The following is a 54,559-nucleotide window of genomic DNA, read 5'->3' on the forward strand; positions in this document are numbered from 1 at the left end:
AGCACCTCCCCCGCGAGCTCCGCCAGCGCCTCGAGCGGGTTGTCGCACGGCGCGACCTCGAGCCGACCGATCGCCCGCCGGACATCCGCGTCGAGAGCACGCTCCGCGGCCGCGGCCCGCACCTGCGGCGCCGCCCCGCCGTGCATCCGACACACCGCCGCCCCGTGCACCGGAGCCGACCGGCACCGCTTCCCGTCCCGACGGCGCGCCGTGCAATGCTCCGCGGTCACGACGCGCCCCGCTGCATGGGGTGCGCGTGCCCCTCCTCGGTGCATGGGGTGGCGTCGAGCCACGCCCGCATCCGGTCGGCGAGGTTGAGCTGCGTCCGGTTCGGTGTTCCGGTCGGGTGCGCGGACGCGGCGTCGAGGGCACGGGCGAGCCGGTCGGCGTCGAGGGGGCAGCCGTGGCCGGCGGCCGGCTCACCCACGGTCGGCTCCGTCGAGGCGGTGGATGCCCCACCGGACCCACGGCGGCAGACCATCGGGCGAGAGCTCGGGGGCTGGGAACGGGCCGCCGCCGCTGAGGTGGCAGCGCTCGGCGTCGGTGATCGCGTCGCGGAACCGGAACCACGCCTCGAGCTCTCGAGAGACGACGCGGCGGGTGTTGTCGTCGTCGGGCACCGCGCGGGCGAGCTTCTGCACCGCGCCGAGCCAGGCGTGGACGTCGTCGCGTGGCTTGCGGTGGGTGACCCTGACGTCGTCCTTGTAGACCCGGAAGCGGATGACGTGGGCGTAGGCGGTCGCGATCGGCCGGGCGACCCGTGTGTAGCGGGAGACGTCGTCGCCGTGGGTGAGGACGAGGGCGCCCCACTCCTCGAGGTCGCGGAGCTCGTTCTCGATCTCGACGCCGCGGCGGCGGCGCTGGTCGGCTCGGGCGTGCCACCCGGCGACGTCGGAGGCGGCGCGCATGGGGTCGTCGAGCTCGTCGAGTTCGAGCTGGGCGGCCTCGGCGCGGAGGGCGGCGAGCTGCTCGGCGACGTCGGGTGCAGGGTCGGCGGGAGTGGCGGTCACGATGGTCGTCTCCTGACGGTGCGGGGTGAAGAGGTCGCGGAGCTTCATGGCTGGTGGTGCTGCATGGCGGCGAGCCACATGTCGGTGCGCACGGCGCCCTCCGCGGCGAGCTGGTCGGCGAACTGGTCGACGGCGTCGGCGATGCCGTGGGGGTGGAGCGCCGCCTCGTCGACGAGCTCGCGGAGGGCCTCGACGAACGCGGTGAGGTCGGCGAGGCCGTCGCCGGCGTTGAGCCCGGCCCGGGCGAGGTCCTGGACGAGCGCGGCGTGATCGCAGCCGGCCCTGATCGACGCGAGGGCGTTGAGTCGCGCGTGCCAGCGGTCGCCGTAGTGGCTGGTGCTGTCGGTGCTCACCGGTCGTCCTCCTTGTGCTGGCGTGTAGTCGTGGTCAAGCGGCTCGCTCCGTGGCGAGGCGGACGCGCCGGTCGTGCGGGTCCGTGAGGGTCGCCGTCCGCTTCCCGCCCCGACGGCACAGCTCCCCGGGCTGCGCGTGGCACTTCGGGCACTCGTGGGCGTAGGGGTCCGCGCGATCCGGCTCCTCCGCCGGTCGACGATCAGGCACCTCGTCCGCCTCGCTGATCGGGCGGAGTCGAGTGAGCTGCTCGCGGGGATCGGACCGGTGGTTGCACCGACCGCGAGGCGCGCCGGTGTGCGGGTCCTCGAGCCAGCCGTTCGGGTCGCAGCGCGGGCACTCGCGGCGTTGTCGGGCGGCGTCGGCGCGCTCTGCTGCGTCCGCTGCTGCGGCGTCGGCGACCTGCTGCTCGTCGGCCTTCCGCGCGTCGCCGCAGGGCCGGCAGGGCGTGTCGGGGTCGTGCCGGCGGCCGCAGGGCTGCGTGAGCGGGGACGAGGGAGGGAGGGGGTGCTGCTCGCTGGTTGTCTCGCGCGCGACCCCCCCGGGACTCACTACGGAACTCACTACGGGAGGGGTGACACCTGGGTGTCTCCCGGTCTGGGCGGATATGTCTTCTGGTTGGGCCGCAGATGTCTCCTGGTCGGGATCGGCGATGGCGTGACTGGGCGACACCCGGGTGTCTCCTGGTTGGTCGGGATCAGGTGACACCTGGGTGTCCTGTGGTTCGTCCGAATCGGGTGACACCTGGTTGTCTCGTGGTCCGGGCAGCGGGGAGAGCCGGTAGCGGGTAGCGAGTCCGCGCGGACCCTGGCCGTTGGCGTGGTTGCTGGTGCGTCGACCACGCTCGACGACGACGGCGACGCCGCTGTCGGTCAGCTCCCGTAGGGCGCGCGTTGCGGTGCGCTCGGTCGACCCGAGGACGTCGGCGACCCGGGCTCGGGCGACACGGCCAGTACGGGTGTCCTCGCGGCAGCCTTCAGCAACGACGAGGGCGGCGATCAGGCCGCGCTGCGACAGGCCGGCCGCGCGGAGAGCTGGGGCTGCGTCCATCACTTCGCCGACGAGGCGCCCCGACACGGCGGACCACCTCCCGGGTGGTCGGGTGGCCGGAGTAGGGCGGTCACGCGGTCGCGTCTCTCACGAGAGAGGGCAGGCCACGCGGCGACGATCCGCGCGACGGCCTCATCGACGTTCGGGTCGGGCGGGCGCGTCGGTGCACGCTGCGGGGTCTCGGTCACGGGCGGGCCTCAGTCCGGACGGTGCGCTCGTCGAGCCACCGCTCGAGGTCACGGAGCCGGTAGCGCACGGGCTGGTTGCGCCCGCCCCGCCCGATCCTGATGAACGGGGGCCCGACGGCGTCGCAGCGCCAGTCCCGCAGGGTGTTGTCCGGGACCCCGATGATCTCGGACACCTCACGCGAGGTCAGGAGGCGCTCGAGGGGGCCGGCGTCTGTGCTCACGTGTCGGACGGTGCCGACTCGACGCGGTAGCAAGAGGGGAATCTCGGGCCGCCCACCCGAGATTCTCTGGGCGGCGTTCCTACCGAGTCACGAGCTGCACGATGCCGAGCGAGACGGCGACCGTGACGGCCACGATCGCGACACCATGTTCTACCGGGCCAGGCGCAGCGCGGCCTGGGTCAACCGCTCGGCCTCGCGGCGTCGCTGCTCGGCGTAGATGTCGGAGAGCGTCGCTGCGGGGTCCTCCACCGCTTCGCTTCCTCGAGCTCGTCGTCGGACAGCTCGTGAAGGCGCCCGACCGTGATCGCGCCTGTCACGTCGGTGCCTGGTCGACGGGGCAGCCGTCGAGGGCTCATCGGGGCTCCTCGGGGTGTCGGGGCGCGTCAGGGCGGGCGGGAGCGGACCGCCGCTCGTCGTCAGCCTCGCGCCGCCGGAGCTCATCCTCGACGAGCCTCCGAACCGTTTCCACGCTCGGCTCGTCGTAGTGGACGTGCACGTTCACCACCGGCGGCGGCGCAGGCTCGGGTTCCTGTTGGGTGTTCGCGAGGACGATGCCCACCACGGTCGCGATGAGCGACAAGATCGTCACCGTGCGCGTATCCGGGTGAGCCTTGATCCACGCGGCCAGCGCAGCGAACGATGACCGGTCGGCGACAGCCTCGGCGGTCTCCTCGCGCGTGGCGCCCGTAGCGACAGCGTCCTCGAGGACCTGGACGAGTTCCCGGTAGTCGGCTCCCGTCGCACTCGCCGGCCGTAGCGCGGACACCAGTTTGCGCAGGCTTCCGTCCTCGGTGACCGAGAATGTGTCGCCGGTGCGGATGCTTCGGTCGATCGCGCCGCAGGACGGACAGGCGATTTCAGGGTCGAACGCGAAGCTGAGCGTGTCGCCCGGCGCTAGCGTCGAGACCGCGCGCGTCCAGGTGTGTCCGCAGTCCGAGCACGTGATCGTGGGTCCGGTCTTCCCGGTCACGAAGGCTCCTCCGGGTGCCGCGGGGCGTCGACGAGGTCCGGAGCGAACGGCGGCCCGCTCACCGAGGCGGGCTCGAGTCGGTCGTGCGCTTCGCGTACCGCACGGAGAGCAGCTGCTCCGGAGTGGCCCCCCTCGCGGACGCGGTCGAGCAGCGCGACGAACTGCCCGTGCACCTCCGGGTCCGACATGACCCGCACCCCGGCGACGGTCTCCACGGTGACGGCGTCGTCGAGGAGCTCGAACCCGTGCAGGATCGGCAGCGGCCGGCGCGCGACGAGGAGCTCGACATCCCCGGTCGCCGCCTGCTCCGCGAGCGCGTCGAGCTGGGCCCGGTGAACGTCCGTACTGCCGTACACCCCGGTCAGCGCCCCCGGTTCGACCGCAACCGTCAGCGCCGCGCCGCGCTGTCGGGCCTCCCGCTGCCGCCGGCTCCGGCGCTCCACGATCGCGTCGACGTCGAGCACACCACCGAGCTCCGGCCGACCCGGCGCCGTCAGCCACTCCCGCGTGTACTCCGGGGTCTGGCTCATCGCAGGGATCACCGTCGGCTGGTACTCCACGAGGGTCCGCGAGCCGGCCTCGAGCCGCGCCAGGTCGTCCTGTAGAGCTTCAACACCGCCCGGGGTCCGCGCCGCCTCCCGGATGTCGAGGTGCCGCGTCAGGGCCCGCTCGCGCGCGTCGAGCAGCTCCCCCTCGTCGACGCCGGCGGCCGCCGCCCAGGCGCGCACGTCGTCCTCGGACGGCTTGATCCGACCGTCCTCGAGCCGCCAGACCTTCGACTGCTGCCAGCCCAGGAGCCGCGCGAACTCCGACTGGTTCGATGTCGTCCGCACCCGGGCCCGCCGCAGCTCCTCACCGAGGTCCGGGTACTTCACCGGCCGCTGCGGGCTCACCGCGCGACCTCGCTGACGATCAGGCTGGCGTCGCGACCGGGGTCGACGCGGCCAGCGCCTCGTCCCGCCACGAGCGCAGCGCCGACAGCGCCCGGTCGGTCGCCTGCACGATGACGCCGAGGGTCCCGTCGTCCTCGTAGTGCATCAGCCAGCCGCGGTGGTCGTCGATCAGCCAGAAGTCCGGCACGGACCAGGGCCGGCCCGCGCGCACCAGGCGCACGTCCTCCCCCGCGGCGAGGTTGTGCGGATAGTGCTGCTCGACCTCGAAGCGCACGTAGGGCGTCCACGGCTCGGTGAGCACGTGCACCCGCTGCATCGTCACGCCCCGCGCCCGCGCCGAGGAGACGATCTCGGTCCACGCGCGCAGGTCGGCGTTCCGCTGCCACGCCTCGCCCCGCTCGTAGCTCTGCCACTGCGGGTCGTCGGCGTAGTGCTGTCGCGCCTCGAGTCGGAACACCGAGGTGCGCGCGGAGGAGATCGCCTCGACGAGCTTGGCGAGGTCGCTCACTCGGTGACGCCCATCGCGCGCATCGCGGCCACCACGATGGCCGGGTCGATCGAGACGGCCTGCTCGCCGGGCAGCGGGTTGGGCAGGTGCTCCATCGACACGCCGTCGCCCTGGACGACGAGCTGACCCGTGTCCTGGTCGAGGTGCACCGACGGGCACCCAACGGTCCCGGAGTTGGAGTCCTTCGCGAGCTGGACGAGGCGCATGGCGGGTCCCCCTTGCTGGCGTTCGCGACGAGCCCAGTGTGCGGGAGCACCCGATGCGCGTCCATAACCGGAGCATAGAGGGCCTTCCCCCGTGCATAAACTGAGCATAGAATGAACATGGCTCGCCGGGTCGGGCCCTCCGTCGTCCCCCACGACCTCGACCCGGCGGGACACCCCACCCCCGCAGCGGGTGGCGTCTCGAACCGACACGACCAGGAGCCGTGACCCGCCATGCCCCTCCGCACCATCCCCGTCGCCCTCGACCAGCTCCCGCTCGTCGCCGCCGGCCCCTGCGAGCCCCAGAACGTCTGGGAGGAGCAGAACGGCCGCCGCGTCCTCACCGACCGCCAGGAGACCGACCCCGACACCGGCGAGCGCCTCTGGTCCGCCTACGTCATGCCCGTCGGCACCGACCGCCCCGAGGTCCTGCAGGTCCGCGTCCGCGCCGACCAGCAGCCCGTCGTGACGCAGTTCGCCCCGGTCACCTTCGACTCCCTCGAGGTCAACGTCCGCGTCGGAAAGGACGGCCGCCTCGCCCAGTACTTCGCCGGGCGCGGCCTCCGCGACGCCGCACAGCCCGGCCGCAAGAACGGCCAGGACCACAAGCAGCACGAAGGCCAGCCCGCATGACCGCCTGTCCGCCTCGCCCCGGCGGAGCGCGACGCGTCGAGCTCGCCACCGACGACGGCCGGCCTGTCGTGCTCGAGCGCTCGGGCGGCCCGGCCATGGCGAGCGGTAGCCGCGTCGCCTACATGGTCAACGTCGACGGCCGCTGGGTCGGCTGGGTGTTCGACGAGCGCCCCTGGCTCGGTCATCGCCACGGCGCCCGTAGCTGGTCAGCCGCGTGGCGCGAGCACGACGACACCGCCGCCCGTTGGCGCGGCGAGGGCTACGGCACCCGCGCCGCCGCCCTCGCCGCCCTCCTCGACGCCTCCGGCACCGCCTGAGGCACACGCCCTCTCCCCCACCACGGGCCCCGGCCGACTTCCCCGCGGCCGGGGCCCGTCCCGTCTCCGGAGGCTCCACCGTGGCCCTGTTCGCGCCCCACCGCCGACGACTCCGCGGCGCACGGTCCGGTGCCTACCGCCGCGAGGTCGACCTGATCGCCGACCGCCACCGCTGGACCGCCACGTGGCGCCACGCCGCCGAGGGCGCCGGGATCACCCGCACTGTCCGCGTCGCCGCCGGCCAGACCGTGATCGTCCCCCCGCTCGTCTCCGTCTCCGCCGGCGCGCCGCTCGTCCTGATCGTCCGGCTCCTGCCCGGCCAGCTCCCCGCCGACGTCCGCGCCGTCGCCGACCGCCTCGCCCCCGCCCTCGGCGCCACCTGCCTCCGCATCGCCGCACTCTCCGACGGCGTCCACGTCCGCCTCGAGCTCCTCGACGCCGACCCCCTCGACACCCCGTTCGTCCTCCCCCCGCCCCACGAGCTCCCCGACGGGTTCCTCGGCATCGACGAGGGCGGCGCCGACCTCGGCATCCCCTGGCCCCGCCGCACCCACGCCGTCGTCCAAGGCTCCACCGGATCCGGGAAGTCCTGGTGGCTCTACGGCGCCCTCTCCGCCCACGCCGGCGACCCGCTCGTCACCGTCGCGGGGATCGACCCCTCCGGGCTGCTCTGGCGACCCTGGACCGGCCTCGACGGCGCCGAACTACGCGTGTCGGGCCTCGCCGGCGACCTCACCGAGCACGTCGCCGCGCTCGAGGCCCTCTGCTCCCGCATGGACGAACGCCTCGCCGTGCTGCCCGACGACCGCGACCAGCTCGACCCGACCACCGACCTCCCGCTCGTCGTCGTCGTGCTCGAGGAGCTCCCCGGCTTCTACGCCGCCGCCGACCTCGTCGACCGCAAGCTCGGGCAGCGAGTCCGCGGCCTCGTCGGCCGGCTGCTCGCCGAGGGCCGCAAGGTCGCCTACCGCGTCGTCATCGTCTGCCAGCGCGCCGACGCCGCGATCGTCGGCGGCGCCGTCCGCGCCCAGGCGCAGCTCCGGCTCTCGTTCCGCGTCGAGCCCGACGGGTTCCGCATGCTGCACCCCGTCGACGTCGTCGACCCCGACGAGCACGAGTGGGCACCGTCCGGCGTCGCCGTGCTCTCCGCCCCCGGCCTGGGCACGCTGCGCCTGCGCGCCGGCGCCCTGCCGTACGACCAGTACGTGGCCCGGGTCCGGCGGGCCGCCGCATGACCGCCGGGCCCGTCCGGCTCGCCGACGCTCTCGAGGACGCCGTCGCCGAGCTCGTCGCCGCCTGGCCGCCGCTGACGCCGGCCCGCCGCGACCGGATCGCGGCTCTCCTGCGGCCCCAGCCGCACACCCCGGCGCCTGGCCCCTCCTCCCCGGTCGCGTCGGCGGGCACCGCCTCGCGCGGGTTGTCGGCCGGGGCAAGGCCCCACGACGCCGCCGCGACGCCGCACCTGCCCGCCCAGCGCTCCGCCCGGGCCTTGCCGCGGCCGGCGTTCCGTGCGATCCCTGAGGCGTCGTCGTGACCGGGGAGGAGGGGCGCCCCTCCCACACCCCCGGGAGCGAGGCCCCCGCCGGAGGCGTCCCTCGTCCGTTTCCCAGCGCGCCCACCGCGGCCGCCGCCGCTCCCCTCCCCGGGGCGGGGCGGGTCGCGGAGGCCGGAGGCCGTAGCGGCCCGCCCTCGCCCACCCCTACCCCCCTCTCCTCTCTCTCGTCTGCTGCCTCTACGTCCTCCCCCCTCTGCGTCTCCCGTGCGTCCCGGGAGGGGCGCGCCGCGCCCGCAGGGCCCGCTCTTGGTAACTACGCAGACACCCCGTCAGGCCGGGCCCGCGCCCCGCAGGGCGAGGGAGAGGATCCGTCCCTCTCCGCCCGGCTCCGTCGCGCTGAACGGTGGTGGATGCTCGCGAGCGCCCGGAAGATCACCGGCCTCGACCGGCTCCGGAAGTGCCGGAAGGTCACCGTCACCGGCACCGGCGGCCCGACCATGCGCGCCGGGGCCCGCCGCGGAGCCGGCTATGCCGGTCTCTCGACCTGCGCGAGCGTGTGGGCCTGCCCGTGCTGCGCCGGGAAGATCGCCGCGCGCCGCGCCGCCGAGCTCGTCGCCGTCATGGCCGCGGTCCGGCTCATGGGCGGATGCGCGTACCTCGTCACCTTCACCGTGCGGCACAACCGCGGGCACCGGCTCGCCGAGCTCTGGGACGCCGTCACGGCCGGCTGGTCGGCGGTCGCCTCCGGCGGGCAGTGGCACCAGGACGCCGCGGGGCTCCTCGGCTGGTGCCGCGTCGTCGAGGCCACCCACACGCCCCGCTCCGGGTGGCACCTGCACGTCCACGCGCTGTGGTGCTGGTCCGGCGACGTCGACGACACCGAGGCGCAGCGCATCGCCTACCGCGCGTGGGCCCGCTGGGATCGGGCCCTGCGTCGCTCCGGGTTCGACTCGACCCCGGTCCGGGGCGTGGATGCCCGCCGGGTCCGGCTCGCCTCCGACGGGTGCGACGACGCGCTCGGCGGCTACTTCACGAAGATCGCCGCCGAGGTCACGGCCCAGCACGCGAAGGACTCCCGCACCGGGCGGTCGCCGTTCGCCGTCCTCCGGGACGCCGTCGAGACCTACCGCGTCGAGGACCTCGAGCTGTGGTGGGAGTGGGAGCGCACGTCGCACGGCCGCAAGCAGCTCACGTGGTCGCTCGGCGACCGGGACCTGCGCCGGCTCGCTGGAGTTCGCGAGGAGACCGACGAGGAGATCGCCGCCGAGGACGTCGGCTCGGAGGACGTCATCGCCCTGTCGGGCGACGCGTGGGAGTCGGTCGTGGCCGGCGGGCACGAGACGACCCTGCTCGACCTCGCCGAGACCGATGGCATGGCGGCGGTGACCGGGTGGCTCGACGACCGCGGCCTCGCCTGGACGCCAGCGCGCGCCGCACAGCGTGATCACCAGCGGCGCGGAGATCGCCGCATCAGTCCACAGACGGAGCGCGAGGCCCGTGCTGTGCTCACACACCAACGATCATGGCCGGGGGGCTGATGATGGAGGACACGACGGGCGCGCACGCGCCCACGGTGGCGGCGAACGGCTGGGCGGTGGTGATCGCCCCGCTCGCCGGAGACCGGCAGGGCTACGGGTGTCCGCGCTCCCGGGTGTTCGTGATCGACGCGGGCGTCCCGGCCGACGCGGTTGTCCTGGTGCTCGACGAGCTCGTCGCGGCCGCAGGCGGGGCGTGGGACCGGGCGCCCCACGCGCGGCGACCCGCGCCCGTCCTGGTGCACTCGACGCCTCGCCCGCAGCGTCGCTCGCGGCGGAAGCGCCCCGACCTGCGGCTCGTCTGACCGCCACGTCAGCTACACGTCGGCCCTCGCGACCCGCAGGGCCCGGTCGACGCCCCGCGCGGTCATCGTCCCGGACCGCAGCTGGCGCTCGAGGAGCTCGGCGGCCGCCCGGGGCAGGCGCCCGCGCCGGCGCAGCTCGGGGCCGGGGACCTCGGCGTTGGTGCGCCACCCGGCGTCGCGCCACCGCTCGCGCGCCGCCGCCCGGGCCGCGAGCACGCGGGCCCGCACCGACGCCGTGCTCTCCGGCGTCTCCTCGAGCGCCGGGCCCGTGGCGCCGTCCCACGACAGCGCCTCGACGGCCTGCAGCTCGACCTGCAGATCGACGCGGTCGAGCATCGGACCGGACAGCCGCTGGGTGTAGCGGCGCTTCTCGAGGCTCGAGCACGTGCAGTCGGTCGGCTTGGGCGGCGCGCACGGGCACGGGTTCGCGGCCATCACCAGCTGGAACCGTGCCGGGTAGCGCACGGCCCCGTCGGTGCGGGCCAGCCGGACCTCGCCCTCCTCCAGCGGCGTGCGCAGCATCTCGAGCACGTGCGGGCCGAACTCGTAGATCTCGTCGAGGAACAGCACGCCCCGGTGCGCCAGCGACGCCGCGCCGGGGCGGGCCAGCCCGCTGCCGCCGCCGATCAGGGCCGCCGAGGACACCGAGTGGTGCGGGGCCACGAACGGCGGGGTCGCCGGCAGCGCCTCCTGCGGGTCGAGCGCGCCCGCCAGCGACCGGACCGTCGCCACCTGCAGCGCCGAGTCGACGTCGAGGTCGGGCAGCAGGCCGGTCATCCGCCGCGCCAGCATCGTCTTGCCCGAGCCGGGCGGGCCCACCATCAGCAGGTGGTGTCCCCCGGCCGCGGCCACCTCCACCGCCCGCCGGGCGGCGAGCTGCCCGACCACGTCCGCGAGGTCCTCGCGCGGACCGCCGCCCTGCGGGCGCGCCCCGCCGCGCACCGTGAGCAGGCGCCGGCGGTCGCCCCGCAACCAGGCCAGCACGTCGGAGAGGTGCTCGGCGCCGAGCACCTCGAGCCCCTCGACCAGGCCCGCCTCGACCGCGGCCGCCGCCGGCACCACGGCCTGCGCCACCCCGAGCCGCCGGGCCGCGAGGAGCGCCGGCAGCACGCCGCGGACCCCGCGCACCCGCCCGTCGAGGGCCAGCTCGCCGAAGAGCACCACGCCCCGCAGCGCCGCCAGCGGCACCGCCCGCGCCGCCGCGAGCACCGAGCAGGCGAGCGCCAGGTCGTAGCCGCTGCCCTGCTTGTGCAGCGTCGCCGGGGAGAGGGCCAGCGTGATGCGCCGCGCCGGCCAGGTCTCCCCGGAGTTGACCACGGCCGCCCGTACCCGGTCGCGCGATTCCGCGAGCGCCGCGTCCGGGAGCCCCACCAGCGACACCGCGGGCAGGCCCTGACCGATGTCGGCCTCGATCTCGACGACCTCGCCGTCGACCCCGCGCAGCCCGATCGACCACGCGCACGCGAGCGCCACGTCAGAACGCCCCCTCGTAGTGCTCGACCTGCGGGGCCGCCCCGGGCGTCACGAGCACGGCGAGCACGTCGAAGCGCACCTCGTCGAAGCCCGCCCCTCCGGCGGCGTGGCGCTCGGCGAGCCAGCGCTGGGCGAGCCGCCGGATGCGGGCCGCCTTCGACCACGTCACGGCCTCGGCGGGCAGCCCGAACCCGGTGCCCGAGCGCGTCTTGACCTCGGCGACGACGAGCACGTCGCCGTCGACGGCCAGGAGGTCGAGCTCGCCGTCGCGGCAGCGCCAGTTGCGGTCGAGCACCGTCAGCCCGCGGGCCGCGAGGTGCTCGGCCGCCAGCTCCTCGCCGCGGCGCCCCAGGGTCCGCCGGTCGTCGGGTGGCTGCCCGTCGTTGACGGCGCGCGTGGTGGTCATGACCCGGCCCCCTCGTCCCCGCCGGGCGGTCCGGCGGCGGGATCGAGCGTGGCGGGCCCGACCGGTCGAGCGGGAGCGAAGAGCTCACGCCTGGGGACAACCGGGCGGGGTGGGGACGGACCGGCGCCGTGGTGGGCCCGCTATCGGGCCGGGCGGAGCAGCGTCAGCCGCTGAACGGGCCCTCGTCGAGGCGGAGGTCGGGCTTCTCCAGCTCCTCGACGTTGACGTCCTTGAACGTCACGACGCGCACGTTCTTGACGAAGCGCGCCGGCCGGTACATGTCCCACACCCAGGCGTCGGACATGGTGACCTCGAAGTAGACCTCGCCGTCGGCGTTGCGGACGGCGACGTCGACCGAGTTGGCCAGGTAGAACCGCCGCTCGGTCTCCACGACGTAGGAGAACTGCGAGACGATGTCGCGGTACTCGCGGTAGAGCGAGAGCTCCATGTCGGTCTCGTACTTCTCGAGATCCTCCGCGCTCATCGCGCCTCTCCCCCCATGTCCTCGGGCTCGTCGAAGGCAGCGTCGTCCAGCGCCACGAGCTCGTCGGCCTCCCCGCTCTCGGCGGACACGTCGTCGACGGTCACCGCACCATTGTGGCGCACGCCCGCCGGAAGTCCGTCCGGGCTCCGGCCCCGCGCGGCCGCGGCCACGTTGACGAAGCTGAAGCGGTGGTCCGGGCTCGGGCCGTGCTCCGTGAGCGCTGCGTTGTGCGTCGGCGTGCAGTAGCCCTTGTGGAGGTCGAACCGGTACTCCGGATGCCGGTCGTGCAGCTCGGTCATCAGCCGGTCGCGCGTGACCTTCGCGAGCACCGAGGCGGCCGCCACACACGCCGCCGCCAGGTCGCCCTTCGGCACGGCGAGCGACGGCACGCCGAAGCCGGTGACCGGGAAGCCGTCGGTGAGCACGTAGCCGGGGCGCACGTCGAGACGGGCCACGGCCCGGCGCATGCCGTCGATGTTGGCGATGTGCACGCCCCGGTGGTCGACCTCCGGAGGGTCGACGAGCACGACCCGCCAGTCGACCGCCCGCCGCTGGATGAGCCGGAAGAAGCGCTCGCGCTCCTCGGGGGTGAGCAGCTTGGAGTCGGTCAGGCCCTCGAACCGCTTGGCGTCGCCGGGCCGCAGGATGCAGGCCGCGACGGCCAGGGGCCCGGCGCAGGCGCCGCGACCGGCCTCGTCGACCCCGACCACCGGCCCGAGGCCGTGGCGCTCGAGGGCGGACTGCAGCGCCCAGCTCTCGGTGCTGCGCCGCACGATCGCGCGCGGCGGCTGGACGCCCGTGCGCGGCGGCAGCGGGCGGCGACGGGCGGGGGTCCGTCCGGTGCGGCCGGCGGCACGCCGCCGGCCCGCATCATGACCCGCCGTCACCGGCCGGGATCGGGGGACGGAGGTTCGGAGGTCCAGCCGTCCTGCGACGTCCACCGCCGGCGCACCCGCCGGGTGACCACGACGAGCGGGACCGCACCCAGGACACCGGCCGCGAGCGGCGCCCCGGACGTCCAGACGGGCGCGCCGAGCGCGGACGGGCGGGCCTGCGGGTCGGTGTCGGGCACGCCGCCCCATCGGCCGACCGGCAGCACGATCACACGGGCCTTGCCGATCACGTCGGTGACGCCGATCGGGCCGTGCACACGGGCGTCGGCGGAGTTGTTGCGGTTGTCGCCCATCACCCACAGCTGCCCCTCGGGCACGCGCACCGGCGCGAAGTCCGCCTGGGTGCGGCCGAGGTTGGGCTGGTAGTAGATGTACGGCTCGTTCAGCGGCTGGCCGTCGACCGTGACGCGGTTCTGCGCGTCGCAGCACGCGACGGTCTGGCCGCCGGTGGCGATGACGCGCTTGACGAAGTCCTTCTCGTTCGGCGGCGCGAGCCCGACTAGCGACAGCCCGCCCTGCAGGCCGCGGACCAGCACGTTCCCCGACGGCTGCTCGCCGGCGACCTCGCCGTTGTCCCCCCACGTCGGCGGCCCGCGGAAGACGACGACGTCGCCGGGCGAGGGGTCGGAGAAGCGGTAGGTGAGCTTGTCGACGGCGACGCGGTCGTTGGCGCAGCCGTTGCAGCCGTGCAGCGTCTGCTCCATCGACGCCGACGGGATGACGTAGATGCGGGCGAGGAACGTCTGGATGACGAAGGTCAGGACGACCGCGACCACGATGAGCAGCGGGAGCTCGCGCCAGAACGAGCCCTTCTTCTTCTGCTTGCCGCCCTTGCGTCCGCCCTTGTCGCCGCCGTGGCGCCCGGCGCGGCCGGCGTCCTCGGCCTCCTCGACGGGCTCGTCGTCACGTCCCGGCCCGGTGCCGCTGCGGCGGTGCCGGCCCGGGGCGACCCCGGCACCGCCGGTGACCGCCGTGGTGGTGGCCGTGGTCGACGAGGAGGGGGCGTCGTCGCGGGACCTCGGGGCCCGCGACGCGAAACCGTCGGCCCCGGCCAGGGTGCTGTCGGGAGCGCTCGGCGCCGGAGCGGCACCCTCGGCCGCCGCGTCCGGGCCCGACGGGGGTCCGGCCGGGCGCGCGGGCGGAGCCGGCGGCGGGGAGGCCGAGCCGCCGGCCTGCGGCGGCACCGGCGGCGACACGGGACGGCCCGCGTGACCGTTGCCCTGCGGGGGCGGCGGGCCGTACTGGCGCGGGCCCCCGGGGGGTCCCTGCGGCGGTGCGGGCCGGTCCGGCGGGAGCGGCGGCTGCGGTGACGGTGGCTGCGGCGACGGCGGCTGCTGGGCCGGCGCGGGCGGACGGCCTGCGCCCCACTCCGCGCCCCAGGGCCCTCCGGGCGGCGCCGCGGGAGCCGCCGGCACCGGGTGGCCGCGACCGGGAGACCCGACCGGCGGGTCGCCGTAGGCGTCCCCGTAGGCGTCGCCGTACACGGTCCCCGCGCCGTTCCCGTTCGCCCCGTGACCGTTCAGGGGGTCGCCGCGGCCCGGGGCCGACGACCAGCCGTTGCCGGGGACGTCCCCGTCGTCGGACGGGAGCCCGTGGCCGTTGTCCCCACGGTGTCCGTTGCCGTACCCGGGCACGTCGCCGTACGCGGCGTCACCCCCGGCGGGCCGGTCGGAACCGCTCCACCCCGACGAGCCGTAGGGCGCCGCGCCCGGGCCGGGGCCCGGGACGTCGCCGTAGGGATCGACCGCGGGATCGTCGTCGTCCCGCGCGTGGGCGTGACGTCCGGACGCGTCGGTACGGGTCGTCTCGCCGCCCGTTCCGTGTCCGCGGAACGGGGGCCCGCCTGGCTCCTGGGGACGCACGCGCTTCAGGTTAGGAGACCGGGTCGCGTCGGCTCAGGAGGCCGGCGTGGTCTCGCGCTTCTCGCGGATCTTCGCGGCCTTGCCCCGACGCTCACGGAGGTAGTACAGCTTCGCGCGACGGACGTCACCGCGCGTGACGACCTCGATCTCCGCGATGTTGGGCGAGTGGACCGGGAACGTGCGCTCCACCCCGACGCCGAAGGAGACCTTGCGGACGGTGAACGTCTCGCGCAGGCCGCCACCGTGGCGACGGATGACGACACCCTGGAAGACCTGTACACGAGAGCGTGAACCCTCGATGACCCGGACGTGCACCTTCACGGTGTCCCCGGCACGGAAGTCGGGGATGTCGGAGCGCAGCGACTTGGCGTCGAGCTCGTCCAGGGCGTTCATCGTCAGCGTCCTCGCGGTCTCACGGCCCCGGTGCCAGGGCCCGCGGGACGGGCGACCTGGGCTGCCGAGGAGAAACGGTTCTCGGGCGCGGCGCGGCGTTTCACCGACCCTGATCGGGCCGTGCGCCGTCCGCGGCAACCTCCCCAGTCTGCCATGCCGCCGGTCGCGCCCCGTGGAGCGGGTCGTACCCGCACGCGACCAGCACCTCGCGGTCGCGGGCGTCGAAGGCGTCGGCGCCGTGGCGCGCCAGGAGCGCGTCGAGCAGGTCGGGGCGCACGGCGGCGGTGCGCTCGAGCGAGCGGTCGCGGCGCCACCGGTCGACGACGGCGTGGTTGCCGCCGCGCAGGACGTCGGGGACGTCGAGGTCGCGCCAGCGCTCGGGGCGGGTGTACGCGGGTGCCTCCAACAAGCCGTCGGAGAAGCTGTCCAGCTCCGCCGACGCCGGGTTGCCCAGCACGCCGGGGACGAGCCGGGACACGGCCTCGACGACCACCAGCGCGGCGACCTCCCCGCCCGCGAGCACGTAGTCGCCGAGCGAGACCTCCTCGACGGGCATCCGCCGCCGGGCGTCGGACAGCACGCGCGCGTCGATGCCCTCGTAGCGCCCGCAGGCGAGCACGAGCCACGGCTCGCGCGCCCACCCCGCCACGCGCTCCTGGGTCAGCGGCGCCCCGGCCGGGGTGGGGACCAGCAGCCGGGGCACGGTGTCGCCCGACCCGGTGACCTCGTCGAGTGCCGCACCCCACACCGGCGCGGTCATGAGCATCCCGGGGCCGCCGCCGTAGGGCGAGTCGTCGACCGCCTTGTGCACGCCGGACGCCCATCCCCGCAGGTCGTGGACTCGGACGTCGAGCAGGCCGGCCCGCCGCGCCCGCCCGACGATGGCCTCGTCGAGCGGGGCGAGGTAGCCCGGGAAGATCGTGACGACGTCGATGCGCATCGGGCACGATCCTGCCCCGGACACGAGCGCAGGAGGTGGCGAGGGGTGGAGCAGTTCCTGTCCTACCCGCAGGAGTGGCGCCTGCTCGCGCCGCTCGGGCTGGCGGTGGTGCTGTGCACGCTGATCGGCCTGGAGCGCGAGCTCGCGGCCAAGAGCGCCGGTCTCCGCACGCACACCCTCGTCGGCGTGGGCTCGGCGGCGTTCATGCTGATCTCGAAGTACGGGTTCAACGACCTGCTCAGCTCCCCCGACATCGCCCTGGACCCCTCGCGGGTCGCGGCCCAGATCGTGTCCGGCATCGGGTTCATCGGCGGCGGGCTGATCTTCGTGCGCCGCGACGCCGTGCGCGGGCTCACGACGGCGGCGACGGTCTGGACCGCGGCGGCCGTGGGCACGGCGTGCGGCGCGGGCCTGCCGCTGCTCGCGATCGGCGGCACCCTCGTGCACTACCTCGTGACCCGCGGCTACCGGCCGCTCGCCCGCTGGGTCACGCGCTCGTCGAGCGTGCCCCGCGACGTCAACCTCTCCTACGCCGACGGGCGGGGCGTGCTGCGCGCGGTGATCTCGGTCTGCACCGAGCGCGGCTTCTCGGTGGCGGGCATGCACGTCGACCGCGAGGACGCGACCGACGCCGTCGAGGGCACCCAGCGCGTGGCGTCGGTGACGCTCTCCCTCGCCGGGCGTGGATCGCTCGCCCCGCTGTCCGGCGAGCTCTCGGAACTGCCCGGCGTACTGGCGGTCGGCGTCCCGGCGGAGGAGGAGTAGCTCAGGCGGCGTACGCGCGGCCCTGGATCTCGAACAGGTCGCGGTAGACCCCGCCGGCGGCCATGAGCTCGTCGTGGGTGCCCTGCGCGACGATCCGCCCCGCCTCGAGCACGACGATCCGGTCGGCCGTGCGGACGTTCGCGAGACGGTGGGTCACGAGCACCGTGATCCGGTCGCCGCCCGCCGAGAGCTCGCGCAGCGACGAGAAGACCGCGTGCTCGGCGCGCGCGTCGAGGGCGGCGGTCGGTTCGTCGGCGACCACCAGCCGGGCGTCCCGGTAGAGCCCGCGCGCCACCGCCATCCGCTGCCACTGCCCGCCGGAGAGGTCGCGTCCGCCCTGGAACGCGCGGGAGAGCACGGTCGCCGCGCCGTGCGGCAGGTCGGCGAGCACGTCGCCGGCGCCGGAGCGCTCGACGGCGTCGGTGTAGGCGCGCCGGTCCGGGTCGATGCGCTCGAGGCGCCCGATGCGGACGTTGTCGTCGGCGCGCACGGGCCAGCGCACCGGGTCCTGGGCGACCAGCGCGACGTGCTCGAGGGCGGCCGCCGCCCGGGTCTCGCGCAGGTCCTGCCCGTTCCACCGCACCCGGCCGGAGTCGGGGAGGTAGAGCCCGACCATGAGCTTGGCCAGCGTCGACTTGCCGGACCCGTTCTCCCCGACCAGCGCGACGGTCTCCCCGCGCCGCAGCGTCAGCGTGACGTCGTTCAGCGCGGGCGTGCTCTGGTCCGGGTAGCGGAAGGTGACGGCGTCGAGCTCGACGGTCTCGGGCGGACCCGGCGGCGGGCCGCTCGCGCTGCGCCGCCGCGCGCGGGCCTCGGTCAGGCAGCGGGTGTAGAGCTCGACGAACAGGCCGGCCTCGAACAGCATGTTCGCGCCGTAGACGGTGGTGACCACCGCGGTGCGTGCGGAGCGCATCGCGACGACGGCGGTGCCCGCCAGCGGCAGCGCGAGCCCGCCGCCGTAGAGCAGCAGGCCGACGACGGCGTAGCCGGCGGCCGTGGCGACGCCCGAGGCCCCGCGCCCGGCGGTGACCAGCAGGTTGCGGCGCTGCTCGACCCGGATGCCCTCGCGGGCCAGCTCGGTCGCCAGGCGCTCGTGCTCGGCGGCCAGGACGTCGCCGACGGTGAACGCCCGCACCTCGGCGGCCTCCTCGCGCCCCGCGATGAGGTCGCCGACGACGGCGAGGCGGCGCGCCTGGGAGGTCGTGCGCAGGACCGAGGCGAACATCAGCCGCACCCCGGACACCGCGGCCCACGCCTGCGGCAGCCCGGCGAGCAGCACGACCGGCGCGAGCACCGGGTGGACCACGCCGGCGGCGGCCACGGCCGCGATCACCGAGACGAGCCCGCTGATCAGGTCGCCGACGGTCTCCGCGCCCCGGCGGATGCGGGCCAGCGCGTGCTCGGCGCGCTCGAGCAGCGCGGTGAAGTCGGCGTCGTCGAAGGCGACGAGGTCGACGTGCACCAGCGCGCCGTACAGCTCGGTCTGCGCGCGGCGCTCGATGCGCGGCACCAGCTCGGCCGTGACCGCGCCGGTCGCCGCGTCGAGCAGCCCGCCGAGCATCAGCGCCCCGGCGACCACCGCCAGGGCCGGCAGCGCGGCGACGACGCGCTCCGGGGTCGGCCCCTCGGCGAGGAGCCGCGTGAACACGTCCGCGGTGGCGAGCAGGCCGAACGCCGCGACCACCCCGGACAGGAGGTGGACGACGCCCGCGAGCAGCGTCCAGCCCCGCGACGCGCGCCACGCCCAGCGCACCAGCACCGCACCGGCCCGCGGCACCGAGCGCGCCACCGCCAGCACCCCCGCGTGCGCGGTCGCCTCCAGGCCGACCGCCCAGGTCGGCGTCTCCAGCTCGTCGGCACCGATCAGCGGCCGGTGCCCGTCCTCCCCCGTGTCCCCCACGGGAGTCAGTCTGCGGGGTCGAGCAGCCCTTCCGGGGGGTCGAGGACGAGCCGGCCGCCGGCGACGTCGACCTCGGTGACGATCGCGGCCACGAACGGCACGAGCAGCTCGCCGCCCTCGGTCCGGTCGACGGCGAGCAGCTCCCCGCCCGCGCCGTGCAGGACCGCGGTGACCGTGCCGACGGCCGTGCCGTCGCCGAGCACCACCGCGAGGCCCTCGAGCTGGTGGTCGTGGAACTCGTCGGGGTCCTCGGGCGCCTCGGCGAGCGCCGGCGCCGTGAGCTCCGCGGTGCGCAGCGCCTCGGCGGCGTCGCGGTCGCCGACCTCCTCGACGGTCACGAGCAGGCGGTCGGCGTGCCGGCGCGCCGCGAGGATCGTCAGCGCGGGGACCCGGAACGCGCGCGAGCCCCGCACCGACAGCACCGTGCCCGGGGCGAACCGGGCCTCGACGTTGTCGGTACGGGGCTCGACGACGAGCTCTCCGCGCAGGCCGTGGGCCTTGACGACCCGGCCGACGACGCGCTCGTCGGACGGGGTGCTCATGAGATCAGCGGTCGGTGTCGACGACGTCGACACGCACGCCGCGGCCGCCGATGCCGCCCACGACGGTGCGCAGCGCGGTGGCCGTGCGGCCGTTGCGGCCGATCACCTTCCCGAGGTCGTCGGGGTGGACCCGGACCTCGAGGGTGCGGCCGCGCCGGTTGGTGACGAGGTCGACCGCGACCTCGTCGGGGTGGGCGACGATGCCGCGCACGAGGTGCTCGAGCGCCTCGGCGAGCTCGCTCATCGAAGGGCTCCAGCTCCGCTGCGCTGCGTGTCGCTCACTCGGCGGAGCCGGAAACCTTGGCCAGCTCCTCGTTGAAGCGGGCCTGCTTGTCGACCTTCTCCGGCTGCGGCTTGAGCTTGCCCTCGGCGCCGGGGAGGCCCTTGAACTTCTGCCAGTCGCCGGTGACCTTGAGCAGGCCGTGGACCGGCTCGGTCGGGATGGCGCCGACGCCCAGCCAGTACTGCGCGCGCTCCGAGTCGATCTTGATGACGCTCGGGTTGCTCTTGGGGTGGTACTCGCCGATCGTCTCGATGACGCGGCCGTCGCGGCGGTTCTTCGCGTCGGCGATGACGACCCGGTAGTGCGGCTCGCGGATCTTGCCGATGCGGGCGAGCTTGATCTTGACTGCCACTGCTGTGGTACTCCTCGGTCGGTGTGTTCGGGGCCGCCCTGCCGAGGAGGACCTCCGGGGCGGCGTGCCCGCTCGTGCGCGGTCGCGGGTTCCCACGACAACTCGTCGATTGTGCCAGACGGCCCCTCAGGCGAACGGCGCGAGGGTGACCCCGGCGTCACGCAGGGCGTCCGCGACGCGCCGGGCCGCGCTCACCGCGCCCGGGCTGTCGCCGTGCAGGCACAGCGAGGCGGCCTCAATGGGGATCTCGGTGCCGTCGACGGCGACGATCACGCCGTCCGTGGCGAGGCGGCGGGCGCGCTCGACGACCGCGTCGGCGTCGGGCAGCAGCGCGCCGGGCTCGCGGCGCGGCACGAGCGTGCCCTCCGGGGTGTAGCCGCGGTCGCCGAACGCCTCGGCGTACGTGGTCAGGCCCTCCTCGGCCGCGCGGGCGAGGAACCGCGAGCCGGGCAGCCCGAGCACCGGCAGCCCGACGTGCTGCGCGGCCGCGACCACGGCGCGGGCCTGGGCGTCGTGGTGCACGACGGCGTTGTAAAGCGCGCCATGCGGCTTGAGGTAGGCGACCTCCCCGCCCGCCGCGCGCGTGAACTCCCGCAGCGCGCCGACCTGGTAGACGAGGTCGGCGGTGAGCTCGGCGGGGTCGACGTCGACGAACCGCCGCCCGAACCCCGCGAGGTCGCGGTACGACACCTGCGCGCCCACGGCCACGCCGCGCCCGACCGCCGCCGCGGCGACCCGCTGCATGGTCAGCGGGTCGCCCGCGTGGAACCCGCACGCCACGTTCGCCGACGTGATCACCTCGAGCAGCGCGTCGTCGTCGGTCAGCGACCAGATGCCGAAGCCCTCCGCGAGGTCGGCGTTGAGGTCGAGGGTGGCCATGACCGCCACCCTAGGCGCCCCAACTTGACCTCGAGTGCACTCCAGGGCGCAGTCTGTAGGGGTGAGTGATCCCCGGCCCCCGATGGTCGAGACCGCCGAGCACGTGGAGCACGCCCAGGAGGACCCGCCGGTCCGCGTCGGCCTGCTGCTCGGGGTGCTGCTGGTCGCGGTGGCGGTCGCGGTGCTCGCCAACAGCATGGTGCTCGTCCTGGTCCCCGAGATCGGCCGGGACTACGCCGCCTCCCCCGGCGGCCTGGCCTGGGTCGTCACCGCGTTCTCGCTGAGCTTCGCGGTCGCCACGCCCCTCTACGGGCGGATCGCCGACGTCTTCGGCGTGCGCCGGGTGTTCGCCGCCGGGATCGCGATCTTCCTCGTCGGCTCGGTGCTCGCGGGGCTGGCGCCGAGCATCGCCCTGCACCTCGTCGGGCGCGTGCTGCAGGGGCTCGGGAGCGCCGCGGTGCCCGCGCTCGGGTCGGTCGCGGTCGCGCGGTCGCTGCCGCCGGGCCGTCGCGGGTTCGGCTTCGGGATCGTCGGCACCGGTGTCGGCGCGGGCCAGGCGCTGGGGCCGCCGCTCGCCGGGTTCGTCGCCGAGCTCGCCGGGTGGCGCTGGCCGTTCATCGGGGCCGCGCTGCTCGTCGCGCCGCTGCTCGTCATCGCGCCGCGCGTGCTGCCCGACGGCCGGCAGAGCGCCGACCCGTCGTGGCGCCAGGTCGACCTCGTCGGCGGCGTGCTGCTCGGCGGCGCCGTGGGCCTGGCGCTCTTCGGGCTCACGCGCGCGCAGCAGGCGGGCATCGGTTCGCCCTCGACGTGGGGCGCGGTGCTCCTCGCGGCGCTGCTCGCCGGCGGGTTCGCGCTGCGCATCCGACGCACGCCCCGGCCGTTCGTGCCGCCGTCCCTGCTCACCCACGGCCCGTTCCTCACCGCGGTCGCGGTCGGGTTCCTCGCGATGTTCTGCTACCTCGGCACGATCCTGCTCGTGCCCCTGCTCGTCGCGACCGTCAACGGGCTCGGCGTCGGGCACGTCGGCCTGGTTCTGCTGCCCGGCGCGCTGGCGGTCGCCGCGCTGTCCTCGCCGGCGGGCCGGCTGTCGGATCGCCTCGGCCCGCGCCGTCTCGTCGGGATCGGCCTCACGCTGCTGCTCGTGGCGGTCGCGACGCTCTCGACCGCCGCCGGCGGGTCGGCGGTGCTGCTGTCCGGGGTGACGTTCGTGGTCGGGCTCGCGCTCGCGTCGATCACCTCACCGCTGATCAACGCTGTCGCCGCCGCGGTCCCGTTCGAGCACGCCGGCGTCGGGCTGGGCATCTACCAGGGCGCGTTCTTCCTCGGCGGCGGGACCGGCGCGGCGGTGCTGGGCACGGTGCTCGCGGCCCGCACCGCCGGCGGCGCCGGGTCCTGGAACCCGCTGCACGACGGCGCGGGCGCGGCGTTCTCCGACGCCCTGCTGGTGATCGCCGTCGTGCTCGTGGCGGCCATCGCGCTGTCGCGGCGCCTGCCCGCGCGCACCTGAGGAGGAGCGAGGGACTCCCTCGCTGCGTCCCACGGAGCCGGGGACGCCCTCGCTCCGCCCACGCCGGCTCAGCGCAGCGACACCCCGGCGCGCAGCACCAGCGTCGGCGCGCGCAGCACCTCCGGGTCGACGCGCGGGTCGTCGGTGGCGACGACGAGGTCCGCCGGCGCGCCGTCGACGAGCCCGGGACGGCCCAGCCAGGTCCGCGCGTCGCCGCACGCCGCGGCGAGCGCGCGCGCCGGCCCGAGCCCGACCCCCGCGAGCGCCACGATCTCGTCGACGATCTGCCCGTGCCCGATCCCGCCGCCGGCGTCGGTGCCCGCGAACACCGGCACGCCCGCCTCGATCGCGGCGGCGATCCGCCCCGGCGCGCGCCGGTACAGGTCGCGCATGTGGGCGCCGTAGCGGGGGAACTTCTCGCCCGCCGCGTCGGCGAAGCCCGGGAAGTTCTCCACGTTGATCATCGTCGGGACCAGCACCGTGCCCCGCTCGACCATCATCGCGATCGTCTCGTCGGTGAGCCCGGTGCCGTGCTCGATGCCGTCGATCCCCGCGCCGATGAGCCCCGGCAGCGCGTCCTCGCCGAAGACGTGGGCGGTGACCCGCGCGCCCTCGGCGTGCGCCGCGTCGATCGCCGCGCGCAGGACGTCGTCGGGCCACAGCGGCGCGAGGTCGCCCGCCTCGCGCTCGATCCAGTCGCCGACGAGCTTCACCCACGGGTTCGCGCGGGCGGTCGCGGCCACCGCGGCGGGCAGCTCGTCGGGCTCGACGTCGATCGGCAGCCCGCGGATGTAGCGCTTGGGACGGGCGAGGTGACGGCCGGCGCGGAGGATCTCCGGCATCCGCGGGTCGTCGTCGAGCGGGCTCGTGTCGATCGGGGAGCCGCAGTCGCGCAGCAGCAGCGCGCCGGAGGCGGCGTCGACGTGGCCCTGCGCGCGGGCCTCCTCGAGATCGACCGGGCCGTCGGGGCCGATGCCGACGTGGCAGTGCGCGTCGACCAGCCCGGGGAGGATCCAGCCGCCGTCGGCGACGGTCTCGGCGTCGGGCACCGGGTCGAGGCTGATGCGCCCCTCGGCGGTGACCCACAGCTCGCCGACGTGCTCACCCTCCGCGGTGCCGTCGAGCAGGACGCCGCGCAGGTGCAGGGCCGAGGGGATCGCCATGGCCGGGAGGGTAGCCAGCCGCGACCTAGGCTCGCCCCGTGAACCCCGCCCGCCTCCCTGCCCGCGTGGAGGACGTGCACGCCCTCGCCGCCGCGATGCCGCACGTCACCGCCCTCGAGGGTCCGAAGGGCAACACCGTCTACCAGGTCGGCGGGAAGTCGTTCGTGTTCTTCCGGACGCCCCAGCCGGACGCCCGCGACCCGGAGACCGGCGAGAAGTACCCCGACGTGATCATGTTCTGGGTCGAGACCGAGGAGGACAAGGACGCCCTCGTGCACGACGCGTCCACGCCGTTCTTCACCACGCCGCGCTTCGACGGCCACCTCTCGGTGCTCCTGCGCGCGGCGCACCTGGAGCGGATCTCGCGCGAGGAGCTCACCGAGATCGTGCAGGACGCCTGGCTGTCGCGGGCCTCGAACCGGCGGCGCGAGAAGTGGCTGAACAGCTAGCTACTTCCGCTTCTTCTTGTTGCCCTTCTTGCCGCCCCCGTTGCCGCGCCCGCCGCCGGCGTTGCCGGGGAAGGTCAGCGCGCCCGGGTCGAAGCCCGCGGGCAGCTCGTTCATGCCCGCGAGCGCCGGCGGGAGCTGGTTGAGGCCCGGGGTCTGGTAGCTGCCGACCGAGCGCTCGCCGCGGTCCTGGCTCCCCGTGCTCTCCTGCGCGATGCCCGCGATCGCCGGCATCTGCTTCGGTCCCTTGCGGCCCTTGACCGCGGCCTTCGCGGCCTGGCGCTTGCCCTTGCGGCCGCCGCCCATGCCGGGCAGGCCGAACTGGCCCGCCATGTTCTTCATCATCTTGCGGGCCTCGAAGAACCGCTCGACCAGCTGGTTGACGTCGCTGACGCCGACGCCGGAGCCGTTGGCGATCCGCAGCCGGCGCGACCCGTTGATGATCTTCGGGTCGGCGCGCTCGGCGGGCGTCATGCCGCGGATGATCGCCTGGACGCGGTCGAGGTGCTTCTCGTCGAGCCCGGCGAGCTGGTCCTTCATCTGGTTCGCGCCGGGCAGCATGCCCAGGACGTTCGCGATCGGCCCCATCTTGCGCACGGCCATCATCTGCTCGAGGAAGTCCTCGAGCGTCAGCTCGCCGGTCCCCATCTTGGCCGCGGCGGCCTCGGCCTGGCCCTCCTCGAAGGCCTGCTCCGCCTGCTCGATGAGGGTGAGGACGTCGCCCATGCCGAGGATGCGCGAGGCCATCCGGTCGGGGTGGAAGACGTCGAACTCGTCGAGCTTCTCGCCGTTGGACGCGAAGAGGATCGGCTCGCCGGTGACCTCGCGGACTGACAGCGCGGCGCCACCGCGGGCGTCGCCGTCGAGCTTGGTCAGCACGACACCGGAGAAGCCGACGCCGTCGCGGAACGCCTCGGCCGTGGTGACGGCGTCCTGGCCGACCATGGCGTCGAGCACGAACAGCGTCTCGTCGGGCGTGACGGCGTCGCGGATGTCCGCGGCCTGGCGCATCAGCTCCTCGTCGACACCGAGGCGGCCCGCGGTGTCGACGACGAGCACGTCGTACTGGCGGCTGCGCGCGTCGCCGACCGCCCGGCGGGCGACGTCCACCGGGTCGCCGACGCCGTTGCCGGGCTCGGGCGCGAACACCTCGACCCCGGCGCGCTCGCCGACGATCTGGAGCTGGTTGACCGCGTTGGGCCGCTGGAGGTCGCAGGCCGCGAGCATCGGGGTGTGGCCCTGGCTCTTGAGCCAGAACGCGAGCTTGCCGGCGAGCGTCGTCTTGCCAGAGCCCTGGAGGCCGGCGAGCATGATCACGGTCGGCGGGGTCTTCGCGAAGCGCAGCCGGCGGGTCTCGCCGCCGAGGATGCCGACGAGCTCCTCGTTGACGATCTTGACGACCTGCTGCGCCGGGTTCAGCGCCTCGGAGACCTCGGCGCCGCGCGCCCGCTCCTTGACCTGCTTGACGAAACCCCGCACCACGGGCAGGGCGACGTCGGCCTCGAGCAGCGCGATGCGGATCTCGCGACACGTCGTGTCGATGTCGGTCTCGGAGAGCCGACCCTTCCCGCGCAGGTCGGACAGGACCGACGTGAGGCGGTCGGACAGGGCGTCGAACACGGCGCTCGCACTCCTCGAGGTGTCGCTGGCGGCGCAAGGCAGACCCCGGCACGACATCACCGAGGGCGAACCCCCAGCCTAACGGTCGCGCCGGGTCACGCCGTCGAGGACCGCTCCGGAGCCGTCAGCCCGCTCACCGCCGCGGCCAGCACGACCTCCTCGACCTTGAGGCGCCGCTCCGGGTCGATCCCCTCGTGCTCGGCGGTCTCCAGGCAGAACGCGTCGAGCACCGAGCTGCCCAGCGTCGAGACCCGCGCCCACCGCACGTCGAGACCCTCGGCCTCCAGCGCCGCCGCCACGCGGTACAGCAGGCCGATGCGGTCGCTGGTGCGCAGCTCGAGCACCACGGCCCCGGTGGCCTCGTCGTCGAACCACAGGACGCGGCTCGGCGCCGGGGCCGGTCCGGGGCGGTCGTAGTCGCGCTCCTTGGCCTCGAGGCGCGACGGCAGGTCGAGCGACCCGCGCAGCACGCGCACGAGGTCCTCGCGCAGCAGAGACGCCTCGGGCAGGCGCCCGAAGCGCGGCGAGACGGTGAACGCGTCGACCGCGACGCCGTCGTGTTCGCCGAGGTCGGCGGTGTGCACCTGCAGCGAGTGCAGCGCCAGCACCCCGGCGGCGCGCGAGAGCAGGCCGGGGCGGTCGGGGGCGGCGACGGTCATGGTGATCGTGGTGAGCTCGCCCTCGCCGGTGACGGCCACCTCGGGGCGGCCGCTCTCCGCGACCTTCCGGGCGAGCGCGAGCGCCTCCTCCGACAGCGGCGACGGCCCGGGCGTCGGCTCGCCGGCCATGACGACGCGGCACCGCTTCACCAGGTCGCCCATCAGCGTCGCGCGCCACGGCGTCCACACGCCCGGCCCGGTGCCCAGCGAGTCGGCCTCGGCGAGGGCGTGCAGCAGCTCGAGCAGCACCGGGTCGGCGTCGAGGGTCTCCACGACGCGCTCGACGGTCGCCGGGTCCTCCGGGTCGCGCCGCGACGCGGTGTGCGGCAGCAGCAGGTGGTGGCGCACCATCGCCGCGAGGAGCTCCACGTCGGCGGGCCAGAGCCCGAGCCGCCGGCCGAGGTGGGCGGCCAGGCGCTCGCCGACCACCGAGTGGTCCTCGTCGCGGCCCTTGCCGATGTCGTGTACGAGCGCACCGAGCAGCAGCAGGTCGGGCCGCGAGACGCGCGTCGTCAGTTCGGCGGCGCGGCGGGTGACCTCGACGAGGTGGCGGTCGACGGTCCAGACGTGCTGGCGGTCGCGCGGGGGCAGGTCGCGCACGGCGCCCCACTCGGGGAACAGCCGCCCCCACAGGCCGGTGCGGTCGAGCGCCTCGATGACGTCGACCATGCCCTCGCCCGCCCCGAGCAGCGCCAGCAGCTCGGACAGGGCCGCGCGGGGCCACGGCTCGCGCAGCTCGGGGGCGGCGTCGGCCAGGCGGTGCAGGGTGCTCGCCGAGATCGGCAGCCGGGTGCGCGCCGCCGTCGCGGCCAGGCGCAGCACGAGTGCGGGGTCGCGGGAGACCTGGGCGTCGCGGGCGAGGACCACCTCGCCGCCGTGCTCCACCACGCCGTCGTCGAGCGGGCGGCGGGCGGGCGCGCGGCGCAGGGCGGCGAGGCCCCGGCGCGGCAGCGCGTTGCGCGCCGAGCGCAGGGCGGTGTCGGTGGCGAACACGACGGTGCGCGCGGCGCCGGACAGGGCCCGCGCGAGGTCGAAGCGGTCGCTGACGCCGAGCTCGCCCGCCGCGGCGGCGACCACCTCGTGGGCGTCCTCGGCCTGCATCACGTCGCGCGCCCGGCCGGCGCGGCGGTGCAGCTCGACGCGCAGGTCGAGCATGAGGCGGCGCGCGTCCTGGACGTCGACGGTGGGCCGGTCGACGAGCTGGGCCGCGGCGAGCGCGTCGAGCAGCTGGACGTCGCGCAGGCCGCCGTGGCCGTTCTTGAGGTCGGGCTCGATGCGGTGGGCGACCTCGCCGGAGCGCGACCACCGGGACTCGGTGGCGGCGACGAGGTCGTCGAAGCGGTTGCGGATGCCGGCGCGCCAGGCCTGGCGGGCGGTGGCGGCGAGGCGCTCGGCGAGCTCCGGGTCGCCCGCGAGGTAGCGGACCTCGAGCAGGCCCAGGGCCACCCGCAGGTCGGTGGTGGCGACCTCGATGGCCTCGCCGACGGTGCGCACCGAGTGGTCCAGCCCGATCCCGGCGTCCCACAGCGGGTACCAGAGCGCGTCGGCCACGCGGGAGATCTGCTCGCGGCCCCCCTTGCGCCCGCGGCCGTCGTGCACGAGCACGAGGTCGAGGTCCGAGTGCGGCGCGAGCTCCTTGCGGCCGAGCGCGCCGACCGCGACCAGCGCGGACCCCTCCCCCACCCCGACCGCCGCGGCGCGCGACGACAGCCAGAAGTCGTGCAGCTCGACCAGCGCCTCGCGCAGCGCGGCCGGCCCGAGCCGCCGTGCCCCCGCGGGCGGGTCGAGCAGCGCGGCGCGGGCCCGGACGAGGTCGACGGCGTCGCCGTTCGTCGTCCCGCGCTCGTCGTCGAGGCTCGACGGTCCCTCACCGTTCCGCCCCGCGTCCGCCACGGCCACCCTGTCCCCTCTCCGGTCCGCCTGTGACTGCGCCTGGATGACAGACGCCGGGCCCCCACATCCGCGGGGACCCGGCGCCGTCGTGTTGCCGAGCTCCTACAGGGCGTCCGCCCCGCGCTCGCCGGTGCGCACGCGCACCACGGTCTCGACCGGGGTCACCCAGACCTTGCCGTCACCGATCTTGCCGGTGCGGGCGGTCTCGGCGATCGCGTCGACGACCTTCTCCGCGGCGGTGTCGTCGGTGACGACCTCGATGCGGACCTTCGGCACGAAGTCCACGGAGTACTCCGCACCCCGGTAGACCTCGGTGTGGCCCTTCTGGCGGCCGTAGCCCTGGACCTCGCTGACGGTCATGCCCAGGACCCCGAGCTGCTCGAGAGCGCCCTTGACGTCCTCCAGCACGAACGGCTTGATGATCGCGGTCACCATCTTCATGTCGTTCAGCCCTCCTTGCCTGCGGTCGCGGTGACCTGCGTCGGGGCGGACAGGCTCGAGTGCGAGGAGCCGAGACCGCTGCCCCCGCTGCGCAGGCTCGAGAAGTCGTAGCCCGACTCGGCGTGCTCGCCCTCGTCGACACCCGCGGCCTCGCTGTCGTCCTCCACGCGCAGGCCCATGATGGCCTTGACGATGAGGGCGATGATGGCAGTCACGATGCCGCTGTAGGCGATGACCGCGACGGCCGCGATGGCCTGGATGCCGAGCTGGCTCCAGCCGCCGCCGTAGAAGACACCCGACACCTCGGACGGCGAGCCGTCCCAGGCGAAGAAGCCGATGAGCAGCGTGCCGACGAGACCGCCGACGAGGTGGACGCCGACGACGTCGAACGAGTCGTCGAAGCCGAGGCGGTACTTCAGGCCGACGCCGTAGGCGCAGGCGATGCCGGCGATGAAGCCGATGGCCATGGCGCCGAGCGGGGTCACCGCGGCGCAGGCCGGGGTGATGGCGACCAGGCCGGCGACGATGCCCGAGGCGGCGCCGAGCGAGGTGGCCTTGCCGTCGCGGATCTGCTCGATGATCAGCCAGCCGCAGATCGCGGTGCAGGTGGCGACGACGGTGTTGAGGAACGCGTAGGCGGCCGAGTAGTTCGCGACCGCGGCCGAACCGGCGTTGAAGCCGAACCAGCCGAACCACAGCAGACCGGCACCGAGCATGACCATCGTCAGGTTGTGCGGGCGCATGGCCTCACGCGGCCAGCCGCGGCGCTTGCCCAGGACGATGCAGAGCACGAGCGCGGCCGTACCGGCGTTGATGTGGACCGCCGTCCCACCGGCGAAGTCGATCGCACCGATGCCGTTGGCGATCCAGCCGGCGTCGAGGTCGAAGACCCAGTGGGCGATCGGGAAGTAGACCAGCGTCGCCCAGAGCAGGGAGAACACCATCCACGAGTTGAACTTCATGCGGTCCGCGGCGGCACCGGCGATGAGGCCCACCGTGAGGATCGCGAACATGGCCTGGAAGGCCACGAAGGCGATGTCGGGCAGACCGTCGGTCTGCACCGTCTCGGACAGCAGGCTCGAGAGCATGAAGTACTGGCCCGGGTTGCCGAGCAGGCCACCGCCGACGTCGTCACCGAACGAGAGCGAGTAGCCGAAGATCACCCACAGCACGCCCACCGTGGCGCACGTGCTGAAGACCATCATCATCATGTTGAGGACGCTCTTCGAGCGCGCCTGGCCGCCGTAGAACAGCGCCAGGCCTGGCGTCATGAGCAGGACCAGCGCAGTGCTGGTCAACATCCAGGCGATCGTACCGCTGTCGAGTTCCACGGCCAGCAGCTTCCCTTCTCGCGGGCACCGATTTCGAAGAGCGAGAATGCGCAGGCCGTGTTTCCGACGAGGACGCCGTTCGTTTCGTGGCAGTTAACAGCCCGCCTCTCGGTGTCACCATCATGTTTCGCGTCCGGCGTTACCGGACACCGGGAGACGTGCGTCATGACGGTGCGCGATGATCGGCCGCCCGATCGGAGCACACCCTCTCACCCCTCCCCGGCCAGCACGAGGCAGAAGGGGTTGCCGTCGGGGTCGAGGTAGACCCGGAACGTCGTGCCCGGCTGCGTCTCGGACTTGGTGGCCCCGGCGGCGAGCACCGCCGCCTCGCCCTCGTGGAGGTCGCCCACCTCGAGGTCGAGGTGAGCCTGGAGCGCGCCGTCCTGCGGCCACGCCGGGGCGCGTCGGGCCGGCGCGAGCTGGAACGCCAGCGTCGCCGCCCCGCCCGCGTCGAGCTCGACCCAGTCGTCGTCGGTCTGCTCGGCGATCGGGAGGCCGAGGAGCGTGGAGTAGAAGCGGGCGAGGGCGAGCGGGTCGGGGGTGTCGAAGGCGGTGAGCTGCAGGCGTGCGATCCCGGACATGGGTCGCACGGTAGGGGCGCGCCCCGACAGCGCTACTTCAGCAGGGCGTCCACGAAGGCGGCGGGCTCGAACGGCGCGAGGTCGTCCGGGCCCTCGCCGAGACCCACGAGCTTCACCGGGACCCCGAGCTCGCGCTGCACCTGGAACACGATCCCGCCCTTGGCGGTGCCGTCGAGCTTGGTGAGCACGACGCCGGTGACGTCGACGACCTCGCTGAACACCCGCGCCTGGGTCAGCCCGTTCTGGCCCGTGGTGGCGTCGAGGACGAGGAGGACCTCGTCGACCTCGGCCTGGCGCTCGACGACGCGCTTCACCTTGCCGAGCTCGTCCATCAGGCCCGTCTTGGTGTGCAGGCGGCCCGCGGTGTCGAGCAGGACCGCGTCGACGCCCGCGTCGGTGCCGCGCTTGACGGCGTCGAACGCGACGCTGGCGGGGTCGGCGCCCTCCTTGCCGCGCACCGTCTCGGCGCCGGCGCGCTCGCCCCACGTCGCGAGCTGCTCGGCGGCCGCGGCGCGGAAGGTGTCGGCGGCGCCGAGCATCACGACGTGCCCGCCGCCGACGAGGACGCGGGCGAGCTTGCCCGTGGTCGTGGTCTTGCCGGTGCCGTTGACCCCGGCCACGAGCACCACCGCCGGACGCCCGTCGTGGGCGAGCGCGCGCACCGAACGCTCCATGTCCGGCCCGAGCGCCTCGACGAGCACCTCGCGGAGCAGGTCGCGCGCCTGCTCGGGGGTGCGGACGCCGCGCGTGGCGATGCGCTCGCGCAGCTTGCCGACGATCTCCTGGGTGGTCGCCGAGCCGAGATCGGCCAGCAGCAGCGTGTCCTCGACCTCCTCCCACGAGTCCTCGTCGAGGTCCCCGGCGCCGAGCAGACCGAGCAGGCCCTGGCCGAGCGTCGACCGCGAGCGCCCCAGCCGGCCCCGCAGACGCTCGAGACGCCCCTCGGCGGAGGGGATCTCCTCGGGCGGCGCGGCGGGCGCGATCGTGGCCCCGGTCGAGGGGGCGACGGCCTCGGTCGCGGTGGTCGCGGTGGTCGCGGTGGTCCCGGTGGTCCCGGTGGTCCCGGTGGTCCCGGTGGTCGGGGGCGCTGGCGGGGTCTCCGGCGCGGTGGTCTCGGTGGTCTCGCGCTCGGCGGTCTCCGGCTCGGCGGCCTCGGGCGGGGCGGTCGCCTGCGGGCCGGCCTCGACCTCGGGCGCGGCGAGGGTGCCGGGGCCGGTGGTGGCAGTGTCCGGCTCGTCGGCCTCGTCCGGCTCGACGGGTGCCGGCGGTGCCGTAGCGGTCGTCGGCTCGGCAGTCGTCGATTCAGGGGCCGTCGGCTCGGCGGGGGGCGCGTCGGCCGCGGCGGGTGACGAGGTGCCCTGCGGGCCGCCGGTCTCGGGGCGCTCGGCGGGCGTCGGTTCGGGCGTCGGTTCGGGCGTCGGTTCGGGCGTCGGTTCGGGCGTCGGTTCGGGCGTCGGTTCGGGACGCGGGGGGGCGAGCGTGCCGCTGCCGCTGCCCGCGCTGAAGCTGAACCCGCCGCCCGCCTGGTACGAGCCCTTGGTGGGCTTGGCCTCCTCCTCCTGCTCCTCGGCGAGCGAGACCTGCCGGCGCCGGCGCAGGTAGAGCCCGACGCCCAGCACGATGAGCAGGACGACGACCACCGCGACCACCACGATCGTGGCGATCAGTCCGGGCGACAGCGCCCCGGGCGCCGCGACGGCGAGCGCCGGGTCGGGTGCGGCGAGGTCGAGCGGGGAGGTCAGCGACGAGCGGGGCGACACGCCGGCCAGTCTCCCAGCCGCGCACGGCGGCGGCGCGCGGCCGGGTGGGACCGCCGGCAGGGCACGTCGGCTTTCGTGGGAACGCTTCGCGGATCGAAGCATCGTGCGGGCGAGGCGGAGGGTGACCGCCCCGCGCCCGCCCGCGCCCACCTCAGGTGATCACGGGCGTTCCCGTGCACCTCGCGCGCGTCACCAGGTGCACCACGCCGCCCATGATCACCGGGCCGGGCACGGGCAGGCGCCAGGCGTCAGGCCACGAGCGGGACGACCGCCAGCACGAGCAGTCCGAGGGCCGCGAGGACGGCGACACCGCCCAGGGCCAGCAGCGCCGCGCACACCGCGAACCCGGCGGTGCGCTGGCGGGCGGGCCCCAGCGAGCCGGCGAGGCGCGGCAGGGCGGGTGCGCGGTAGAAGACCTCGACGGTGTTGCCCGCGCACACCGGCACCGCGTCGGCGACATGGCCCCAGGAGCGGCGGCCGGTGCGCCCGTGCTCGACCTCGATCTCCACGAGGTGCCGGCCCGCGGGCAGGTCGATCGGCGTGCGGCCCCACGCGAAGCGCCACGGGTAGCCGTCGACGCTCACCGCGACCCGGCGCGCGCCGAGGTGCGGGCAGAGGCGGGAGTAGGAGCTGTCGATCACCAGGCGGCCGGGGGCGAGCTCGACGGCGGCGGAAGGAGCCGGCGTCCGGACGACCGTCCGCAGCGGCACCAGCGGGCCCGACGGCGCCCCGGTCTCCCGGCGGGCGTGCCGGCCGGAGGGTGCACTGTCCCGCACCGCCGTCATGTCGCCCCCCGGTCAGCTCCAGCCCGCTCGCAGCGCTCTCACCTGCACGGTAGAGGCGCGGGTCGCGGCCCGGGAGGCCACGACAGCGTCGTCCTCGACCCCCGATCAGGAGCGCCGCTGATACTCAGCGCAACGTAGCAGCACGCAGAGTGATCACGACGGGGTGGTCCCGGCATACGGTCCGGGCGCATCCGCGCCGCGCAGGCGTTGCGAGATGACAGCGGTGATCCCGTCACCTCTCATGCTCACGCCGTAGAGCGCGTCCGCGATCTCCATCGTGGGCTTCTGGTGCGTGATGATGACCAGCTGCGAGTTGCGGCGGAGCTCCGCGAGCAGGCCGATGAGCCGCCGCAGGTTGGCGTCGTCGAGCGCCGCCTCGACCTCGTCCATGACGTAGAACGGCGAGGGGCGCGCCCGGAAGATCGCGACCAGCATGGCCACGGCCGTCAGCGACTTCTCGCCGCCGGAGAGCAGCGAGAGCCGCTTGACCTTCTTGCCCGGCGGGCGCGCCTCCACCTCGACGCCGGTGGCCAGCAGGTCGTCGGGGTCGGTGAGCACGAGCCGGCCGTCGCCGCCGGGGAACAGCACGGGGAACACCGCCTCGAACTCCCGCGCCACGTCGGCGAAGGCCGTCGCGAAGACCTCGAGGATCGTGGCGTCGACCTGCGAGACCACCTCGAGCAGGTCCTTGCGGCTGTTCTTGACGTCCTCGAGCTGCGTGGACAGGAAGCGGTAGCGCTCCTCGAGCGCCGCGTACTCCTCGAGGGCGAGCGGGTTGACCTTGCCGAGCTGGCCGAGCTCCTTCTCCGCGCGCTGCGCCCGGCGCTGCTGGGTGGCGCGGTCGAACGGCTCGGGCGGGGGCATGACGACCTGCTCGCCGCGCTCGCGGGCCGCCTCGACCTCGGCGACCTCGCCGGCCGGCGGCGGGATCGGGACGTCGGGGCCGTACTCGGTGACGAGGTCGGAGAGCCCGATCCCGAACCGCTCGCCGATCCCGGCCTCCATCTGCTGCAGGCGCGTGCGCTGCTCGGCGCGCACGACCTCGTCGCGGTGCACGGCGTCGGTGAGGCGCTCGAGCGACGCCTGCAGCTCCCGCTGCCGCTCGCGGGCGGAGTCGAGCTCCCCGGCCCGCGCCGTGCGCACGGCCGCGGCGGCGTCGCGGGCCTCGGCGGCGCGGGCGAGCGAGGTCTGCAGGCGCGCCAGGGCGTCCTCGCCGTGCCGCACCGCCTCCTCGGTGAGCGCGGCGACCCGCGCGCGCTCGCGGGCCCGTTCCTCCGCCCGCGCCCGGGCCTCGCGCTCGCCCTCCGCGCGCCGGCGCATCCCCTCGGCGCGTCCCGCGACGGCGCGCAGGCGCTCCTCGGCGGTGCGCAGGGCCAGGCGGCCGTCGACCTCGGCGGCGCGCGCGGCGGTCAGCGCGGCGGACGCCCGCTCGCGCTCCGCCGCGTGGTCCTCCGCGTCCGCGCCCGCGGCCCCGCCGTCCAGGTCGGCGGCCTCGTCCTGCGCCATCGCGAGCCGCTCGGTGAGGTCGTCGAGCTCGTCGCGGCGCTCGTCGCGGGTGGCCTCGACCGCAGCGCGCCGCTCGATGAGGCGCTGGGACTCCGCCTCCGCGGCGCGCACCGTCTCGGACAGGCGGCCGTGGCGGCGCGCGGCGTCGGCGCGCGCGGCGTCGTCGGCCGCGCGGCGGGCGTCGGCGGCGCGGCGGGCCTCGGCGTCGGCGCGGCGGCGGTCGTCGCGGACCTGGCGGGCGACCCCGACCTCGGCGCGGGCGGCCGACTCGGCCTCGCGGGCCGCGTCGAGCGCCGCGCCGGCCTCGCGGACGTGGCGCTCGGCGGCGGCGAGCCGGTCGCCGGCCTCGTCGGCGGCGGCCTGCATCTCGAGCAGGCTCTGGTTGCCCGAGGGGCCGCCGGCCGCCCAGTCGGCGCCGAGCAGGTCGCCGCCGCGGGTGACGGCGCGCAGGTGCGGGTGGTCGCGCACGACGACGCGGGCAGCGGCCCGGTCGTCGACGACCACGACGCCGGCCAGCACGCGCGCGACGGCGCCGGCGAGCTCGTCGGGGGCGCGCACGAGGTCGGCGGCCCAGCGCGTGCCCGCGGGAGCTTCACCGGGCGACGGGGGCACGCCCTCTCCCCCGCCCACCAGCAGCCCGGCGCGTCCGCCCTCGGTGTCGTGGAGCCGGTCCAGCGCGTCGGCGGCGGCCTCCGGCCCGCGCACGGCGACCGCGTCGGCGGCGGGCCCGAGCGCCGCGGTGACCGCGTCCTCGTCGCCGCTGTCCACGCGCAGCAGCGCGGCGACGGACCCGAGCACCCCGGGCACCGGGTCGGCGGCCGCGAGCAGGGCACCGGCGCCGTCGCGGCGGGTCAGACCGAGGGCGAGCGCGTCGGTGCGGGCCTGCCAGTGGGCGCGGTCGCGCTCGGCGTCGCGGTGCGCGGCACCGGCGGTGTCGACGGCGGCCCGGGCGGCCTCGTGGCGCTCGACGGCGGCGTCGAGGGCGGCCTCGGGGTCCGGGGACTCGTCGTCGGCGACGTCGCCGGGCTCGTCCGGCAGATGTTCGGCGCTCTCCGGCGCAGGACCCGTCTCGTCCTCCACCGCGGCCAGCTCCTCGCGGGCGAGGGCGGCGCGCTCGTCGGCCTCGGTCAGCGAGGTCGCGATCTGCTCGAGCTCCTCGGTGGACGACGCCAGGCGCCCGCGCAGCGTCTCGACCTGGCCGGCGAGCCGGGCCACGCCCTCGCGCCGGTCGGCGGCGGCGCGCGTGGCGGCGGCGAGGCGGCGGTCGGCGGCGGTCAGGGCGTCCTCGGCCTGCTCGCGGCCCTCGGCGTGCGCCTCGAGGGTGGCGCGGGCCTCGGCGACCTCGGTCTCGAGGGCGGCCTCGTGCTCGGCCGCCTCGCCCGCGCGGCGCTCGAGCTCGTCGGGGTCGGGGCCGGCCGGCGCGTCCTCGGCGGTCGCGACGTGCCGGTGGCGCTCGGCGGCCAGCGCGACGGTGCCGCGCAGGCGCTCCTGCAGCGCGGAGAGCCGGTACCAGCCCTCCTGCGCGCGGGTGTGCGCCGGCGTCGCGGCCTCGACCGCGGTCTCCAGCTCCGTGACGCGGGAGCCCACCTCGGCGAGCGACCGCTCGGTCTCGTCGCGGCGCCGGCGGGCGGCGTCCTCGTCGGCCTGCTCGCGGGAGATGGTGGTGCGCAGGGTGACCAGGTCGTCGGCGGCGAGACGCAGCCGGGCGTCGCGCAGGTCGGCCTGGATGGTCTGGGCGCGCCGCGCGATCTCGGCCTGGCGCCCGAGCGGCTTGAGCTGGCGCCGCAGCTCGGTGGTGAGGTCGGACAGGCGGGTGAGGTTCGCCTGCATCGCCTCGAGCTTGCGCAGCGCCTTCTCCTTGCGCTTGCGGTGCTTGAGGACGCCGGCGGCCTCCTCGATGAACGCCCGGCGCTCCTCGGGGCGCGACTGCAGGATGGTGTCGAGCTGGCCCTGGCCGACGAGGACGTGCAGCTCGCGGCCGATGCCCGAGTCGGAGAGCAGCTCCTGGACGTCGAGCAGGCGGCAGCTGCTCCCGTTGATCTCGTACTCGCCCGCGCCGGACCGGAACACGCGCCGGGTGATCGACACCTCGGCGTACTCGATCGGCAGCGCACCGTCGGCGTTGTCGATGGTCAGCGTGACCTCGGCGCGGCCCAGCGGGGCGCGGCCCGAGGTGCCGGCGAAGATGACGTCCTCCATCTTGCCGCCGCGCAGGGCCTTGGCCCCCTGCTCGCCCAGCACCCAGCTGATGGCGTCGACGACGTTGGACTTGCCGGAGCCGTTGGGCCCGACCACGCACGTGATGCCCGGCTCGAAGCGCAGCGTCGTGGAGGACGCGAAGGACTTGAAGCCCTTCAGCGTGAGGCTCTTCAGGTGCACGCCCGGTCCTCCTCCCCCGCCCCGGGTGCCGATGAGACGCTACGCGAGCCGCGAAACGTCGGTTGCGTCGCATCCGCGCCCGTTTCGGGCCCGGGGTCACCCGCCAACCCCGGTGCCATGGCTACCGCAACGCACTACCTCGAGGTCAACGCCCCGGCCGCGCAGTGCTACCAGTGGTGGCGGCCGCTGACCCACCTGCCGCAGATCCTGGACGACGTGAAGTCCGTCGAGCCGAAGAGCGGCAACGCGGACGTCACGCACTGGGTCGTCGACGGCCCGCTCGGCAAGCAGATCGAGTGGGACGCGAAGATCATCGACGAGGAGACCGACCGCAAGATCGCGTGGAAGTCGCTCGAGGAGAGCAACAACCACGTCGAGACCGGCGGCGCGGTGCGCTTCGACCCGCACGGCGACACGACCGGCGTCGAGGTCAGCCTCCACGTGACCACGCCGGGTGGCGCCGCGGGCGATGCCGTCGCGAAGCTCTTCGACGACCCGCAGAAGAAGATCGAGAAGGCGCTCGAGGAGTTCAAGCAGCTCATGGAGCGCTCCTCGCAGAACGTCTGAGCACGCCGCTCGTCGTCCGGGCCCCGCACCCTCGCGGTGCGGGGCCCGACGTGTCTACGCTCGCCGTGTGAGCGAGCGGGAGACCGAGCCGGGATACACCGAGGACGGCGTGCCCACGTTCGAGCACGTCCGCGAGACGATCGAGCGCCGCTCCGCGACCGCCGCCGGCTACGAGGAGCTCGTCGCCGACAGCCCCGCGGGGCGCGAGCGGGCCGAGCGCGAGGCCGACCACGACGCCGCCGCCCGCGACAAGCTCGAGGAGATCCGCCGCTCCGTGCGCGGCGACGGCTGACAGTCAGGCCGGCGGGACGGCCAGGCGCAGGGCCGCCGACGTGCGGTCGTGCACGCCGAGCGCCGCGTAGGCGTTCTCGAGGTGCTTGCCGACGGTCCGGCGGCTGATCCCGAGCTCGTGGGCGATCGCCGCGTCCGTCGCCCCGCGCGCCACCCGCGCGACCACGGCCTGCTCGCGCACGGTCAGGGCCCGCAGCGGCGGGCCGTGCGCGACCCGCCAGAGCGCGTCGGCGAGGTGCGGGCGCACGAGGTGGAGCAGGGCGAGGTCGCGGTCGGTGAAGTCGGCGGGGCCGGCGCGGTGCACGGCCACGGACGCCTCCCCGCCCTGTCGCCGGAGGACCAGGACGGCCCGGCGATCCACCCCCGGCGCGCGGCCGGCGGGCCAGGTGAACGGGCGCCCGTCGAAGCCGGTGGCGGTCACGGCCTCGCCGGACACCAGCGCGGCGAGCCCGGGCCAGACGGTGCGGTCGAGGTCCGCGCCCGTGCGCGCGCCGGCGACCGCCGCGGCGAGGTCGAGGGCCGCGCACAGGGTTCGCTCGGCGGTCATGGGCACCAGTCCGGTGAACGGGTCACCGAGTGTCGCGCGGCTCGTGGCCGACCGGCAGTCGTCGTCACCCGGACGGCCTACGGAGGCCTCCGTATCGAGCACGCGCGCCGCACAGGACTTGACTGATCCTCCGCCGTCCGTGCGACACCGGCCAGGAGGTCCGCCATGACACGCCGCATGCTCGACTGCCGTGAGGTGCCCAGCGAGAACGACTGCACGCTGACCCTCATCGGCGAGGAGGACGAGGTCCTCGAGGCCGGGGCGGCGCACGCGGTCGCCGTGCACGGGCACACCGACGGCAAGGAGCTGCGCGCCGGGCTCCGTCAGCACCTGCGCGAGGCCCCGCAGGCGACGGGAGCGGGCGCGTTCGTGCAGCTCATCGAGTTCCGGACCCGGCAGTACGACCAGATGGACATGCTCATCGACGGCTGGATGTCCGAGATCGGCGCCGACCGCACCGCGCAGTGGATGGTGATGAGCCGCGACCTCGACCGTCCCGACACCTACGTCGAGGTCGTCGAGTTCCCCAGCGCCGAGGCGGCCCGGAAGAACTCCGAGAGCCCGGTGACGTCGGCGTTCGCGAGCAAGATGACGGGCCTGTGCGAGGGCCCCGTCGGCTTCCGCAACCTCGAGGTCGTCCGCGCCGAGACGCCATGACCCCTGTGTGCGTGATCTTCTGAGCGATAGCTCAGAAGATCACGCACGTGTCACACGTGCCGGCGCCGCGGGCGGGGCTGGCAGGTCGGGCACCAGTACGACGAGCGGTTCATGAACGGCGCGCGCCGCACCGGGGTGCCGCAGCGCGGGCAGGGGCGGTCCTCCTGCCCGTACACCGCCAGCGCGCGGTCGAAGTAGCCCGAGTCGCCGTTCACGTCCACGTACAGGGCGTCGAACGACGTGCCGCCCGCCGCCAGCGCCTCGCCCATGACCTCGCTCGCCGCCGCCAGCAGCCGCCGCCCCTCGGGGCGCGTCAGCGTCGCGGTCGGGCGCTCGTAGTGCAGCTTCGCCCGCCACAGGGACTCGTCGGCGTAGATGTTGCCGATCCCCGACACCAGGGTCTGGTCGAGCAGGGCGCGCTTGAGCCCGGTGCGCCGCCGGCGCAGGCCGCCGACCGCCACCTCGGCGTCGAACGCCGGGTCGAGGGGGTCGCGGCCGATGTGCGCCACGGGCACCGGGAGCGCCTCGGGCCCGGTGACGTCGGTGACCGTGAGGCCGCCGAACGTCCGCTGGTCGACGAACCGCAGCTCGGGGCCGTCGTCGTCGAACCGCAGACGGATGCGCAGATGCTTCTCGTCGAGCCGGTCGGCGGGCTGGACCAGCAGCTGCCCGCTCATCCCGAGGTGGGCGAGCAGGGCGGCCTCGACGTCACCGTCCGGTTCACCCAGGTCGAGCCACAGGTACTTCCCACGCCGGCGGGCGGCGCGCAGGACCCGCCCGGAGAGGCGTTCGCCCAGCTCGACGGCGCCACCGGCCTGGCGGCGCACGGAGCGGGGGTGGGTGACCTCGACGGACTTCACCCGGCGGCCGAGCACGTGGTCGGCGAGACCCCGCCGGACGACCTCGACCTCGGGGAGCTCAGGCACTACTCGACGGTCCGGCTCCGCGGCGCTGCGCGGCCGACCCGTCGTCCCCCTCGAGGTACTGGTACGCCGTGCGGGCGGCCTTCTGCTCGGCTTCCTTCTTGGTGCGCCCGACCCCGGTGCCGCGCTCGTCGCCGGCGACGACCACCGTGGCCGTGAAGACCTTGAGGTGGTCGGGGCCCTCCTCGGCCATCCGGTACTCGGGCACGCCGAGGTCCGAGGCGGCGGTCAGCTCCTGGAGGCTGGTCTTCCAGTCGAGCCCGGCGCCGAGCAGCGGCGCGGTGCGCAGCAGCTCGCCGAACAGGCGCTCGACGACCTGACGTGAGATCTCGATGCCGTGCTGGAGGTGCACGGCGCCGAGCACGGCCTCGACGGCGTCGCCCAGGATGCTCGGCTTGTCGCGCCCGCCGGTCATCTCCTCGCCGCGGCCGAGGTGCAGTCGGTCGCCGAGGCCGAGCTCGCGGGCGACGCCGGCGAGCGCGTGCATGTTGACGACGCTGGCGCGCAGCTTGGCGAGCTGGCCCTCGGGCAGGTCGGGGTGCTCGCGGTAGAGCCGCTCGGTGACGACGACGCCGAGCACGGCGTCGCCGAGGAACTCGAGGCGCTCGTTGGTGGGCAGCCCGCCGTGCTCGTACGCGTAGGAGCGGTGGGTGAGGGCGAGCTCGACCAGCTCGGGGTCGAGATCGATCCCGAGCACCTCACCGAGTGTGGGCTCCGCCGGGCTGTCCGCCGACCGGGTGCTCGACGCCGTCATGCCGCGGGCGTGTCCGGTGCGGCCCTCAGGCCGGGGTGACGGCCCGGCGGCCGGCGTACTGGCCGCAGTGGGGGCAGGCGACGTGCGGCGGCTTCGGCTGCGCGCAGGCCTTGTTCGGGCACGCCTGGAGCTGCGGCACGGACGCCTTCCACTGCGAACGGCGGGCGTGGGTGTTCGCGCGGGACATCCGGCGCTTCGGGACGGCCACTTCGTCAGCTCTCCTCAGTTCTCGTTACTGCTTGCGCCGCCGTACTTCTCCTGCAGCGCGGCCCAGCGAGGATCGATTGTCTCACGAGCCTCCCCGGCCGGGACGAAGGCCCATGCCTCGGGGTCCGGCGACTCCGGGCCCGGGCAGTCCTCGCGGCACAGCGGCGTGACGGGCAGGTCGAGCAGGACCGCGTCCCGCACGGCCGGCTCGAGGTCGATGCGCTCGTCGACGATCCGGCTGACCTCGTCCTCGTCCGCGGTGTCGTCGGTGACGGAGTCGGGATAGGCGTAGAGCTCGGTGAGGTCGACGTCGACGTGGTCGGTGAACGGCTCGAGGCAGCGCGAGCACTCGCCGCGGACGTCCGCCTCGACGCGGCCGGACGCCAGCACGCCCTCCATCACCGACTCGAGACGCAGGTCGAGGTGGATCGGCTCGCCCACGGGCACGCCGACCATCTCGAGCCCGAAGCCCTCGGGCGCGGGGACGTCGCGCTGCAGCGTCTTCATCTGGCCGGGGCGGCGCAGCAGCTCGCGCGCGACGTCGACCACCCAGGGGCTGGCCGCGTCGACGTGGGATTCGGGGTGCTTCTTCTCGCCTGTCATCTCTCGGTCCCGCCGGGTCTGGCTCGATCGGGCCACGACAGGCCCGACCGAACAGTCTACGCGAGCGGGGTCAGGCGCCGAGCCGCTCGCTCCACCGGCGCCAGCCCTCGCGCGGGGCGGCCTCGCGGGCCTCCGGCTCCTCGTCCTCGCGGCCGCGCGGCGGCCCGGCGGCGCCCTGGCCGGTGGGGGCGCTCATGCGCAACTGGTGGCGGTGGCGCCCGACGGTGTCGAGCACCGACTCGAGCGTCTCGGAGAAGTCGGCGAGCGTGCCGTCGACGTAGTGGTCGCACTCGGCGCGGCGGCGGTCGGCCTCGTCGGTGGCGGCGTCGACGATGCGCTCGGCCTCGGCGTGCGCGGCGCGCGTGACCTCGTGCGCCTCGACCAGCCGGGCCTGCTCGGTGCGCCCGTCGGCGACGGAGCGCTCGTAGTTCTGCCGGCCGGCCTCGACCATCCGCTCGGCCTCGGCCTCGGCGCGCTCGGTGAGCTCGGCGTACTCGCGGCGCCCGCGGCCCACGGTGCGCTCGGCCTCGTGCTCGGCCTCGGCGATCATCTGCTGGGCCTGCTCGCGGGCCTCGGCGAGCAGCCGGTCGGCCTCGGTCTGCGCCTCGGTGCGGGTGCTCTCCGCCTCCTCGGTCGCGTCCGCGACGAGCTTGTCACGGTGGTCGAGGACGTCCTGCGCGTCGTCGAGCTCCCCGGGGATGGCCTCGCGGACGTCGTCCAGGAGCTCGAGGACGTCGCCGCGCGGCACGACGCAGCTGGTCGTCATGGGGAGCCCGCGCGCCTCCTCGCAGAGGGTCACGAGCTCGTCGAGCGCCTCGAACACGCGGTACACGGGCGTCAGTGTGCCGCCGCCGATCACGGCCGCGGCGTATTGCGCGCCCCTACCGGCGTGTCGCGGGAGACGGAGCGCAGCGGAGCCCGACCCGTGCGGCAGCCCTCAGCCCAGGCGCTCGAGCAGGCGCCGGTGCACCTCGGGGTGCAGGAACGCGGAGACGTCCCCGCCCCCGCGGGCGACCTCCTTGACCAGCGAGCTCGACACGTACGAGTAGCGCGGGTCGGTGATGAGGAACGTCGAGTCGACGCCGGTCTGGTGCCGGTTCATCTGCGCCATCGGCTCCTCGAACCCGTAGTCGACCGCCGTGCGCAGGCCCTTGACCAGCGTCGCGGCGCCGATCGCGGTGCAGTAGTCGACGACGAGGCCCTCGAAGGCGTCGGTGCGGACGTTGTCCACGCCCTCGAGCGCGGTGCTCAGCAGCTCGCGGCGCTCGTCGACGGTGAACAGTCCCTGCTTGTTCGGGTTCACCGCGACCGCGACGACCACCTCGTCGAACAGCGCCGCGGCGCGGGTGACGACGTCGACGTGCCCGAGCGTGACCGGGTCGAACGAGCCGGGGCAGACCGCGATCGCCATGGTCCCGATCTTTCCATGGCGGGCACGATGCCTGCGTGGACGCCGACCTCCTGCGCGCCGACCTCGCGGCGCTCTACCCGCAGTACGGGCTGCGGGTGGCCCACCGGGGCACGGTGCTCCTCGCGCCGACCGACGAGGAGCTGCTCGAGCTCGCCGAGATCGTCGCCGAGCCCGGCGGCATCGTCGCGCCGGGCCGCGCCGGCGAGCTGCTGGGCTGGCCCGAGGACGAGGGCGTGCCCGCCGCGCGCCGGTTCCTCGAGTGGGCGTGGCGGCTGCGCGAGGCGCCGTCGGCCGCGCGCTGGCGGGTCCCGCTGGCGGTGCTCGACGGTGGCCGGGCGCTGGGGCTCGCGGTGCTCGCCCACGAGATCGACGACCCGGCGGGGACGGCGCGCACCTCGTCGTGGCTCGCCCGCGCCGAGCAGGGCCGCGGGCTCGGGACGCGGGTGCGCCTGATGCTGCTCGAGCTGGCGTTCGGTCCGCTCGCGATGACACGCGCGGTCACCGCCGCGGCCGAGGGCAACGCCGCGTCGCGCCGGGTGAGCGTCGCCTGCGGCTACCGCGAGACCCATCGCGAGACGGGTGGCGACGGCGTCGTCGAGGTGCACGCGGCGGTCACCGCGGCGGCGTGGCGGAAGAAGCGCCTGCGCGACGTCGACGTCGAGGGCGCGGACGGGTTCCTGGCGGCGATCAGGTCGTGAAGGCGGTGACGGTGACGTCGGCGGGGCCCGACGACGCGCTGCGGTGGACGATCGCGCCGTCGGGGTTGGCGATGCGCTGCTGCGCGTCGTCCGACGGGAGCCCGGAGGCCGCGCGCCAGGCCTGGACGTCGCCGGGACGCACCGTGATCACCACCTGTGTGTCGATCCCGCCCTGCGTCTCCAGGCGCGTGACGACACCGCCGACGGGCAGCGGTGCGAGGGCGGCGAAGCGCAGGGCGCGGTCCACCTGCTCGGGGGTCGGCGGGCGCTCGACGTCGGGCGTGCAGGCGAGCAGGGCCACGAGGAGTCCCAGGAGGGCGGTCCACCGCACCCGCTGATGCTGTCAGAGCCGGTCGCGACGGGTCGTGTGCGCCGTCGGGTCGTGTCGCCTGCGCCGACCGGGCTCGTTTCTCCGCCCGTCCGGTCCGGCCACCCTCCCGGCACCGACCAGGAGGCACGCATGGCTGACGGTTCCCCGCGCCGCACCCGGCGAACGAGCACGTCCGACGGCGACGGAGCCGAGCGCTCCGACACGACCCCCGCCCGCCGGAGGGGCGAGCGCCCGTCGGGCGAGCGCCGCGCCTCCGGGTCGACGAGCGGGCGCCAGGAGGCCGGCGGCCGCCCGGACGTCTACCTCGACGTCCCCAAGCTCGAGGTCGAGCACCTCGGGCTCAAGGTCCAGGACCTGCGGGCGAAGGTCTCCCTGCAGGCCGAGGTCCTCAACCTGCTCAAGCTCAACGTCGGTGTCGACGCCCAGCTGGGCTCGGTGGAGCTGGAGATCGACGGGGTCCAGGCCGAGGCCACCCTGAAGGTCCGTCTCGACGAGGTCGCCGGGATCATCGACCGGGTCCTCACCACCATCGACCGCAACCCGCAGATCCTCGAGACGATCGCCCGCAGCGCCGAGACCGCGGTCCGCGAGGTCGGGTCGGGCGTCGGCGCGGCGGCCGGCGAGGTCGGGCGTGCGGCCGGTGACGCGGTCGGCGAGATCGGCCAGCAGGCCGGGTCGGCGGTCGGCGAGCTGGGCGGGTCGGTCGGCGACTCCGTCGGCGACGCGGTCGGGAGTGTCGGCGGTGCCGTCGGCGACGTCGGTGAGGCCGCGGCGGACACCGCGGGCGAGGTGGCCGGGACGGCGACCGAGACCGCGGGCGACGTCGCGGGCGAGGCCACCGGCGAGGACGGCTCCGACGGGGACGAGGCGCCGAAGGCCGCCCGGCGGCGCCGGTCGTCCCAGCAGTCGTCCGGGCAGTCGTCCGGGAGCGAGGACGACTCGGACGCGGCGTCGGAGGAGAAGCCGCGGCGCGGCGCGACCGCCCGCCCCCGCCCGGCGCGCCGGGCCAAGGGATGAGCGAGGACCGCGCCCCCGACGTCGAGTTCCGTGCCTCGGTGCGGGCCCGGCGCCTGCGCTTCCACGCCGAGCCGGGGGTCCGCATCGACGCGACACACTCGGGGAGCCGGCGCACCAACCTGCCCGACGAGGTCGAGGCGCACGTGACCTACGAGGACATCCAGGTCGACGAGGTCATCGCGTCCTGGATCGACGCGGACGCCGAGTGATGCCCCGGGCGGCCGGGGTCCGACCGGCCGCCCGGGCACCGCGTCAGCTCTCCGCGTCCGCCGATCGGCGCCGGCGCGTCCCGGTCGAGCGGCGTGGGGCCGGGACCTCGGCGGTCTCGGTGCTCGACGACCGACGGCGCCGTGCGTTCCCGCCGCGACCCGGCGTCGCGTCGGGAGCGTCGCTCGGGCGCTTCGAGCGACGCGACGAGGTCTCGCTGTCCTCCGACGACCCGGACGGCTCCTCCGACGTCGCCGAGTCGTCCGCATCCGAGGACTCGTCCTGACGGCGACGCCGACGGAGGTGGAGACGGTCGGCGATGCCGTGCCGCTCCTCGCCCTCATCGGTCTCCTGATCGGACTGCTCCTCCGCCGTCGCGGCCCCGGCGACGTCGACGCCCTGGTCGTCGTGCTCGCCGGTGTCCTCCTCGTCCTCCTCCACCTCGTCGTCCCGGTCCTCGGTGTCGTCGGCGTCCCGGCCCTCGGTGTCGTCGGCGTCGTCCGTCTCGTCGACGTCCTCGTCGACGTCCTCGGCCTCATCGACGTCCTCGTCGACGGCCTCGTCCTCGTCGACGGCCTCGTCCTCGTCGACGTCCTCGTCCTCGTCGAGGTCCTCCGCCTCGTCGACGTCCTCCGCCTCGTCGACGTCCTCGACGTCCTCGTCCCGCGCGTCGACGTCCGAGTCGTCGACGTCGCGCTCGGCGAGATCGTCGGACTCCCGTGCGGTGTCCTCGGTGGTGATGTCGATCCGCACGGTCCGGCCGCCGAGGACGACGGAGCCGTGCAGGTCGATCGATTCGATGTTCAGTGCGTCGGTCATGGGGCGTGATCCCTTCCCGGGGAGCGGACACCGTTGTCCGATCGGTGGGCCGTGAACTCGACCCCGTGGAGGGGCCGGTGTTCCCGCGACCCGACCGACCGACGCCGTCGCCACGGCGCGTCGGACGAAGTGGGTCCGAGCGGCGCAGCTCGTGCGCCCCCGGGGCCGCGCGGCGATCCACCTGTCGACGCGAGGTGATCGGCCGTCCGCCTCCCGGGGCGCGCGGGCACTCCACGGCGTGTCGCGCCGGCGAGCGGGTGGCGATTCTGACGTTGAGTCAGCGGGGCCCCACCGCTGACACAGGGTCAGATAGCCGTGGCGAGGTAGAGGGTCGTCTCGCCGTAGGTGCGCGGGTCCTCGGGCTCGAGACCCTCGGGCCAGGCCGGCGCCGGGGACCGCGAGTCCCGTTCCACGACCACGACCGCGTCCCGGCGCGTCCACCGCGGCAGGCGCGCCAGGACGCCGTCGACGGCGTCGGCGTAGGGCGGGTCGACGAAGACGAGGTCGACCGGGCCCGGCGCCTTCCTCAGGTACGCGTCGACGGCGCTGCGGCGCACCAGCGCGCCCTGCACGCCCGCGACGCCGACGTTGCTCTGGATCACCGCGCAGGCCCGCGGGTCGCGCTCGACGAGGATCGCCGTGGACGCGCCGCGCGAGAGCGCCTCGATCCCCAGCGCGCCCGACCCCGCGAAGAGGTCGAGGACCTCGGCGTCCTCGATCACCCCGCGCGCGTCCAGCGCCGAGAACAGGGCCTCGCGCACCCGGTCCGACGTCGGCCGGGTGCCGGTCGGCGGCACCGCGATCTGCCGGCCACCGGCGGTGCCGCCGATGATGCGGGTCACTGACCCAGCACCACGACCAGGTCGCCGCCCTCGACCTGCTGCACCGAGCCGATCGCGACCCGCTCGACGGTGCCCGCCCGCGGCGCGGTGATCGAGGCCTCCATCTTCATCGCCTCGATCGTCGCGACGGTCGCGCCGGCCTCGACCCGGTCGCCCTCGCCGACCTGCAGCGTGACCACCCCGGCGAACGGCGCCGGCACGTGGCCCGGGTCGCTGCGGTCGGCCTTCTCGGCGGCCTTGACGTCGGTGTCGACCGCCCGGTCGCGCACCGACAGCGGGCGCAGCTGGCCGTTGAGCGACATCAGCACGGTGCGCATCCCGCGCTCGTCGGGCTCGGAGATCGCCTGGAGCTCGATGAGCAGCTGCACGCCGGTGTCGATGTCGACCGCGTACTCCCGCTCGGACTCCAGCCCGTAGAAGAACTCCTGGCTGCGCAGCACCGAGGTGTCGCCGTAGGCGCTGCGGTGCTCGCGGAAGTCCTCGGTCGGCCCGGGGAAGAGCAGCTGGTTCAGCGTCGCGGAACGGTCCGCCTCGAGGCCCTTGCGGTCGTCGTCGGTGAGCTCGGCGAGACCCGGCCGCTCGGTGCGGCCCTCCAGCGCGCGGGTGCGCAGGGGCTCGGGCCAGCCGCCGGGCGGGTCGCCCAGCTCGCCGCGCAGGAAGCCGATCACCGAGTCGGGGATGTCGAACTTCGACGGCTCCGCCTCGAACGCCGCCGGGTCGACGCCCGCGCCCACGAAGTGCAGCGCGAGGTCGCCGACGACCTTCGACGACGGCGTGACCTTGACCAGGTGCCCGAGCATCCGGTCGGCGGCCGCGTAGGCGTCCTCGACCTGCTCGAAGCGGTCGCCCAGCCCGAGCGCCACGGCCTGCTGGCGCAGGTTCGACAGTTGGCCGCCGGGGATCTCGTGGGTGTAGACGCGCCCGGTCGGCGACGCGAGCCCGGCCTCGAACGGCGCGTACACCTTGCGCACGAGCTCCCAGTACGGCTCGAGCGCGTTGACGGCGTCGAGGCGGAGGCCGGTCGTGCGCTCGCTGTGGTCGGTGGCCGCGACGAGCGCGGACAGCGAGGGCTGCGACGTCGTGCCCGCCATGCTCGCCACGGCCGCGTCGACGGCGTCCACCCCGGCGTCGATCGCCGCGGTCAGCGTCGCGAGCTGGCCGCCCGCGGTGTCGTGGGTGTGCAGGTGCACGGGCAGGTCGAAGCGCTCCCGCAGCGCGGTGACGAGCGTGCGCGCGGCCGGCGGGCGCAGCAGCCCCGCCATGTCCTTGATCGCCAGGATGTGCGCGCCCGCGTCGACGATCTGCTCGGCGAGGCGCAGGTAGTAGTCGAGCGTGTAGAGCTGCTCGCCCGGGTCGGAGAGGTCGCCGGTGTAGCAGAGGGCCACCTCGGCCACCGCGCCGCCGGACGCGCGGACGGCGTCGATGGCCGGGCGCATCTGCCCGACGTCGTTGAGCGCGTCGAAGATCCGGAAGATGTCGATGCCGACGCGGGAGGCCTCGGCGACGAACGCGTCGGTGACCTCGGTCGGGTAGGGCGTGTAGCCGACGGTGTTGCGCCCGCGCAGCAGCATCTGCAGGCACAGGTTGGGGACGGCCTGGCGCAGGCGGGCGAGGCGCTCCCACGGGTCCTCGGCGAGGAAGCGCAGCGCGACGTCGTAGGTCGCGCCGCCCCAGCACTCCAGCGACAGCAGCTCCGGGGCGGTGCGCGCGACGTGCGGGGCGACGTCGGTGAGGTCGCGGGTGCGCACGCGCGTGGCGAGCAGCGACTGGTGGGCGTCGCGGAACGTGGTGTCGGTGACCGGGACGCGCGTCTGCTCGCGCAGCCACGCCGCGAAGCCCTCGGGGCCGAGCTCACCGAGACGCTGCCGCGAGCCGTCCGGCGGCGCGGCCGTCAGGTCGACCGCGGGCAGCTTCTCGCGCGGGTCGACCAGCCGCGGCGGCTCCCCGTAGGGCTTGTTGACGGTGACGTCGGCGAGGTAGGTCATCAGGCGGGTGCCGCGGTCGGCGGGCGCCCGGGCGGCGAGCAGCTCCGGGTGCTCGGCGATGAACGACGTCGTCACCCGGCCCTCGCGGAAGTCCGGCTCGTCGAGCAGGGCCATGAGGAACGGGATGTTGGTGGCGACGCCGCGCACGCGGAACTCGGCGAGCGCGCGGCGGGCCCGGCGCACGGCGGTGGTGAAGTCGCGGCCGCGGCACGTGACCTTGACCAGCAGCGAGTCGAAGTGCGCGCTGATCTCGGCGCCGGCGTAGGCGGTGCCGCCGTCGAGCCGCACGCCCGACCCGGACGCCGAGCGGTAGGCCGAGATCATCCCGATGTCGGGACGGAACTCGTTGGCGGGATCCTCGGTGGTGATGCGGCACTGGATCGCGAACCCGTGCAGCGCGACCGAGTCCTGCGAGAGCTCGAGGTCCGCCAGCGTCGCGCCGGACGCGATGCGCATCTGGGCGCCGACGAGGTCGACGTCGGCGACCTCCTCGGTGACCGTGTGCTCCACCTGGATGCGCGGGTTCATCTCGATGAAGTGGTGGTTGCCGTCGGCGTCGAGGAGGAACTCGACGGTGCCGGCGTTGACGTAGTCGATGGCCTCGGCGAACTTCACCGCGTCCGCGCAGATCCGCTCGCGCAGCTCCGGGGTCAGGTGCGGCGCCGGCGCGATCTCGACGACCTTCTGGTGGCGCCGCTGCACCGAGCAGTCGCGCTCGAAGAGGTGCATGACGTGGCCCCCACCAGCACCATCCGGACCGCCGTCGGCGAGGATCTGCACCTCGATGTGGCGCGGGTCGACCACGGCCTGCTCGAGGATCACCGTGGCGTCGCCGAACGCGCTCGACGCCTCGTTCATCGCGGCCTGCAGCGCGTCGCGCATGCCGCCGTGCTCCTTGACCAGGCGCATGCCGCGCCCGCCGCCGCCCGCGACCGCCTTGACGAACAGCGGGTAGGTCATCGACTCGGCCGCGGCGAGCAGCGTCTCGAGGTCGTCGGAGGGGTCGGACGAGTCGAGCACCGGCACGCCCGCCTCGCGCGCGGCGGCGACGGCCTTGTGCTTGTTGCCGGCCATCGCCAGCACGCGCGGCGGCGGGCCGATGAAGGTGATGCCGGCCTGCTCGCAGGCGGTGGCGAGCCCCGGGTTCTCGGAGAGGAAGCCGTAGCCGGGGTAGACGGCGTCGGCCCCCGAGCGCTTCGCGGCCTCGATGATCTCCTCGATCGACAGGTACGCGCGGACCGGATGGCCGACCTCGCCGATCTGGTAGGCCTCGTCGGCCTTGAGCCGGTGCTCGGAGTTGCGGTCCTCGTGCGGGAACACGGCGACGGTGGCCGCCCCCAGCTCGTAGGCGGCCCGGAAGGCCCGGATCGCGATCTCGCCACGGTTGGCGACGAGCACCTTGCGGAACATCGAGCGGACCCCTCCTGCCTGCACCACCCGGCACCCGGGCCGGCGGAGGCTACCGCGGTACTCCTGCTGCCGGGCAGCGTCGTGCGGTATCAAGGAGGGCAGGAGAAAGCCCCTGCGGGCGGAGGAGGACACCGTGGACCGACCCCGACGTTCCGCCGCGCCCTGGCTGTACGGCCTCGCCGGGCTGCTCGCGCTCCTCTCCCCGGTGATCTTCCTGGCCGTCTGGGTCGCCGCGGGCGACATGGAGGGCCTCGGGGTGGCGCTGCTCGCCGCCGTCACCGACCTGGTCGCGGCGATCATCGCGGCGATCGTCGCCACGGTCATCGCGGTGCGCCGCGGCGTCACGCGCGTGCGCACGGTCGTGCACGGTCACCCGCAGGGCCGGGTCGGGCGACTCGCCGAGCACGACGCGGCACGCTGGCACCTGGCGCGCGACCGGTTCGCCTCGCTGCAGGCCGAGTACGCCGCCTTCGAGGCCGACAAGTACGCCGTCGCCGCCCGCCCCGCGCTCGCCGACGTCACCGTCCCCGCCACCGCGCGGTTCGTGCAGGCCATGGGCGACGCCGAGTTCCTCGCCACCGACGAGGAGCCCTCCGGCCCCCGGCGCGCCGAGTTCGCCGCCGCCGTCGACCGCGCCGCGTCGGCGTGGCAGGACGCGCAGCGTGTCGCCGAGGGGCTCGCGCAGTCCCGGCAGGCACCCCGGGCCCCCGAGACTCGCGCCGTCGACCCCGCTCCCCCGCGGGTCGACCCGCCCGGCTCGGAGTACACCCAGGCCGCCGACGCCGTGCGCCGCGCCGCCGTCCGCGGGGCCCGCGACCTGCGCGACCGCCTCCGCGCCTAGCCGACGACACGCCCCACGATCCGCGGGCCGCGCCGAGCGGTCCGTCACAGGCCGGACGGTCGGGGCCGCACCGGCGGGCGCAGCAGGACGACCGATCGGCCCGGGATCCGTGTTTGTGGTGCGCGCAACGGGGCTATCCGATGGTCACGGACCTGGTGAGTGGGAGCTGGGGAGCCTCCGCGCACCACATGGCCCGGGCCTGTCGTTCGGGGCGACGGGCCCGGGCCTTTCTCTTGCTCGGGTGGTGTCGGCTCAGCCGAGACGACGGATCGTGTTCAGGTCGTCCATGCGCCGCTCGACGTCCGAGATCTTGACGTCGGAGCCGGTCTGCGGGGCCTCGATCATCTTGCCGCCGCCGATGTAGATGCCGACGTGGCTGACCGGGCTGTTGAAGAAGATCAGGTCGCCGGGCTGCATGCTGCTCTCGCTGACCTCCTGGCCCTCCTGGGCCTGGGCGCGCGAGGTGCGCGGCAGCTCGATGCCGGCCTTCTCGAAGGCGAACTGCGTCAGGCCGGAGCAGTCGAACCCGTCCGGGGAGGTGCCGCCCCAGACGTAGGGCACGCCCAGCTGGCCGCGCGCGGCGGCGATGGCCTGCTGCGCCACGGACGAGCCGGCGCTGGAGGCCTGCGGCGCCTTCTTCTCCGAGCGCTGCGACGACGCGGCGGCCTGGCGCTCCTGCGTCTGCTGGGCCGTGCGGGCGGCCGCGGCGCGGGAGTCCGGCGAGTCGTGCTTGATCGACGAGGCGCCGGAGGCCGCGGGCTGGTTGACGACCGGGAGCACCGAGGAGGTGGCGGCCGAGTCCTGCGCGGCGGGGGCGATCGCGAGGTTCGCGGAGGCGAGCTGCGGGTTGATCGCGTGCTCACCGGTGGCCTGCGGCTCGTCGCCGCCGATGAGGCCGTGGGTGGCCATGCCGCCGGCGGTCGCGACGGCACCGAGGGCCGCGAGCGAGAGCCCGGCGGTCTTCGCGGCGCGCGAGAGGGGGTGGGCCGGGGTCGCCCGGGGCGCACCCTCGGGACGGCCGTGGCGCCCCTGGCCGGACCGCGCGCGGCGGTCGGCGGGGATGACGCCCATCGAGCCGGTCGTCGCGTCCTCGGGGGCGCGGTGACGACCCTGCGGACGCGGGGCCGGACCCTGACCGTCGCGAGGCTGGACCTCGATCTCGGGCAGCACAGCGGTCATGCGTGAACTCCACGCCCGCCGGGCGGCGCTCCACCGGGCCTGGACCGTGGGGACGGTCCGGGTCCGCGGACGGCGAGCCGCTGGGGAGCTGCGGCGCGACGTCGGTCACCCGCCCCGTCCTGGGAGGTCGTGCGCTCCGGGGAGGCCGCCGGACGGGGAGTCGGACGAAGCGGCCGAGCGCGCCGCCCCGCTGATGCCGGGCGACCACCAGAACGTAACCGATCCGTGACCACCGGACGCCACGCCACGCCGTCACAGCGCGCTCGCCGGTCGTCGCACCGCGCTCATCGGCAGGGTGACCGCGGACCTGAACCGCTCGGCGCGAGGCTCCCCTGAATCGGTGACGACGAGCGGCTGCCCTCACCACCGGTCACGGCCCTGCGGCCGGACGAGCGGCGCCCATCCGCGGCCTACAACCGATCGAGGAACGCCGCCTCGTCCTCGCCGACCACCGAGCGCACGAGTCCGGCCAGGCCCGGGTGATGCGCGAGCGTCGGATCGCCCGCCACGACCGAGCGCGCCTCGTCGCGCGCCTCGGCCACGAGGTCGGCGTGCTTGAGCACCGAGAGCATGTGCAGCCCCGAGCGGCGCCCGGACTGCTCCGCGCCGAGCACGTCGCCCTCGTCGCGCACCTCGAGGTCGATGCGGGAGACCTCGAACCCGTCCGGTGTCGCCGCCAGGCGCTCCAGCCGCTCGAGCGCCGGCGAGCCCTCCACGGCCTCGGTGACCAGCAGGCACGACGACGGCGCCGACCCGCGGCCCACACGCCCGCGAAGCTGGTGCAGCTGCGAGACACCGAACCGGTCCGCGTCCATGATGATCATCATCGTGGCGTTGGGGACGTCGACGCCCACCTCGATCACCGTGGTGGCCACGAGCACGTCGACCGTGCCGTCGGAGAACGCCCGCATGACGGCGTCCTTGTCGTCGGTGGGCATGCGGCCGTGCAGGATCTCGAGGCGCAGCCCCGCCAGCGGGCCCGCGGCGAGCATCGGGCCGACCTCGGTGACCGCGAGCGGCGGGCGGGCGGCCTCCTCCTCCGGCTCGTCCTCGTCCGGCGGGCGCATCTTGCGCAGCGCCATCTCGAGCTCGTCGGGCCCCGGCGCCTCCGGGTCGAGCAGGTCGTCGGCCGGCGGTTCGGGCCACGCCTCGCCGGGCTCGCCGCCCTCCTCGCCGATCCGCGGGCAGACGACGTAGACCTGGTGGCCGGCGGCGACCTCCTCGTGCACGCGCTCCCACGCCCGCTCGAGCCACCGGGGCTTGACCCCCGCCGGCACGGCGGTGGTGGCGATCGGCTGCCGGCCCCTCGGGAGCTCGTCGAGCACCGAGGTGTCGAGGTCGCCGTAGAGGGTCAGCGCGACCGTGCGCGGGATCGGCGTCGCGGTCATCACCAGCACGTGCGGCGTCGTCGGGCCGGGGCGCGAGCGCAGCTCGTCGCGCTGGTGGACCCCGAAGCGGTGCTGCTCGTCGACGACGACGAGCCCGAGGTCGGCGAACCCCACGCTCTGCTGGATCACCGCGTGGGTGCCGACGACGATGCCCGCGGCCCCCGACTGGGCGTCGAGCAGCGCCTCGCGCCGCGCCTTGGCGCCCAGCGACCCCGTGAGCAGCGTGACCCGGGTGGCGTGGTCCGGGTCCGCGTCCAGCTCACCGGCCCGCCCCAGCGGCCCGAGCATCGCCTGCAGGGAACGGGCGTGCTGCGCCGCGAGCACCTCGGTGGGCGCGAGCAGCACCGCCTGCCGCCCGGCGTCGACGACCTGGAGCATCGCGCGCAGCGCCACCATCGTCTTGCCCGAGCCGACGTCACCCTGCAGCAGGCGGTTGAGCGGCTCCTCGCCCGCGAGGGCCTCGGCCAGCGAGTCGCCGACCTTCTGCTGGGCCCCGGTGAGCGTGAACGGCAGGCGCGCGTCGAACGCCGCCGCCAGCCCGTCGTCGCGGCGGGGGCAGGCGGGTGCCGGGCGGGTGGTGGCGCTCGCGCGCCGGCCCGCCATCGCGAGCTGCAGCCCGAACGCCTCGTCCCACACCAGGCGCCGGCGGGCCGCCTCCTGCTCGTCCCAGGTGTCGGCCAGGTGCACCCGGCGCAGGGCGTCGCCGAGGGAGGCCAGGCCGTGGGCGGCCCGCAGCGTGTCGGGCAGGGGGTCCTCGGGGTCGTCGAGCAGGTCGAGCACCTGGCGGACCGCCATCATGATCACCCAGGACCGGAGCTTGCGCTTGGCCGGATAGACGGGGATGAGGCCCGGCAGGTCGGTGTTGCCCTCGCCCAGCACGATGAACTCCGGCGCCGTGAGCTGCCACTTGTCCCGGTAGCGGCTCAGGTCGCCGGAGAACAGCGCGGTGGTGCCGGGCTG

General features: G+C 75.2%; 59 protein-coding genes and 1 pseudogene (2 of these 60 only partly in view). 16 read left to right on the plus strand and 44 right to left on the minus strand.

The window, feature by feature from the left end; translation table 11 throughout:
• The 10 genes from WCD58_RS05250 to WCD58_RS05290 form a co-directional block, all read right to left on the minus strand.
• On the minus strand, window positions 1-275 hold the start of the coding sequence (locus tag WCD58_RS05250) for an HGGxSTG domain-containing protein (RefSeq protein ID WP_337700822.1). It extends 325 nt beyond the left edge of the window; 275 of the gene's 600 nt are visible here — the first part of the coding sequence; it begins with the start codon at window positions 273-275; the stop codon falls past the left edge of the window.
• Entirely contained in the window at window positions 227-427 is a 201-nt protein-coding gene (locus WCD58_RS05255; RefSeq protein ID WP_337700193.1) for a hypothetical protein, read from the minus strand. The genes WCD58_RS05250 and WCD58_RS05255 overlap by 49 nt, the downstream gene beginning before the upstream one ends.
• A complete protein-coding gene (locus WCD58_RS05260; RefSeq protein WP_337700195.1) occupies window positions 420-1,010 on the minus strand; it encodes a hypothetical protein in 591 nt (196 codons plus the stop codon). Before WCD58_RS05260 ends, WCD58_RS05255 begins: the two co-directional genes overlap by 8 nt.
• Window positions 1,011-1,054: 44 nt before the next feature.
• Window positions 1,055-1,363, minus strand: a complete 309-nt coding sequence (locus WCD58_RS05265; protein ID WP_337700197.1) for a hypothetical protein — start codon at window positions 1,361-1,363, stop codon at window positions 1,055-1,057.
• Window positions 1,364-1,397: 34 nt separating this feature from the next.
• Window positions 1,398-2,411, minus strand: coding sequence for a zinc finger domain-containing protein (locus WCD58_RS33820; RefSeq protein WP_444876315.1), 1,014 nt, complete (start codon window positions 2,409-2,411; stop codon window positions 1,398-1,400).
• Between the two features lie 184 nt (window positions 2,412-2,595).
• Window positions 2,596-2,820 carry a helix-turn-helix transcriptional regulator gene (locus WCD58_RS05270; protein ID WP_337700199.1) on the minus strand — a complete coding sequence of 75 codons (225 nt, stop codon included), beginning with the start codon at window positions 2,818-2,820 and terminating at the stop codon, window positions 2,596-2,598.
• A 352-nt stretch (window positions 2,821-3,172) separates the two neighbouring features.
• Window positions 3,173-3,790, minus strand: coding sequence for an FmdB family zinc ribbon protein (locus tag WCD58_RS05275; RefSeq protein ID WP_337700201.1), 618 nt, complete (start codon window positions 3,788-3,790; stop codon window positions 3,173-3,175).
• Complete coding sequence (locus WCD58_RS05280) at window positions 3,787-4,683, minus strand: Scr1 family TA system antitoxin-like transcriptional regulator (protein ID WP_337700203.1); 897 nt, start codon at window positions 4,681-4,683, stop codon at window positions 3,787-3,789. Before WCD58_RS05280 ends, WCD58_RS05275 begins: the two co-directional genes overlap by 4 nt.
• 19 nt (window positions 4,684-4,702) lie before the next feature.
• Complete coding sequence (locus WCD58_RS05285; RefSeq protein ID WP_337700205.1) at window positions 4,703-5,191, minus strand: DUF6879 family protein; 489 nt, start codon at window positions 5,189-5,191, stop codon at window positions 4,703-4,705.
• Complete coding sequence (locus WCD58_RS05290; protein WP_337700207.1) at window positions 5,188-5,397, minus strand: hypothetical protein; 210 nt, start codon at window positions 5,395-5,397, stop codon at window positions 5,188-5,190. The genes WCD58_RS05285 and WCD58_RS05290 overlap by 4 nt, the downstream gene beginning before the upstream one ends.
• A 231-nt stretch (window positions 5,398-5,628) precedes the next feature.
• Here WCD58_RS05290 and WCD58_RS05295 point away from each other — a divergent pair, with 231 nt between their 5' ends.
• The 6 genes from WCD58_RS05295 to WCD58_RS05320 all read left to right on the plus strand — a co-directional run bounded on the left by WCD58_RS05295 (window position 5,629) and on the right by WCD58_RS05320 (window position 9,679).
• The gene (locus tag WCD58_RS05295; protein ID WP_337700209.1) at window positions 5,629-6,027 is read left to right on the plus strand and encodes a hypothetical protein; all 399 of its coding nucleotides are present in this window, start codon (window positions 5,629-5,631) and stop codon (window positions 6,025-6,027) included.
• Window positions 6,024-6,344, plus strand: coding sequence for a hypothetical protein (locus tag WCD58_RS05300; RefSeq protein ID WP_337700211.1), 321 nt, complete (start codon window positions 6,024-6,026; stop codon window positions 6,342-6,344). Before WCD58_RS05295 ends, WCD58_RS05300 begins: the two co-directional genes overlap by 4 nt.
• A gap of 80 nt (window positions 6,345-6,424) precedes the next feature.
• The gene (locus WCD58_RS05305; protein WP_337700213.1) at window positions 6,425-7,579 is read left to right on the plus strand and encodes a hypothetical protein; all 1,155 of its coding nucleotides are present in this window, start codon (window positions 6,425-6,427) and stop codon (window positions 7,577-7,579) included.
• On the plus strand, window positions 7,576-7,878 hold the full coding sequence (locus tag WCD58_RS05310; RefSeq protein ID WP_337700214.1) for a hypothetical protein: 303 nt from the start codon (window positions 7,576-7,578) through the stop codon (window positions 7,876-7,878). The genes WCD58_RS05305 and WCD58_RS05310 overlap by 4 nt, the downstream gene beginning before the upstream one ends.
• A 371-nt stretch (window positions 7,879-8,249) precedes the next feature.
• Window positions 8,250-9,377, plus strand: coding sequence for a protein rep (locus tag WCD58_RS05315; protein WP_337700216.1), 1,128 nt, complete (start codon window positions 8,250-8,252; stop codon window positions 9,375-9,377).
• On the plus strand, window positions 9,362-9,679 hold the full coding sequence (locus tag WCD58_RS05320) for a hypothetical protein (RefSeq protein WP_337700218.1): 318 nt from the start codon (window positions 9,362-9,364) through the stop codon (window positions 9,677-9,679). Before WCD58_RS05315 ends, WCD58_RS05320 begins: the two co-directional genes overlap by 16 nt.
• A gap of 12 nt (window positions 9,680-9,691) precedes the next feature.
• On the opposite strand, the gene WCD58_RS05325 is transcribed toward WCD58_RS05320, so the two are convergent.
• The 7 genes from WCD58_RS05325 to trmD form a co-directional block, all read right to left on the minus strand.
• A complete protein-coding gene (locus WCD58_RS05325; RefSeq protein ID WP_337700222.1) occupies window positions 9,692-11,152 on the minus strand; it encodes a YifB family Mg chelatase-like AAA ATPase in 1,461 nt (486 codons plus the stop codon).
• 1 nt (window position 11,153) lies between these two features.
• Window positions 11,154-11,558, minus strand: coding sequence for a YraN family protein (locus WCD58_RS05330; protein WP_337700224.1), 405 nt, complete (start codon window positions 11,556-11,558; stop codon window positions 11,154-11,156).
• Window positions 11,559-11,721: 163 nt separating this feature from the next.
• Window positions 11,722-12,042: a DUF2469 domain-containing protein gene (locus WCD58_RS05335; RefSeq protein ID WP_274283199.1), complete on the minus strand. Its 321-nt coding sequence runs from the start codon at window positions 12,040-12,042 to the stop codon at window positions 11,722-11,724.
• On the minus strand, window positions 12,039-12,854 hold the full coding sequence (locus WCD58_RS05340) for a ribonuclease HII (protein WP_337700824.1): 816 nt from the start codon (window positions 12,852-12,854) through the stop codon (window positions 12,039-12,041). Before WCD58_RS05340 ends, WCD58_RS05335 begins: the two co-directional genes overlap by 4 nt.
• 71 nt (window positions 12,855-12,925) lie before the next feature.
• Window positions 12,926-13,990, minus strand: coding sequence for a signal peptidase I (gene lepB, locus WCD58_RS33590; RefSeq protein ID WP_373696190.1), 1,065 nt, complete (start codon window positions 13,988-13,990; stop codon window positions 12,926-12,928).
• An 840-nt stretch (window positions 13,991-14,830) separates the two neighbouring features.
• Complete coding sequence (gene rplS / locus WCD58_RS05350) at window positions 14,831-15,190, minus strand: 50S ribosomal protein L19 (protein WP_133824914.1); 360 nt, start codon at window positions 15,188-15,190, stop codon at window positions 14,831-14,833.
• Between the two features lie 100 nt (window positions 15,191-15,290).
• The gene (gene trmD / locus WCD58_RS05355) at window positions 15,291-16,130 is read right to left on the minus strand and encodes a tRNA (guanosine(37)-N1)-methyltransferase TrmD (RefSeq protein WP_337700234.1); all 840 of its coding nucleotides are present in this window, start codon (window positions 16,128-16,130) and stop codon (window positions 15,291-15,293) included.
• A 45-nt stretch (window positions 16,131-16,175) separates the two neighbouring features.
• Here trmD and WCD58_RS05360 point away from each other — a divergent pair, with 45 nt between their 5' ends.
• Window positions 16,176-16,895, plus strand: a complete 720-nt coding sequence (locus tag WCD58_RS05360) for an MgtC/SapB family protein (RefSeq protein ID WP_337700236.1) — start codon at window positions 16,176-16,178, stop codon at window positions 16,893-16,895.
• A 1-nt stretch (window position 16,896) separates the two neighbouring features.
• Here WCD58_RS05360 and WCD58_RS05365 read toward each other — a convergent pair whose 3' ends face one another.
• From WCD58_RS05365 to WCD58_RS05385, 5 genes and pseudogenes are all read right to left on the minus strand, one after another.
• Window positions 16,897-18,795, minus strand: a complete 1,899-nt coding sequence (locus tag WCD58_RS05365; RefSeq protein WP_337700238.1) for an ABC transporter ATP-binding protein — start codon at window positions 18,793-18,795, stop codon at window positions 16,897-16,899.
• A gap of 5 nt (window positions 18,796-18,800) precedes the next feature.
• Window positions 18,801-19,337: a ribosome maturation factor RimM gene (gene rimM / locus WCD58_RS05370; protein ID WP_337700239.1), complete on the minus strand. Its 537-nt coding sequence runs from the start codon at window positions 19,335-19,337 to the stop codon at window positions 18,801-18,803.
• A 4-nt stretch (window positions 19,338-19,341) separates the two neighbouring features.
• On the minus strand, window positions 19,342-19,581 hold the full coding sequence (locus WCD58_RS05375; protein WP_133824910.1) for an RNA-binding protein: 240 nt from the start codon (window positions 19,579-19,581) through the stop codon (window positions 19,342-19,344).
• A gap of 58 nt (window positions 19,582-19,639) precedes the next feature.
• Window positions 19,640-19,972: pseudogene (rpsP, locus tag WCD58_RS05380) on the minus strand (30S ribosomal protein S16); the annotation flags it as partial.
• Between the two features lie 126 nt (window positions 19,973-20,098).
• Window positions 20,099-20,851, minus strand: a complete 753-nt coding sequence (locus tag WCD58_RS05385; RefSeq protein WP_337700242.1) for a LamB/YcsF family protein — start codon at window positions 20,849-20,851, stop codon at window positions 20,099-20,101.
• Between the two features lie 61 nt (window positions 20,852-20,912).
• Between WCD58_RS05385 and WCD58_RS05390 the strand changes: the two genes are divergently transcribed.
• Window positions 20,913-22,358: an MFS transporter gene (locus WCD58_RS05390; protein WP_337700245.1), complete on the plus strand. Its 1,446-nt coding sequence runs from the start codon at window positions 20,913-20,915 to the stop codon at window positions 22,356-22,358.
• A 68-nt stretch (window positions 22,359-22,426) separates the two neighbouring features.
• On the opposite strand, the gene WCD58_RS05395 is transcribed toward WCD58_RS05390, so the two are convergent.
• Window positions 22,427-23,521 (minus strand): amidohydrolase family protein, encoded by a 1,095-nt coding sequence (locus WCD58_RS05395; RefSeq protein WP_337700247.1) that lies wholly within the window; start codon window positions 23,519-23,521, stop codon window positions 22,427-22,429.
• A gap of 38 nt (window positions 23,522-23,559) precedes the next feature.
• Here WCD58_RS05395 and WCD58_RS05400 point away from each other — a divergent pair, with 38 nt between their 5' ends.
• Window positions 23,560-23,970 carry an MmcQ/YjbR family DNA-binding protein gene (locus tag WCD58_RS05400; protein ID WP_337700249.1) on the plus strand — a complete coding sequence of 137 codons (411 nt, stop codon included), beginning with the start codon at window positions 23,560-23,562 and terminating at the stop codon, window positions 23,968-23,970.
• Here the strand turns inward: WCD58_RS05400 and ffh are convergent, their stop codons facing one another.
• The 8 genes from ffh to smc all read right to left on the minus strand — a co-directional run bounded on the left by ffh (window position 23,971) and on the right by smc (window position 36,922).
• Window positions 23,971-25,587, minus strand: a complete 1,617-nt coding sequence (ffh, locus tag WCD58_RS05405; protein ID WP_337700251.1) for a signal recognition particle protein — start codon at window positions 25,585-25,587, stop codon at window positions 23,971-23,973.
• Between the two features lie 95 nt (window positions 25,588-25,682).
• Window positions 25,683-28,145: a [protein-PII] uridylyltransferase gene (locus WCD58_RS05410; protein ID WP_337700253.1), complete on the minus strand. Its 2,463-nt coding sequence runs from the start codon at window positions 28,143-28,145 to the stop codon at window positions 25,683-25,685.
• Window positions 28,146-28,241: 96 nt separating this feature from the next.
• Window positions 28,242-28,580 (minus strand): P-II family nitrogen regulator, encoded by a 339-nt coding sequence (locus tag WCD58_RS05415; RefSeq protein WP_133824904.1) that lies wholly within the window; start codon window positions 28,578-28,580, stop codon window positions 28,242-28,244.
• A 5-nt stretch (window positions 28,581-28,585) separates the two neighbouring features.
• A complete protein-coding gene (locus tag WCD58_RS05420; protein ID WP_337700261.1) occupies window positions 28,586-29,881 on the minus strand; it encodes an ammonium transporter in 1,296 nt (431 codons plus the stop codon).
• A gap of 239 nt (window positions 29,882-30,120) precedes the next feature.
• Window positions 30,121-30,492 carry a VOC family protein gene (locus tag WCD58_RS05425; RefSeq protein ID WP_337700263.1) on the minus strand — a complete coding sequence of 124 codons (372 nt, stop codon included), beginning with the start codon at window positions 30,490-30,492 and terminating at the stop codon, window positions 30,121-30,123.
• A 32-nt stretch (window positions 30,493-30,524) separates the two neighbouring features.
• A complete protein-coding gene (gene ftsY / locus WCD58_RS05430; RefSeq protein ID WP_444876314.1) occupies window positions 30,525-32,252 on the minus strand; it encodes a signal recognition particle-docking protein FtsY in 1,728 nt (575 codons plus the stop codon).
• Between the two features lie 248 nt (window positions 32,253-32,500).
• Window positions 32,501-33,037, minus strand: a complete 537-nt coding sequence (locus WCD58_RS05435) for a hypothetical protein (RefSeq protein WP_337700265.1) — start codon at window positions 33,035-33,037, stop codon at window positions 32,501-32,503.
• A 153-nt stretch (window positions 33,038-33,190) separates the two neighbouring features.
• Window positions 33,191-36,922 (minus strand): chromosome segregation protein SMC, encoded by a 3,732-nt coding sequence (gene smc / locus WCD58_RS05440; protein ID WP_337700266.1) that lies wholly within the window; start codon window positions 36,920-36,922, stop codon window positions 33,191-33,193.
• 117 nt (window positions 36,923-37,039) lie between these two features.
• On the opposite strand from smc, the gene WCD58_RS05445 reads away from it, so the two are divergent.
• Both WCD58_RS05445 and WCD58_RS05450 read left to right on the plus strand, forming a co-directional pair.
• Window positions 37,040-37,489, plus strand: a complete 450-nt coding sequence (locus tag WCD58_RS05445) for an SRPBCC family protein (RefSeq protein WP_337700268.1) — start codon at window positions 37,040-37,042, stop codon at window positions 37,487-37,489.
• Between the two features lie 67 nt (window positions 37,490-37,556).
• Window positions 37,557-37,781, plus strand: a complete 225-nt coding sequence (locus tag WCD58_RS05450; protein ID WP_337700270.1) for a hypothetical protein — start codon at window positions 37,557-37,559, stop codon at window positions 37,779-37,781.
• Between the two features lie 3 nt (window positions 37,782-37,784).
• Here WCD58_RS05450 and WCD58_RS05455 read toward each other — a convergent pair whose 3' ends face one another.
• On the minus strand, window positions 37,785-38,327 hold the full coding sequence (locus tag WCD58_RS05455) for a helix-turn-helix transcriptional regulator (RefSeq protein WP_337700272.1): 543 nt from the start codon (window positions 38,325-38,327) through the stop codon (window positions 37,785-37,787).
• 165 nt (window positions 38,328-38,492) lie between these two features.
• On the opposite strand from WCD58_RS05455, the gene WCD58_RS05460 reads away from it, so the two are divergent.
• On the plus strand, window positions 38,493-38,984 hold the full coding sequence (locus WCD58_RS05460; RefSeq protein WP_337700274.1) for a DUF1059 domain-containing protein: 492 nt from the start codon (window positions 38,493-38,495) through the stop codon (window positions 38,982-38,984).
• Between the two features lie 50 nt (window positions 38,985-39,034).
• Here WCD58_RS05460 and mutM read toward each other — a convergent pair whose 3' ends face one another.
• The 6 genes from mutM to coaD all read right to left on the minus strand — a co-directional run bounded on the left by mutM (window position 39,035) and on the right by coaD (window position 42,882).
• Entirely contained in the window at window positions 39,035-39,910 is an 876-nt protein-coding gene (mutM, locus tag WCD58_RS05465) for a bifunctional DNA-formamidopyrimidine glycosylase/DNA-(apurinic or apyrimidinic site) lyase (protein WP_337700276.1), read from the minus strand.
• Window positions 39,903-40,661 (minus strand): ribonuclease III, encoded by a 759-nt coding sequence (rnc, locus tag WCD58_RS05470; RefSeq protein ID WP_337700278.1) that lies wholly within the window; start codon window positions 40,659-40,661, stop codon window positions 39,903-39,905. The genes mutM and rnc overlap by 8 nt, the downstream gene beginning before the upstream one ends.
• Window positions 40,662-40,686: 25 nt before the next feature.
• On the minus strand, window positions 40,687-40,869 hold the full coding sequence (gene rpmF / locus WCD58_RS05475) for a 50S ribosomal protein L32 (RefSeq protein ID WP_337700280.1): 183 nt from the start codon (window positions 40,867-40,869) through the stop codon (window positions 40,687-40,689).
• Between the two features lie 14 nt (window positions 40,870-40,883).
• Entirely contained in the window at window positions 40,884-41,471 is a 588-nt protein-coding gene (locus WCD58_RS05480; protein ID WP_337700282.1) for a YceD family protein, read from the minus strand.
• A 70-nt stretch (window positions 41,472-41,541) separates the two neighbouring features.
• Window positions 41,542-42,303: a F0F1 ATP synthase subunit B gene (locus WCD58_RS05485; protein ID WP_337700283.1), complete on the minus strand. Its 762-nt coding sequence runs from the start codon at window positions 42,301-42,303 to the stop codon at window positions 41,542-41,544.
• Between the two features lie 105 nt (window positions 42,304-42,408).
• On the minus strand, window positions 42,409-42,882 hold the full coding sequence (gene coaD / locus WCD58_RS05490; protein WP_337700285.1) for a pantetheine-phosphate adenylyltransferase: 474 nt from the start codon (window positions 42,880-42,882) through the stop codon (window positions 42,409-42,411).
• Between the two features lie 35 nt (window positions 42,883-42,917).
• On the opposite strand from coaD, the gene WCD58_RS05495 reads away from it, so the two are divergent.
• Entirely contained in the window at window positions 42,918-43,580 is a 663-nt protein-coding gene (locus WCD58_RS05495) for a GNAT family N-acetyltransferase (protein ID WP_337700288.1), read from the plus strand.
• On the opposite strand, the gene WCD58_RS05500 is transcribed toward WCD58_RS05495, so the two are convergent.
• Complete coding sequence (locus tag WCD58_RS05500) at window positions 43,570-43,911, minus strand: hypothetical protein (RefSeq protein ID WP_337700290.1); 342 nt, start codon at window positions 43,909-43,911, stop codon at window positions 43,570-43,572. The two genes, WCD58_RS05495 and WCD58_RS05500, sit on opposite strands and share 11 nt — an antisense overlap.
• Before the next feature lie 129 nt (window positions 43,912-44,040).
• Here WCD58_RS05500 and WCD58_RS05505 point away from each other — a divergent pair, with 129 nt between their 5' ends.
• Complete coding sequence (locus WCD58_RS05505) at window positions 44,041-44,928, plus strand: collagen-like triple helix repeat-containing protein (RefSeq protein ID WP_337700292.1); 888 nt, start codon at window positions 44,041-44,043, stop codon at window positions 44,926-44,928.
• Window positions 44,925-45,137: a hypothetical protein gene (locus tag WCD58_RS05510; RefSeq protein WP_337700294.1), complete on the plus strand. Its 213-nt coding sequence runs from the start codon at window positions 44,925-44,927 to the stop codon at window positions 45,135-45,137. Before WCD58_RS05505 ends, WCD58_RS05510 begins: the two co-directional genes overlap by 4 nt.
• Before the next feature lie 43 nt (window positions 45,138-45,180).
• On the opposite strand, the gene WCD58_RS05515 is transcribed toward WCD58_RS05510, so the two are convergent.
• From WCD58_RS05515 to WCD58_RS05525, 3 genes are all read right to left on the minus strand, one after another.
• Window positions 45,181-45,954, minus strand: a complete 774-nt coding sequence (locus WCD58_RS05515; protein ID WP_337700296.1) for a hypothetical protein — start codon at window positions 45,952-45,954, stop codon at window positions 45,181-45,183.
• A gap of 305 nt (window positions 45,955-46,259) precedes the next feature.
• Window positions 46,260-46,796 (minus strand): 16S rRNA (guanine(966)-N(2))-methyltransferase RsmD, encoded by a 537-nt coding sequence (gene rsmD, locus WCD58_RS05520; RefSeq protein ID WP_337700298.1) that lies wholly within the window; start codon window positions 46,794-46,796, stop codon window positions 46,260-46,262.
• On the minus strand, window positions 46,793-50,191 hold the full coding sequence (locus tag WCD58_RS05525; protein ID WP_337700300.1) for a pyruvate carboxylase: 3,399 nt from the start codon (window positions 50,189-50,191) through the stop codon (window positions 46,793-46,795). Before WCD58_RS05525 ends, rsmD begins: the two co-directional genes overlap by 4 nt.
• Before the next feature lie 133 nt (window positions 50,192-50,324).
• On the opposite strand from WCD58_RS05525, the gene WCD58_RS05530 reads away from it, so the two are divergent.
• The gene (locus WCD58_RS05530) at window positions 50,325-51,032 is read left to right on the plus strand and encodes a hypothetical protein (RefSeq protein WP_337700302.1); all 708 of its coding nucleotides are present in this window, start codon (window positions 50,325-50,327) and stop codon (window positions 51,030-51,032) included.
• A gap of 252 nt (window positions 51,033-51,284) precedes the next feature.
• Here WCD58_RS05530 and WCD58_RS05535 read toward each other — a convergent pair whose 3' ends face one another.
• A complete protein-coding gene (locus tag WCD58_RS05535; RefSeq protein WP_337700304.1) occupies window positions 51,285-52,211 on the minus strand; it encodes a C40 family peptidase in 927 nt (308 codons plus the stop codon).
• 410 nt (window positions 52,212-52,621) lie between these two features.
• A protein-coding gene (locus tag WCD58_RS05540) for an ATP-dependent DNA helicase RecG (protein ID WP_337700829.1) crosses the window boundary here: on the minus strand, window positions 52,622-54,559 show its 3' portion. It continues 321 nt past the right edge of the window; the window shows 1,938 of its 2,259 coding nt (coding positions 322-2,259); its start codon lies beyond the right edge, outside the window — the gene reads right to left on this strand; the stop codon is at window positions 52,622-52,624.

It is taken from the genome of Actinomycetospora flava (genome assembly GCF_037400335.1).
In the GTDB taxonomy this organism is placed as follows: domain Bacteria; phylum Actinomycetota; class Actinomycetes; order Mycobacteriales; family Pseudonocardiaceae; genus Actinomycetospora; species Actinomycetospora flava.

Excerpts from the sequence above, each read along its gene's own strand:
- WCD58_RS33820 (WP_444876315.1), bottom strand. The coding sequence starts at position 2,411 with ATGGACGCAGCCCCAGCTCTCCGCGCGGCCGGCCTGTCGCAGCGCGGC.
- WCD58_RS05290 (WP_337700207.1), bottom strand. The coding sequence starts at position 5,397 with ATGCGCCTCGTCCAGCTCGCGAAGGACTCCAACTCCGGGACCGTTGGG.
- WCD58_RS05295 (WP_337700209.1), top strand. The coding sequence starts at position 5,629 with ATGCCCCTCCGCACCATCCCCGTCGCCCTCGACCAGCTCCCGCTCGTC.
- WCD58_RS05300 (WP_337700211.1), top strand. The coding sequence starts at position 6,024 with ATGACCGCCTGTCCGCCTCGCCCCGGCGGAGCGCGACGCGTCGAGCTC.
- WCD58_RS05310 (WP_337700214.1), top strand. The coding sequence starts at position 7,576 with ATGACCGCCGGGCCCGTCCGGCTCGCCGACGCTCTCGAGGACGCCGTC.
- WCD58_RS05315 (WP_337700216.1), top strand. The coding sequence starts at position 8,250 with ATGCTCGCGAGCGCCCGGAAGATCACCGGCCTCGACCGGCTCCGGAAG.
- WCD58_RS05320 (WP_337700218.1), top strand. The coding sequence starts at position 9,362 with ATGGCCGGGGGGCTGATGATGGAGGACACGACGGGCGCGCACGCGCCC.
- WCD58_RS05330 (WP_337700224.1), bottom strand. The coding sequence starts at position 11,558 with ATGACCACCACGCGCGCCGTCAACGACGGGCAGCCACCCGACGACCGG.
- WCD58_RS05335 (WP_274283199.1), bottom strand. The coding sequence starts at position 12,042 with ATGAGCGCGGAGGATCTCGAGAAGTACGAGACCGACATGGAGCTCTCG.
- rplS (WP_133824914.1), bottom strand. The coding sequence starts at position 15,190 with ATGAACGCCCTGGACGAGCTCGACGCCAAGTCGCTGCGCTCCGACATC.
- trmD (WP_337700234.1), bottom strand. The coding sequence starts at position 16,130 with ATGCGCATCGACGTCGTCACGATCTTCCCGGGCTACCTCGCCCCGCTC.
- rimM (WP_337700239.1), bottom strand. The coding sequence starts at position 19,337 with ATGAGCACCCCGTCCGACGAGCGCGTCGTCGGCCGGGTCGTCAAGGCC.
- WCD58_RS05375 (WP_133824910.1), bottom strand. The coding sequence starts at position 19,581 with ATGAGCGAGCTCGCCGAGGCGCTCGAGCACCTCGTGCGCGGCATCGTC.
- WCD58_RS05385 (WP_337700242.1), bottom strand. The coding sequence starts at position 20,851 with ATGGCCACCCTCGACCTCAACGCCGACCTCGCGGAGGGCTTCGGCATC.
- WCD58_RS05395 (WP_337700247.1), bottom strand. The coding sequence starts at position 23,521 with ATGGCGATCCCCTCGGCCCTGCACCTGCGCGGCGTCCTGCTCGACGGC.
- WCD58_RS05415 (WP_133824904.1), bottom strand. The coding sequence starts at position 28,580 with ATGAAGATGGTGACCGCGATCATCAAGCCGTTCGTGCTGGAGGACGTC.
- WCD58_RS05420 (WP_337700261.1), bottom strand. The coding sequence starts at position 29,881 with ATGTTGACCAGCACTGCGCTGGTCCTGCTCATGACGCCAGGCCTGGCG.
- WCD58_RS05425 (WP_337700263.1), bottom strand. The coding sequence starts at position 30,492 with ATGTCCGGGATCGCACGCCTGCAGCTCACCGCCTTCGACACCCCCGAC.
- WCD58_RS05435 (WP_337700265.1), bottom strand. The coding sequence starts at position 33,037 with ATGACGGCGGTGCGGGACAGTGCACCCTCCGGCCGGCACGCCCGCCGG.
- WCD58_RS05445 (WP_337700268.1), top strand. The coding sequence starts at position 37,040 with ATGGCTACCGCAACGCACTACCTCGAGGTCAACGCCCCGGCCGCGCAG.
- WCD58_RS05455 (WP_337700272.1), bottom strand. The coding sequence starts at position 38,327 with ATGACCGCCGAGCGAACCCTGTGCGCGGCCCTCGACCTCGCCGCGGCG.
- WCD58_RS05460 (WP_337700274.1), top strand. The coding sequence starts at position 38,493 with ATGACACGCCGCATGCTCGACTGCCGTGAGGTGCCCAGCGAGAACGAC.
- rnc (WP_337700278.1), bottom strand. The coding sequence starts at position 40,661 with ATGACGGCGTCGAGCACCCGGTCGGCGGACAGCCCGGCGGAGCCCACA.
- WCD58_RS05480 (WP_337700282.1), bottom strand. The coding sequence starts at position 41,471 with ATGACAGGCGAGAAGAAGCACCCCGAATCCCACGTCGACGCGGCCAGC.
- coaD (WP_337700285.1), bottom strand. The coding sequence starts at position 42,882 with ATGGCGATCGCGGTCTGCCCCGGCTCGTTCGACCCGGTCACGCTCGGG.
- WCD58_RS05505 (WP_337700292.1), top strand. The coding sequence starts at position 44,041 with ATGGCTGACGGTTCCCCGCGCCGCACCCGGCGAACGAGCACGTCCGAC.
- WCD58_RS05510 (WP_337700294.1), top strand. The coding sequence starts at position 44,925 with ATGAGCGAGGACCGCGCCCCCGACGTCGAGTTCCGTGCCTCGGTGCGG.
- WCD58_RS05515 (WP_337700296.1), bottom strand. The coding sequence starts at position 45,954 with ATGACCGACGCACTGAACATCGAATCGATCGACCTGCACGGCTCCGTC.
- WCD58_RS05525 (WP_337700300.1), bottom strand. The coding sequence starts at position 50,191 with ATGTTCCGCAAGGTGCTCGTCGCCAACCGTGGCGAGATCGCGATCCGG.
- WCD58_RS05535 (WP_337700304.1), bottom strand. The coding sequence starts at position 52,211 with ATGACCGCTGTGCTGCCCGAGATCGAGGTCCAGCCTCGCGACGGTCAG.